Source organism: Spirosoma jeollabukense, assembly GCF_054777855.1.
In genome coordinates this window covers 865,071-922,741 of sequence record NZ_BAAHAD010000002.1, presented here as the reverse complement: position 1 = coordinate 922,741, position 57,671 = coordinate 865,071, and the positions used below count along the sequence as shown (strand labels likewise).

At 48.8% G+C, this 57,671-nt stretch carries 51 protein-coding genes (2 of these 51 cut by a window edge); 16 read left to right on the top strand and 35 right to left on the bottom strand.

All coding sequences use genetic code 11. The features are described 5' to 3' along the window. From ACYVEA_RS12205 to murI, 3 genes are all read right to left on the bottom strand, one after another. Positions 1 to 203, bottom strand: the beginning of a protein-coding gene (locus tag ACYVEA_RS12205) for a FecR family protein (RefSeq protein ID WP_461113699.1). Its footprint begins 871 nt before the window's first position; 203 of the gene's 1,074 nt are visible here — the first part of the coding sequence; its start codon is at positions 201 to 203; the stop codon falls past the left edge of the window. 3 nt (positions 204 to 206) lie between these two features. Then, positions 207 to 824 (bottom strand): RNA polymerase sigma-70 factor, encoded by a 618-nt coding sequence (locus ACYVEA_RS12200; RefSeq protein ID WP_461113698.1) that lies wholly within the window; start codon positions 822 to 824, stop codon positions 207 to 209. A 104-nt stretch (positions 825 to 928) separates the two neighbouring features. Further along, positions 929 to 1,747 carry a glutamate racemase gene (gene murI, locus ACYVEA_RS12195; RefSeq protein WP_461113697.1) on the bottom strand — a complete coding sequence of 273 codons (819 nt, stop codon included), beginning with the start codon at positions 1,745 to 1,747 and terminating at the stop codon, positions 929 to 931. Between the two features lie 139 nt (positions 1,748 to 1,886). Between murI and ACYVEA_RS12190 the strand changes: the two genes are divergently transcribed. Next, complete coding sequence (locus ACYVEA_RS12190; protein ID WP_461113696.1) at positions 1,887 to 3,374, top strand: capsule assembly Wzi family protein; 1,488 nt, start codon at positions 1,887 to 1,889, stop codon at positions 3,372 to 3,374. A gap of 63 nt (positions 3,375 to 3,437) precedes the next feature. Here the strand turns inward: ACYVEA_RS12190 and ACYVEA_RS12185 are convergent, their stop codons facing one another. Together ACYVEA_RS12185 and alaS are read right to left on the bottom strand one after the other, a co-directional pair. Beyond that, the gene (locus tag ACYVEA_RS12185; protein ID WP_461113695.1) at positions 3,438 to 4,859 is read right to left on the bottom strand and encodes an amidohydrolase family protein; all 1,422 of its coding nucleotides are present in this window, start codon (positions 4,857 to 4,859) and stop codon (positions 3,438 to 3,440) included. Positions 4,860 to 4,961: 102 nt separating this feature from the next. Beyond that, entirely contained in the window at positions 4,962 to 7,742 is a 2,781-nt protein-coding gene (gene alaS, locus ACYVEA_RS12180; protein ID WP_461113694.1) for an alanine--tRNA ligase, read from the bottom strand. A gap of 124 nt (positions 7,743 to 7,866) precedes the next feature. Here alaS and ACYVEA_RS12175 point away from each other — a divergent pair, with 124 nt between their 5' ends. Both ACYVEA_RS12175 and dprA read left to right on the top strand, forming a co-directional pair. Beyond that, positions 7,867 to 8,253, top strand: a complete 387-nt coding sequence (locus ACYVEA_RS12175; RefSeq protein WP_461113693.1) for a MerR family transcriptional regulator — start codon at positions 7,867 to 7,869, stop codon at positions 8,251 to 8,253. A gap of 158 nt (positions 8,254 to 8,411) precedes the next feature. Beyond that, a complete protein-coding gene (gene dprA, locus ACYVEA_RS12170) occupies positions 8,412 to 9,524 on the top strand; it encodes a DNA-processing protein DprA (protein WP_461113692.1) in 1,113 nt (370 codons plus the stop codon). On the opposite strand, the gene ACYVEA_RS12165 is transcribed toward dprA, so the two are convergent. Together ACYVEA_RS12165 and dusB are read right to left on the bottom strand one after the other, a co-directional pair. After that, complete coding sequence (locus ACYVEA_RS12165) at positions 9,521 to 10,018, bottom strand: acyl-CoA carboxylase biotin carboxyl carrier protein subunit (protein ID WP_461113691.1); 498 nt, start codon at positions 10,016 to 10,018, stop codon at positions 9,521 to 9,523. The two genes, dprA and ACYVEA_RS12165, sit on opposite strands and share 4 nt — an antisense overlap. Before the next feature lie 93 nt (positions 10,019 to 10,111). Further along, entirely contained in the window at positions 10,112 to 11,101 is a 990-nt protein-coding gene (gene dusB / locus ACYVEA_RS12160) for a tRNA dihydrouridine synthase DusB (RefSeq protein WP_461113690.1), read from the bottom strand. Between the two features lie 410 nt (positions 11,102 to 11,511). Between dusB and ACYVEA_RS12155 the strand changes: the two genes are divergently transcribed. From ACYVEA_RS12155 to ACYVEA_RS12135, 5 genes are all read left to right on the top strand, one after another. After that, positions 11,512 to 11,895 (top strand): hypothetical protein, encoded by a 384-nt coding sequence (locus ACYVEA_RS12155; RefSeq protein ID WP_461113689.1) that lies wholly within the window; start codon positions 11,512 to 11,514, stop codon positions 11,893 to 11,895. Between the two features lie 246 nt (positions 11,896 to 12,141). Beyond that, the gene (locus ACYVEA_RS12150) at positions 12,142 to 13,032 is read left to right on the top strand and encodes a lysostaphin resistance A-like protein (protein ID WP_461114079.1); all 891 of its coding nucleotides are present in this window, start codon (positions 12,142 to 12,144) and stop codon (positions 13,030 to 13,032) included. Between the two features lie 61 nt (positions 13,033 to 13,093). Next, entirely contained in the window at positions 13,094 to 13,312 is a 219-nt protein-coding gene (locus ACYVEA_RS12145; RefSeq protein ID WP_093824578.1) for a putative signal transducing protein, read from the top strand. Then, positions 13,293 to 14,126: a phosphatidate cytidylyltransferase gene (locus ACYVEA_RS12140; protein WP_093824576.1), complete on the top strand. Its 834-nt coding sequence runs from the start codon at positions 13,293 to 13,295 to the stop codon at positions 14,124 to 14,126. Before ACYVEA_RS12145 ends, ACYVEA_RS12140 begins: the two co-directional genes overlap by 20 nt. Before the next feature lie 116 nt (positions 14,127 to 14,242). Beyond that, positions 14,243 to 14,971 carry a carboxypeptidase-like regulatory domain-containing protein gene (locus tag ACYVEA_RS12135; RefSeq protein WP_461113688.1) on the top strand — a complete coding sequence of 243 codons (729 nt, stop codon included), beginning with the start codon at positions 14,243 to 14,245 and terminating at the stop codon, positions 14,969 to 14,971. Positions 14,972 to 15,031: 60 nt separating this feature from the next. On the opposite strand, the gene ACYVEA_RS12130 is transcribed toward ACYVEA_RS12135, so the two are convergent. Continuing rightward, positions 15,032 to 15,817 carry a UDP-2,3-diacylglucosamine diphosphatase gene (locus ACYVEA_RS12130; RefSeq protein WP_461113687.1) on the bottom strand — a complete coding sequence of 262 codons (786 nt, stop codon included), beginning with the start codon at positions 15,815 to 15,817 and terminating at the stop codon, positions 15,032 to 15,034. Positions 15,818 to 15,954: 137 nt separating this feature from the next. Between ACYVEA_RS12130 and ACYVEA_RS12125 the strand changes: the two genes are divergently transcribed. Continuing rightward, positions 15,955 to 17,337 carry an OmpA family protein gene (locus ACYVEA_RS12125; RefSeq protein WP_461113686.1) on the top strand — a complete coding sequence of 461 codons (1,383 nt, stop codon included), beginning with the start codon at positions 15,955 to 15,957 and terminating at the stop codon, positions 17,335 to 17,337. A 335-nt stretch (positions 17,338 to 17,672) separates the two neighbouring features. Further along, positions 17,673 to 18,440, top strand: coding sequence for a hypothetical protein (locus ACYVEA_RS12120; protein ID WP_461113685.1), 768 nt, complete (start codon positions 17,673 to 17,675; stop codon positions 18,438 to 18,440). A gap of 81 nt (positions 18,441 to 18,521) precedes the next feature. On the opposite strand, the gene bioB is transcribed toward ACYVEA_RS12120, so the two are convergent. Further along, a complete protein-coding gene (gene bioB / locus ACYVEA_RS12115; protein ID WP_461113684.1) occupies positions 18,522 to 19,523 on the bottom strand; it encodes a biotin synthase BioB in 1,002 nt (333 codons plus the stop codon). 243 nt (positions 19,524 to 19,766) lie between these two features. Between bioB and ACYVEA_RS12110 the strand changes: the two genes are divergently transcribed. Together ACYVEA_RS12110 and ACYVEA_RS12105 are read left to right on the top strand one after the other, a co-directional pair. After that, complete coding sequence (locus ACYVEA_RS12110) at positions 19,767 to 21,116, top strand: D-arabinono-1,4-lactone oxidase (protein WP_461113683.1); 1,350 nt, start codon at positions 19,767 to 19,769, stop codon at positions 21,114 to 21,116. A gap of 84 nt (positions 21,117 to 21,200) precedes the next feature. Further along, positions 21,201 to 22,373 (top strand): DUF6563 family protein, encoded by a 1,173-nt coding sequence (locus ACYVEA_RS12105; protein ID WP_461113682.1) that lies wholly within the window; start codon positions 21,201 to 21,203, stop codon positions 22,371 to 22,373. A 73-nt stretch (positions 22,374 to 22,446) separates the two neighbouring features. Here the strand turns inward: ACYVEA_RS12105 and ACYVEA_RS12100 are convergent, their stop codons facing one another. The 23 genes from ACYVEA_RS12100 to ACYVEA_RS11990 all read right to left on the bottom strand — a co-directional run bounded on the left by ACYVEA_RS12100 (position 22,447) and on the right by ACYVEA_RS11990 (position 49,393). Next, positions 22,447 to 24,864, bottom strand: a complete 2,418-nt coding sequence (locus tag ACYVEA_RS12100) for a hypothetical protein (RefSeq protein ID WP_461113681.1) — start codon at positions 24,862 to 24,864, stop codon at positions 22,447 to 22,449. Between the two features lie 37 nt (positions 24,865 to 24,901). Then, entirely contained in the window at positions 24,902 to 26,032 is a 1,131-nt protein-coding gene (locus tag ACYVEA_RS12095) for a DUF4249 domain-containing protein (protein ID WP_461113680.1), read from the bottom strand. Between the two features lie 127 nt (positions 26,033 to 26,159). Then, positions 26,160 to 28,931, bottom strand: a complete 2,772-nt coding sequence (locus ACYVEA_RS12090; RefSeq protein WP_461113679.1) for a carboxypeptidase-like regulatory domain-containing protein — start codon at positions 28,929 to 28,931, stop codon at positions 26,160 to 26,162. Between the two features lie 2 nt (positions 28,932 to 28,933). Further along, positions 28,934 to 29,728 carry a hypothetical protein gene (locus tag ACYVEA_RS12085; RefSeq protein WP_461113678.1) on the bottom strand — a complete coding sequence of 265 codons (795 nt, stop codon included), beginning with the start codon at positions 29,726 to 29,728 and terminating at the stop codon, positions 28,934 to 28,936. Between the two features lie 206 nt (positions 29,729 to 29,934). After that, entirely contained in the window at positions 29,935 to 30,327 is a 393-nt protein-coding gene (locus ACYVEA_RS12080) for a VOC family protein (RefSeq protein WP_461113677.1), read from the bottom strand. Positions 30,328 to 30,446: 119 nt separating this feature from the next. Continuing rightward, positions 30,447 to 31,877: an ArnT family glycosyltransferase gene (locus ACYVEA_RS12075; RefSeq protein WP_461113676.1), complete on the bottom strand. Its 1,431-nt coding sequence runs from the start codon at positions 31,875 to 31,877 to the stop codon at positions 30,447 to 30,449. Positions 31,878 to 32,011: 134 nt separating this feature from the next. Continuing rightward, positions 32,012 to 33,286, bottom strand: a complete 1,275-nt coding sequence (locus tag ACYVEA_RS12070; protein WP_461113675.1) for an Hsp70 family protein — start codon at positions 33,284 to 33,286, stop codon at positions 32,012 to 32,014. Positions 33,287 to 33,473: 187 nt separating this feature from the next. Continuing rightward, complete coding sequence (locus ACYVEA_RS12065; protein WP_461113674.1) at positions 33,474 to 35,441, bottom strand: pyrroloquinoline quinone-dependent dehydrogenase; 1,968 nt, start codon at positions 35,439 to 35,441, stop codon at positions 33,474 to 33,476. Positions 35,442 to 35,568: 127 nt separating this feature from the next. Continuing rightward, entirely contained in the window at positions 35,569 to 36,819 is a 1,251-nt protein-coding gene (locus ACYVEA_RS12060; protein WP_461113673.1) for an acyltransferase family protein, read from the bottom strand. A gap of 99 nt (positions 36,820 to 36,918) precedes the next feature. Continuing rightward, entirely contained in the window at positions 36,919 to 38,118 is a 1,200-nt protein-coding gene (locus ACYVEA_RS12055) for a helix-turn-helix transcriptional regulator (RefSeq protein WP_461113672.1), read from the bottom strand. 88 nt (positions 38,119 to 38,206) lie between these two features. Beyond that, complete coding sequence (gene sppA, locus ACYVEA_RS12050; protein ID WP_461113671.1) at positions 38,207 to 39,976, bottom strand: signal peptide peptidase SppA; 1,770 nt, start codon at positions 39,974 to 39,976, stop codon at positions 38,207 to 38,209. 185 nt (positions 39,977 to 40,161) lie between these two features. Beyond that, positions 40,162 to 40,764 (bottom strand): inorganic pyrophosphatase, encoded by a 603-nt coding sequence (locus tag ACYVEA_RS12045; RefSeq protein WP_461113670.1) that lies wholly within the window; start codon positions 40,762 to 40,764, stop codon positions 40,162 to 40,164. A gap of 238 nt (positions 40,765 to 41,002) precedes the next feature. Then, positions 41,003 to 42,010 (bottom strand): glycosyltransferase family 2 protein, encoded by a 1,008-nt coding sequence (locus tag ACYVEA_RS12040; protein WP_461114078.1) that lies wholly within the window; start codon positions 42,008 to 42,010, stop codon positions 41,003 to 41,005. Positions 42,011 to 42,063: 53 nt separating this feature from the next. Beyond that, entirely contained in the window at positions 42,064 to 42,783 is a 720-nt protein-coding gene (locus ACYVEA_RS12035; RefSeq protein WP_461113669.1) for a tRNA1(Val) (adenine(37)-N6)-methyltransferase, read from the bottom strand. A 4-nt stretch (positions 42,784 to 42,787) separates the two neighbouring features. Further along, complete coding sequence (locus ACYVEA_RS12030; protein WP_461113668.1) at positions 42,788 to 43,426, bottom strand: ribonuclease H1 domain-containing protein; 639 nt, start codon at positions 43,424 to 43,426, stop codon at positions 42,788 to 42,790. Positions 43,427 to 43,544: 118 nt separating this feature from the next. Continuing rightward, positions 43,545 to 44,519: an MBL fold metallo-hydrolase gene (locus ACYVEA_RS12025; protein WP_461113667.1), complete on the bottom strand. Its 975-nt coding sequence runs from the start codon at positions 44,517 to 44,519 to the stop codon at positions 43,545 to 43,547. Between the two features lie 75 nt (positions 44,520 to 44,594). Next, on the bottom strand, positions 44,595 to 45,842 hold the full coding sequence (gene pepT, locus ACYVEA_RS12020) for a peptidase T (RefSeq protein ID WP_461113666.1): 1,248 nt from the start codon (positions 45,840 to 45,842) through the stop codon (positions 44,595 to 44,597). Positions 45,843 to 45,917: 75 nt separating this feature from the next. Beyond that, entirely contained in the window at positions 45,918 to 46,313 is a 396-nt protein-coding gene (locus ACYVEA_RS12015) for a type II toxin-antitoxin system VapC family toxin (RefSeq protein WP_461113665.1), read from the bottom strand. Further along, on the bottom strand, positions 46,313 to 46,522 hold the full coding sequence (vapB, locus tag ACYVEA_RS12010) for a type II toxin-antitoxin system VapB family antitoxin (RefSeq protein ID WP_461113664.1): 210 nt from the start codon (positions 46,520 to 46,522) through the stop codon (positions 46,313 to 46,315). The genes ACYVEA_RS12015 and vapB overlap by 1 nt, the downstream gene beginning before the upstream one ends. Positions 46,523 to 46,572: 50 nt before the next feature. Next, on the bottom strand, positions 46,573 to 47,034 hold the full coding sequence (locus tag ACYVEA_RS12005) for a pyrophosphohydrolase domain-containing protein (protein ID WP_461113663.1): 462 nt from the start codon (positions 47,032 to 47,034) through the stop codon (positions 46,573 to 46,575). Positions 47,035 to 47,130: 96 nt separating this feature from the next. After that, the gene (locus tag ACYVEA_RS12000; RefSeq protein WP_461113662.1) at positions 47,131 to 47,691 is read right to left on the bottom strand and encodes a hypothetical protein; all 561 of its coding nucleotides are present in this window, start codon (positions 47,689 to 47,691) and stop codon (positions 47,131 to 47,133) included. A gap of 76 nt (positions 47,692 to 47,767) precedes the next feature. Beyond that, complete coding sequence (locus ACYVEA_RS11995) at positions 47,768 to 48,937, bottom strand: M28 family metallopeptidase (protein ID WP_461113661.1); 1,170 nt, start codon at positions 48,935 to 48,937, stop codon at positions 47,768 to 47,770. Positions 48,938 to 49,015: 78 nt separating this feature from the next. After that, positions 49,016 to 49,393: a winged helix-turn-helix transcriptional regulator gene (locus ACYVEA_RS11990; RefSeq protein ID WP_461113660.1), complete on the bottom strand. Its 378-nt coding sequence runs from the start codon at positions 49,391 to 49,393 to the stop codon at positions 49,016 to 49,018. A 145-nt stretch (positions 49,394 to 49,538) separates the two neighbouring features. Between ACYVEA_RS11990 and ACYVEA_RS11985 the strand changes: the two genes are divergently transcribed. The 3 genes from ACYVEA_RS11985 (at position 49,539) to ACYVEA_RS11975 (ending at position 51,203) form a co-directional block, all read left to right on the top strand. Then, positions 49,539 to 50,309, top strand: a complete 771-nt coding sequence (locus tag ACYVEA_RS11985; protein ID WP_461113659.1) for a type 1 glutamine amidotransferase domain-containing protein — start codon at positions 49,539 to 49,541, stop codon at positions 50,307 to 50,309. Positions 50,310 to 50,422: 113 nt separating this feature from the next. Next, the gene (locus tag ACYVEA_RS11980) at positions 50,423 to 50,779 is read left to right on the top strand and encodes a SnoaL-like domain-containing protein (RefSeq protein WP_461113658.1); all 357 of its coding nucleotides are present in this window, start codon (positions 50,423 to 50,425) and stop codon (positions 50,777 to 50,779) included. A gap of 52 nt (positions 50,780 to 50,831) precedes the next feature. Further along, a complete protein-coding gene (locus tag ACYVEA_RS11975) occupies positions 50,832 to 51,203 on the top strand; it encodes an NAD(P)-binding domain-containing protein (RefSeq protein ID WP_461113657.1) in 372 nt (123 codons plus the stop codon). A 114-nt stretch (positions 51,204 to 51,317) separates the two neighbouring features. Here the strand turns inward: ACYVEA_RS11975 and ACYVEA_RS11970 are convergent, their stop codons facing one another. The 3 genes from ACYVEA_RS11970 to ACYVEA_RS11960 all read right to left on the bottom strand — a co-directional run bounded on the left by ACYVEA_RS11970 (position 51,318) and on the right by ACYVEA_RS11960 (position 56,551). Further along, complete coding sequence (locus tag ACYVEA_RS11970; protein ID WP_461113656.1) at positions 51,318 to 51,467, bottom strand: hypothetical protein; 150 nt, start codon at positions 51,465 to 51,467, stop codon at positions 51,318 to 51,320. Positions 51,468 to 51,484: 17 nt separating this feature from the next. After that, positions 51,485 to 53,767, bottom strand: coding sequence for a GEVED domain-containing protein (locus tag ACYVEA_RS11965; protein WP_461113655.1), 2,283 nt, complete (start codon positions 53,765 to 53,767; stop codon positions 51,485 to 51,487). A gap of 594 nt (positions 53,768 to 54,361) precedes the next feature. Continuing rightward, complete coding sequence (locus ACYVEA_RS11960; RefSeq protein WP_461113654.1) at positions 54,362 to 56,551, bottom strand: glutamine synthetase III family protein; 2,190 nt, start codon at positions 56,549 to 56,551, stop codon at positions 54,362 to 54,364. A 313-nt stretch (positions 56,552 to 56,864) separates the two neighbouring features. Between ACYVEA_RS11960 and ACYVEA_RS11955 the strand changes: the two genes are divergently transcribed. Then, on the top strand, positions 56,865 to 57,671 hold the 5' portion of the coding sequence (locus tag ACYVEA_RS11955; protein ID WP_461113653.1) for a hypothetical protein. It continues 309 nt past the right edge of the window; the window shows 807 of its 1,116 coding nt (coding positions 1-807); it begins with the start codon at positions 56,865 to 56,867; its stop codon lies off the right edge, out of view.

Sequence of the window (57,671 nt, the reverse complement as noted above, 5' to 3'; positions counted from 1 at the left end):
GCTGATGCGCCGGGGGACGTAGCAGACCACTCTCCGGCGGCCTCCCAGATACGTTCGAATTTCTCAAAATCCTCGTGGCCAGGGGCCGACGGACCGGGACGACTGGCAAGCCACTGCCGCACCCGAGCCGTTTCGGCCGGATCGGTTTCGCCCGCCAGAAACTTGCCCAGCAGGGCGTCATCTATGGGTTGTTGGTCGGCCATCGTTCAGGAGTGACTTAGCAGCCACATGACTAAAATAGGTAAATAATCACTCAGTTCAGTACGTAAAATACGAAGGGCCTTCCCTATCTGGTTTTCAACCGTTTTGATAGAAATCCCCAATTGGTCCGCAATTTCCTGGTATTTCAACTCATCAAATCGACTCAGCGTAAACGCCAGCCGACACTGTTCAGGCAATTTCTGAATGGCACGTTGTAACCGGTCAGCAAGCTCATCGCCAATCAGCGTCTGCACGGGCGACTCCGCCGTATCATGGCCGACGTAGCGGATATGTTCCCGATGCTCATTTCGGACGGTTTCGTGTTTGATCCGGTTTAAACAACGGTTGTGCACCGCCCGATACAGATATGATTTTAAGGACGTCGTAATAAATATCCCGTCTCGCTTTTCCCAGAGAACCAGAAACATAGCCTGTACTTCCTCCTCGGCCTCGTCGGGGTCGGCCAGTAATTGTCGGGCATAGCGGCACAAGGACGCATAATGCTGCCGGAATACGGACTCAAAAGCCTGTTCATTGCCATTCCGGATGGCCGCCAGTATGTCCTGCTCAATCGGTGGCACTGCAATAGATTGGTGGATGATAGGAGGTCGTAAAGCTATCATTTTTGGCTGAACACACGCTTGGTCAGCGCTATGACACTTATCCACCGGCGTACCCCTACGCGACTCTGAAATAAATTTATCAGCGAGTAACAACGAAGACTTGGCTACAACGCCAGATGGCTCGACTGGATAGGTTCACCGTAGAAAACGGTTGCCTGCCGGTCAAAGTCCTCGGTTGAGTCGGTCGTCAGAAATGCTCGTTGGCTATGTTTGCTGCATTGCGCATCAATTTCAGGATGGCGGCTTAGGTAGTCGACAAGACTATCAGCTACAATAGCCCCCTGACTCACAATCGTTGCGTGAGCCGGTGCAGCCTGTATAATTTTGTCAAGCAACAGGGGGTAATGCGTGCAGGCCAGCAATAACGTATCAATTTCCGGCGATCGAGCCATCAGGCGATTTACGTGTTGCGCAACAAAGTAATCAGCGCCGGGATTCGCGTATTCACCGTTTTCGACCAGGGGCACCCACATGGGACACGCTTCCTGAAAGACAGCCAGTTCAGGAAAAAGCTTCTCTATTTCAACCACATACGATTCCGACGTAACCGTCCCCCGCGTAGCCAGAATGCCCACATGACCCGTTTTTGAATAATTCCCGATCACTTCGGTCGTGGGCCGAATAACGCCCAACACCCGACGATCCGGCGCCAGCGTCGGCAGGTCCAGTTGCTGAATATTACGTAGTGCTTTGGCGGAAGCCGTGTTGCAGGCCAGAATAACGAGTCGACAGCCCGAGTTGAATAAGTGCTGCACACATTCCAGCGTATACTGATAGACTGTCTCGAAAGAGCGGGTACCGTAGGGCGTTCGGGCATTATCGCCCAGGTACACGTAATCGTATTGCGGGAGTTTACGAACAATTTCGCGCAGGATAGTCAGGCCACCATAGCCCGAATCGAAAACGCCAATGGGTTGAGTCATGCCCAAATGTACGGTAGATAGCTTGTTGCCACCAAAAATTTGAGAAACCAAAACATTCACTTACTATTAACATCAAAACGACCTGAAGTACTCTATCTTCACAGTTTAACCACTACGTATCCGTCGTTTTCAATTCCACATGCCAGGCTTACGCCCCTGCGCTTTTTTGGCGCTCTTCCTTTTCGGGTTTTATTCGACGTCAATTGGCCAGCAGCGTTCAGTTTTTCACGGCGAGATAGAAGCTGGCAGTATTATCTCATCAGAGTCAGTCACGCCCTTCTGGCTACGTACCAACCAATATGGCATCGTTCCCAATCAGGCGCCGGCTGGTCTTTTTCAGGCCGCCATCAGGAAATCATATGCACAACCAGACTCCGCTCATACCCGAAAATTCAGTTGGGGGTTTACCCTGAACCCGGTGCTGACGTATGACCGGAATGATAAACTAAAGGTCCTGTTGCCAGAAGCCCATCTTAAGGTCAGATTCAAAGCCATCGAACTTTACGCCGGCCGCCGACGGGAGGTGATAGGTTTGGGCGACACGACATTATCGTCTGGATTTTATGCCGTTTCAGGCAATTCGCTACCTGTTCCTAAACTACAGATTGGCACAATAGGCTATGCACCACTTCATTTTACGAACGATTTTCTGGCGGTCAACGCGGGTTTTTCGCACGGTTGGTTCAATGTACCCTACCTTCAGGGCGTTCGTCTCCATCAGAAATATCTGTACCTGCGCTTCGGCAAACCGGCTTCATCGTTTAAATTTTATGCGGGCGTCAATCATCAGGTTCAATGGGCTGGTCATGCTGACTACTTAAAACAGCGACCCGACATTGCCGACGCGAACGGTTACTTTCCGTCTGACTGGAGTTTTTATAAATACGTAGTGTTTTCTTACACACCTAAAGACTATGGAAAAATAGCAGGCTACACCGATTTTGATAGTTACCGGGTTGGGAATAGTGTTGGCAGTATTGACTTTGGAGCTGAGTTCACGACGGAGGGGCATAAATTCATGGCCTATTATCAGCATGCCTACGAAGACGTATCAGGCATTGTCTTTCTAAACATGCCGGATGGTCTCTGGGGACTGAGTTGCGCCTTTACACCCGAACAACCGACGGCCTTCCACCTAACGCGTTTAAATCTTGAATTTCTGACAACCAAAGATCAGACCGCACCTACGTTTGATATTCCGGGAAGCAAGTATCAGGGTGGCGATAATTATTACAATCATAGTCAGTATACCGAAGGTTGGTCCTATTTCGGACGGACCATCGGCACACCTTTCATTGCGCCGGGTCAGGACTTCGACAAGAAATTTCCCTTGCCCAACGGGCAGTTTTTCCCCAATAATCGCGTGAATATGTGGTACGTTGGATTACAGGCTTCGTATCGAAAAGCGACGTTTCTGCTTCGTACTTCGTACAGCAAAAATTACGGTACCTTCAAAGATCAATCCACAAACTCCAACTACCCAACGCAGTTTTCGGGGTTGATTTCGGCTCAAATTCCGATCTCGCGCTGGAATCATGTGGCTCTTATTTCCAAACTGTCGATAGATAATGGTGGCTTGTATACCAATACCATCGGGGGTTATATTGGCGTGAAAAAGAGTTGGTAGGAATTATTCATACCGGGTTTTAACCCGGCGATAATGAAAAAGCCTAACCAAGCCGGTGTTACGTTACTTGCTGGCTTTCTTCTTAGCATCCACCAGCAACGCGTCCAGGGCGTTTCGATCATACACTTTACCCCGAAGAACAACGGTGCTGATCGCCTGAGTAGCCGAAATATCCAGCAATGGATTTTTATTGAGCAGGACAATATCAGCACTTTTTCCGGGTGCGATATCCCCATACAGTCCTGTTTTATTCAGGAAAACAGGACCCGGAATAATCGCCGATTGCAGGGCCTGCAAGGGAGTCAATCCGGCTTTCACGAAATAGCCAAGTTCATGATGGAGGCCAAGGCCCGGATATACGTAGGAGTTCAGAAAACCCGCATCGGTTCCGGCCATAATCGTCACGCCCGCTTTGTGCAACAGGGGAAGCAATGAACTCGATTTTTCATAAACGGCATGGCGTTCGGCAATGGCATTCGCATCGTCCTTAGCCACCCGGCTCACCCGCCAGGCATAGGTATTTTTCAACCCTTGCCCGATGTATTGCAGATACGTATCGTTCCGGTGGTTATCCTGATCCAGATAAGCCACTGTGCGGCTGATGTTTAACGTTGGCACTACGAACGTACCGTTTTTTGCCATGCGTTTATACACCGCCAGCGCCGTGGCTTCGTCGAAACTTTGCATGACCATGGGCGACGCCAGCCGGGCCGTTAGCTGCCCCAACCTCACCTTGTCGGCAACTTCTTTGTCGCGCGTAGACCCCGCCTTGAGCACGTAGCTCATGTGTTCCACCGAACCTAAACCCGCCGACGACACTTCGTCCATCGTTAGCGCAAACGGTACGTGTCCCGAGGTTTTCATCCCCCGTTTTTTGGCCTCCTGTAGAATGTACAGGTAGATGTCCGGTTTGATGGTGTTGTCGGTAATCTTCACGAAATCGACTTTCAACCCTTGCAGCGAATCGAGCATTTTATCGACTTCGGCAGGTGTACTGACCTCGATATCGCCCACCCAGCTCGATTTGTAGCCTTCCAGCTTGGGGCCAGAAGTGAATAAGGTAGGGCCCGCCAACGTACCATTTGCAATCTGATCGCGCCATTGCAACACCGACGCACTCAGGTCGGCAGCGGCATCACGAATGCCCGTAATACCATGAGCGATATACAGCGGAAACATGTTTTTATTCTCCTCGATCAACGTGTCGCCACCACCGAAATGGACGTGCATATCCCACAGGCCCGGAATGATAAATTTCCCGCTGGCATCGACAACTGTCCTGGCCTGAAAATCCTTGCCTTTCGATTCATCGTAAACGCCCAGAATTTTATCTCCCTGAACAGCAATGATTTTTCCGGTCAGAATTTTCCCCGTCCGCACATCAATCAGCGAACCCGACTTGATGAGCACATCAACGTTTTGCTTCTGGGCAACGGCCATGTTAACCGTAGCAATCAGAAGCAGTAGAGGAAGAAGGTTCCGCATAATGAATTTGGCGTTCGGCGTAGTCTCTGACTACGCCGAGCATAAAGCTTCCCCAAAGTTTTATGCTTTGGGGAAGTTGAAAAGTAGTTTTTGCTTTTTTAGTTACCCTAAGAGTTCTTTCCCCTGCGCCAGTGCAGCATCTAATCCCGATGAATCGGTGCCGCCCGCCGTGGCGAAAAATGGCTGCCCGCCACCACCGCCTTTGATGTTTTTAGCTAGCTCTTTTACAACTTGACCCGCGTTCAGATTCTTACCCTGAATCAGCGAGTCGGGCAGCATCACGGCGAGTTGTGGCTTCCCGTTGATGTCGGCGCCAAGTACAACGGCGAGGTTGTCTACTTTTGCTTTCAGGTCGTAAGCCAGTTGTTTTAGCGCATCAGCCGATGGTACGTCTACTTTTTCAACCAGCCGCGAGTGCCCGTTAACGGCTTCTACTTTATCCAGAAGCTGGTTTTTCAATTGCTGTACTTTCTCATTCTGCAACGCTTCGACCTGCTTTTGCAACGCACTACGTTCGTCCATCAGCGTTTTCACGGCTTTCACTACGTCCTTGGGCGCCTTCAACAGCTCTTTCAGTTCGCCTACAACGGCCATTTGTTCATTCACTAACGTTTCAGCACCTAATGCCGTTTTAGCCTCAACTCGACGAATGCCCGTCGAAACTGAGCCTTCGCCCGTGAATTTGAACAGACCAATGCGGCCAGTTCTGTAAACGTGTGTGCCGCCACAAAGCTCAACCGAGTAGTTAGGATCAAACGTAATGACGCGAACAAAATCACCGTATTTCTCACCGAACAAAGCGGTTGCCCCTAATTGTTTGGCCTGTTCAATGGGCACGTTACGTTTCTCATCGAGCGGAATGTCTTCCCTAACTTTCTCATTCACAATCCGCTCTACTTCAGCCAATTGTTCATCAGTCACTTTACTGAAGTGCGAGAAGTCGAAGCGTAAGGCATCGGGACCAACGTAAGAACCCTTTTGCGCTACGTGATTACCCAGCACTTGACGCAACGCCGAATGCAGCAAGTGCGTTGCCGAGTGATTGCTTGCGATCAAATCCCGACGAGCAGTGTCAACACGAGCAATTACTCTTTGGTTGATTGAAAGATTATGTTCAAGCTTAATATCATCGTCTGTACCGTTTACTATCAATACAGATAAATCATTTTCTTTTTTAGTATCAACAACTTGAACTATGTATTTTGGGGTTGGATCATCTGGTGTATTTCCCCATAAAACTAATTCCAGAACTCCGGTGTCACCTACCTGCCCACCAGATTCAGCGTAGAACGGGGTTTCTCTTAATACAATTTGATACTGTGGGCCTTGTTTGTTCTGAATTTTGCGATATTTAATTATGTAAGTGTCAGCTTCTAACCTATCATAACCGACAAACTCTGGTTTCTGATCATAAAAATTATCAGCTTGGCTTAATACCATCCAGTCACCCGCCGATGACGTAGCATCTTTCCGAGACCGGGCTTTCTGCTCCTGAAGTGCCTTCTGGAAACCCGCTTCATCGATCGAAAACCCCTTTTCACGAGCGATCAAAGCAGTAAGATCTGACGGAAACCCGTAAGTATCATTTAACTCAAAAACTATATCGCCAGGTATAGTATGAAACTTATCCTTGTTCTTAATCCATTGAGCATATTTAAAATTTAATTTTATATCATCATCGTCTTCTGAGAGATAATCAACGTGGTGGCTATTTGTTATGTCCTCAATGATGCCATCAAGTCGTTTGAGACCATTAGCTAACGTCCGCAGGAACGCACTTTCTTCTTCGCGAATAACCGTTGCCACAAAATCACGTTGGGCGAACAGTTCGGGGAAGACATCGGCAAACTGATCGGCCAGTGTTGGCACGAGTTTGGTCATGAACGGCTCGTTCAGGTTCAGGTACGAATAGCCATAACGGATGGCGCGACGCAGAATCCGACGAATTACATAACCCGCTTTGGCATTCGAGGGCACCAGGCCGTCGGCAATCGCGAACGATACCGCCCGGATGTGGTCGGCAATAACGCGCATCGCTACGTCCGTCATGCCTTTGCCCGCTTCATAGTTCTTACCCGACAGTTCTTCGATGACCTTGATCGTTCCCGAGAAAACGTCGGTGTCGTAGTTCGACTTTTTACCCTGAATGGCCATGCACAGGCGTTCGAAGCCCATCCCCGTATCGACGTGCCGAGCGGGCAGCGGCTCCAGCGAGCCGTCGGCCTTGCGGTTGAACTGCATGAACACGAGGTTCCAGATTTCAACCACCTGCGGGTGATCGGCATTGACCAGATCCTTACCCGGCGTTTCGGCCACTTCTTCGGGCGACCGCAGATCAACGTGAATTTCGGAGCAGGGACCGCACGGACCCGTATCGCCCATTTCCCAGAAGTTGTCTTTTTTATTGCCGTAAATAATGCGGTCTTCGCCCACGATGGGTTTCCACAGATCGAACGCTTCCTGATCGAAGGGCACGTTGTCTTTATCGTCGCCCTGAAAAACCGATACGTAGAGCCGGTCTTTGGGTAATTGATAGATTTCCGTCAGCAGCTCCCACGCCCAGGTAATGGCTTCTTTCTTGAAATAATCACCGAACGACCAGTTGCCGAGCATCTCGAACATGGTGTGGTGATACGTATCGAAACCCACATCTTCCAGGTCATTGTGTTTACCCGACACGCGCAGGCATTTCTGCGTATCGGCGACACGTTTGGACGGGGGCGTACCGTTGCCAAGAAAAAAATCTTTGAATTGCGCCATGCCCGAATTATTGAACATCAGGGTCGGGTCGTTTTTAGCGACAAGCGGAGCCGAAGCAACAATCAGGTGTCCTTTGGAGCGGAAGAAATCAAGAAAATGCCGCCGTATTTCGTGGGAAGTCATAAAAAAAGTCGTAAGTCATTAGTCGATAGTTGTAAGTTACTGGTTGCTACCCGCAGGCACTATGTACTATTGACTTACGACTACCGACTATTTTTGCAAAATTACGCCAAAACTTGCAGGTTTCGTGGAACATCAGCAAGTTTGTCATATGGAAGATTCGGGCAAGCTATACTATGGGATTAAGGAGGTGGCAGATCGATTTCAGATCAATGCGTCCAAACTACGCTTCTACGAAAAGGAGTTCCCGATGCTCCAGCCCAAGAAAAACCGCTCCGGCGACCGGGTCTATACGCAGGCCGATATCGACCTGCTGACCGAAATTCTGGACCTGATCAACCAAAAAAAATATACGATTCCCGGCGCCCGCGAATTTCTGACCAGCCGGGACAATCGCCAGCGCGAAAACGCCAAATACATCGCCAAGCTGACTAAATTGAAGAAATTTTTGGAGAAGATGCGGGCGGACCTGGATAAGCCACAGGAGGAAGTCTCTCAGGAAAACGAGGCCTAGCCGGTAGAAAGTTATACAATTGCTTCATTTCATCAGGGCTTTTTCGTCCCATCTGAAGGGTGTTGTTTGGATAAACTGGTTTTTCCCAATAGAAATCAGTAAGCTTGCAGAAGTCGTCACTTACCTTTGTTTCGTTTACAAAACCAGATTTCTTTTTCGTGCCTACCGACACCCAACATCAAATTGCCCTGACGCTCGTGCCCGGCGTAGGGAGTATTCTTATCCGACAACTGGTTAGTTATTGCGGCTCTGCTGCTGATGTGTTCCGGTCACCCCTGGCCCGCCTGATGAAAGTGCCCGGCATTGGGGACGTAACAGCCCGCGCCATTCTGAAACCCGGTATTCTGACAGAGGCCGAACAAGTAATCAAACGCTTAGACAAGCTGGGCGCAACCCCACTGTTCTATACTGACAAAGCCTATCCATCCCGATTAAAAACGCTTTATGACGCACCCGCTCTCCTCTATTTTCAGGGATCAGGCAGCCTGAACATATCCCGTACGATTGGCCTGGTCGGCACGCGGCAGGCTACCGACTACGGACGACGTATCACGACCGAAATCATCGAGGCCGTAGTACCCTATGGCGTTACCATCATCAGCGGGCTGGCCTATGGTATCGATATTGCCGCACACCGCGCAAGTTTGGTCCACAACTTGCCTACCGTTGGCGTGATGGCCAGCGGACTCGATATTATCTACCCAAACGTCCATCAGAAAACAGCCGGAGAAATGCTCGTACAGGGCGGTTTACTCACAGAAAGTCTGCCCGGTACCAAGCCTGACGCGCATCTATTTCCGGCACGAAATCGCATTATTGCCGGCCTGAGCGATGCCGTCGTGGTTGTTGAAGCTGCTGCAAAAGGCGGTGCCCTGATTACGGCCGAATACGCCAACAATTATCACCGCGAGGTATTCGCCGTACCGGGTCAGTTAAATCAGGCATTTTCGGCGGGTTGTAACAAACTCATTCGAGAGAATAAAGCGCAGATTTACACCAGTCCGAAAGACATTATCGAAGCACTTAATTGGGATCAGCCCAGTGAGCATCTGTCTAAAAAGAACATAGCCCCCGCGTTGCCGGTGGATATTACCGAAGAAGAAAGTCAGATTGTGGCCTTACTACGGCAATCGGCTGATTTGCACATTGACGATTTGAGTTGGAAAACCCAGATTCCCATGGGACGGATGGCCTCCCTCCTGCTCAATCTGGAGTTTCGGGGATTTGTGCGCTCACTACCCGGCAAGAAATACGCCGTTGTCTATGTTTAACTAAACTCGATAAGCACCTGCCCTTTCTCTACCCGGTCACCCTTCGCGACGTGAATGGTTTTCACCGTTCCATCGCCGGGCGCTTTCAGCAGGTTCTCCATCTTCATGGCTTCCAGAATCAGCATACTATCGCCCTTGCTAATGGTATCACCCGTCTGAACACTTATCCCCACAATTAGACCCGGCATGGGTGCTTTCAGGTTATTAACTTTCGCGCTCGCTACGTTATTCATGCCCATTTTCTCGAGCAATAAATCAAAGCGATCTTTCAATTGAACCTGATGAATATGACCATTTATTTTCAGGCTAACCGTTTTCTCAGCCGCATTCAGGTCCAGCACTTCGGCGTTATAGGAACGATTCTGATGGATAACATGAAACGTCCGATCCGAGAGCTTGGCCAAATCCCAGACGAACGGCTCGCCATTGAGTGTAGGGCCATCTGGGGCGAAATCAATGGTTAACGACTGATTGTTAAGGGTTGCGGTATACATATCATTTTTATAAATCGCCGGGTTAAAACCCGGTGCAATGTAGTAGCAATAAGCTTATACTGCGCCGGGTTTTAACCCGGCGAACCTGTAAGGTCACACAAACACTTCTGCATACTGCTCAGCAATTTCGTCCAGAATGGCGCTTACTTCGCTGTATGAATCGTTCGTCACCAGCCGCATTCGGTAGGGTTTGAAATCCGGCAATCCTTTGAAGTAGTTAGCGTAGTGTCGTCGCATTTCAAACAAGCCTACGATTTCGCCCTTCCAGCGGATTGAGAAATCCAGGTGTTGGCGGCACACAGCGACCCGGTCGGCGATGGTGGGGGGGGCCAGATGCTCACCCGTTTGGGCAAAGTGCTTGATTTCGTTGAAGATCCACGGATGCCCAATACTCGCCCGGCCAATCATGACACCATCCACACCATATCGATTCTTATATTCCAGGGCTTTTTCGGGTGAATCAATATCACCGTTTCCAAAAATCGGGATCTGGATGCGTGGGTTGTCTTTAATACGTCCGATCAGTGTCCAGTCGGCTTCACCTTTGTACATCTGTACACGCGTGCGGCCGTGAATCGTCAACGCTTTGATGCCAATATCCTGTAAGCGTTCGGCGACCTCGCCCACGTTTTTGGTGTTATCGTCCCACCCAAGCCGGGTTTTCACGGTTACGGGTAGATGGGTAGCTTTCACGACGGCTTCGGTCATGCGCACCATCTTCGGAATATCCTGCAACAAAGCGGCCCCTGCCCCACGGCAGGCCACGTTCTTAACCGGACAACCGTAGTTAATATCAATTAAATCGGGCTTAGCCCCCGTGGCAATTCGGGCGCACTCGCCCATGGTTTCTACATCGGAACCGAATAATTGAATCCCGATAGGCCGCTCATATTCAAAAATATCTAACTTCTGAACGCTCTTTGCCGCGTCGCGAATCAACCCTTCCGACGAAATAAATTCCGTGTACATCAAATCGGCGCCGTTGGCTTTGCAGACCGCCCGAAACGGCGGATCGCTAACATCCTCCATGGGAGCCAGCAACAACGGAAAATCCGGGAGTTGAATAGTGCCAATAGTTACCATTACGTGGTTTTATGTGATATAATATCGGCTGTAGAATACCGATTAAAATTTTCTGCTACGTATGTCGGTTTATAAAAACCGCCATCAATACGCATTACAATATAAGAATTTTAGCACAATTCTAGAGCCGAATTGGTTCCCAATCCAGGTTTCAGGAACGACCTTGTACGCTTACAGGGAACGCTTTACATCGCGCCCCGATTGCGGACGGGATTTGCCTTATGTCTGGCGAAGAGCTTCACAAGCAAATTTAATCTGATTAATTACGGCTATTCAGGCATCTTCCTAGCTAGCTTTGATTAAGTTAATTTTATTTTTAATAATTCTATCAATATCCTATCTATATACACCATGAGTGTATTTTTCTCACTTATTTTGATTTTTAATTAACAACTGCCAACTACACATAAATGTCAAGTCAGGTTAAATTCAAAGTCACTGTTAGAGCAACCGCCCCCTCTCCCTGGGATTTTCAGCCCATTAACAAGGAACAGATTTTAGCACACACGATCAGGTCGTTTTATATGCAGGCCCACAAACGCTGTGAAGAAATCGCACAAAGAAATTATCCGATTCGGTATGATCCAAAACAGGGAAAATATATTGGAAATGTTGAGGAACATTTTGTGGATAAGGCTCGCTTAATGGTCTATGAAGGCGCTTTTGCTGGCGAAAATTTCTACCAAACTCAGCAAGGTCGTGTTGAATGGTACTCCGCAAATGATCATCAGGTTTACACGTTTGACCCTGGCTTCTACTACGACTACGTATTTATCCTTAGCGATTTCACGTAGCCGGCGTCAAACCCGTTAAAAAGACAAACCCCAACCCTAATCAGGTCGGGGTTTGTCTTTTTGGGTGTAAATTGCGCCAGTTACACAACATCAGGTGGCCGTTAACGTAATGTTTCAACAGCGTTTTGATAAATACAGACGTATCAAGTGGTTGCATACTATTAAATAAATTTACGGTAAACTATGCAGCCACTCTATAGGCCTGAAGGCTCTACATCACGTTCGCCAACACTGGGCGGGCTCATTATGCTCATTGGGTTCGTACTCGTCGGGGGCGTTGTCAGTACGTTGCTTCTGTTCGGTATCCTGGCCGTTAGTAAGGGGATGGGGTTCACCCAGGCGCAAACCTACCTGGCTGGTCTGGCGGCTAATCCGAGCGCTTCGCCCAATAGCTGGTATGAGCTCATGACGCTCCAGGCCGTCAATCACATCGGCACGTTTTTTCTGCCCGCTATCGCTTACTGGTATCTCATCGAGCGCCGGACATGGGATCAATTCAATACCCGGCCCGTTTCGGCGGTGGCAGGCATTGGCCTGGTTGGTCTGATCATCATTGCGTTCATGCCTTTCGACGGTCTTATCATCGAATGGAATCAGAACGTGCATTTACCCGAAACGCTGGCGCCCGTTGAGCAGTGGATCCGTGATAAAGAAAAATCGCTGGAGGGGATTACCAAATATTTAACCACGTTCAAGACAACCGGCCAGTTGCTGGTTGCCCTGCTGGTCATTGCCATTATTCCGGGTATTGGCGAAGAGGTTCTTTTTCGGGGTATTCTGCAGCGAAATTTAACGTACTGGACCCGGAATCCTCATGTGGGAATCTGGTTAGCGGCCGCTTTTTTCAGTGCCATTCACGTTCAGTTCCTGGGTTTTTTCCCCCGAATGCTGCTTGGTGCCCTATTTGGTTATCTTTATTTATGGTCAGGCAATTTGTGGGTGCCTATTCTGGCTCACTTCGTTAATAATGGATTTACGGTGCTGATGGTGTATTTATATCAGCAGAAAATTACGTCAATGAATATTGAAAGCCCCGAGTCTGTGCCTATTATCGGTGCTTTAGTTTCGGGCGTTATCACGATAGGCTTACTCTATTATTTTAAGAAAAGTAACGCGGACAGGCCGTTGTTGCACTAGAAATTCGTGCAGTTGATTTATTTTTGACGTTAACCTGCGGTTTTTACCCGCGCCTACCTACGTGACAGAGAACTGGGAATCCATTTATACTACGCCCCTGCCCCACCGGGCCGAACTGGCAAAAGCGTTGCTGCTTGAACATGATATCCCGGCAGTAGTTATCAATAGACAGAGCAGTAGCTACCCGGCCATCGGCCTGGGAAAAAGTGAGGTACACGTACTCACGAAAGACGCGATTCTGGCCAAAGTAATCTTAGAGCATGAAGCAACGTTTAGCTAGTCTAACGAACCTCCAGCAACGCGTTATTGCAGCCGTAGCCGGAGTTCCGTTTATTTTATTCATGATTTGGTATGCCGACTGGACGTTTGCCCTTTTGTTCTGCGTAGTCAGTGCGCTTACTCAGCGGGAGTTCTACCGGCTGCTTGGTCTCGACGGCTTTGAACCGCTAACCGCCTACGGCACCATCGTTGGCGTAATGATCTGTATACTGGCCTATTTCATAGAAACAGACCAGATTGGCACGGGCAACTATTTCATAATCTGCCCCGCTTCGTCGATGATCTTCCTGATTAAGTTGTACAAAAAGCGAGATATGAAGCCATTCACCAATATCGGCTTCACATTCCTGGGCATCATCTACGTAGCCATGCCGTTTGCCTTGCTGATTATTCTGGCGTTGCGGGGTGGTACGTATCATCCCGCCATTATTACCGGCTGCCTGCTGTTGTTATGGGCCAGTGATATTGGGGCTTATTTTGCCGGTACTAAATTCGGCCGTCGGAAGTTATTCGAGCGCGTGTCACCCAAAAAATCGTGGGAGGGCAGTTTAGGCGGGGCCGCTGCAGCCGGGCTCGTGGCCTTAGGACTGGCCTTTTGGGCACCTGAGCTAAAGCCCTGGCAATGGTACTGTGTTGGCGGCATCATCGTTGTAACGGGTACATACGGCGACCTGGTTGAATCCTTATTTAAACGTAGCATCGCCATCAAGGACTCAGGTAGCAGCATTCCGGGACACGGTGGTTTTCTGGACCGATTTGATGGACTGTTACTGGCAGCACCGTTTATTATAACCTTTCTGAAGTTGTTTGCTTAAGGTATATACCCTACGTCTATAAGTACGTCGAAACCCTAATCTTTCTTAAAATTTGGGTAACAGAAACCATATCTTCCCTTTTCCTCGTTTACTTTGTAGATTAGTTCAGCAGGCGTATGAAAAAGTCTTTGACGTTATTGGTGTTTGTTCTGGGGTTATCTGCCGTAGCGGGACTCTTCTCAACCGCGCGGGCGCAGGGTCAGGACCAGCACATAACATTTACTGGTTTCATCACCGGTGGCAAAACCAACGATGCCCTGCCCGGCGCATACATTTACATCCCTAAAGCAGGAAAGGGCGTTTTGTCGGCTCCAAACGGATATTTTGCGCTGCCCGTTTTCCCCGGTGACAGTGTTATTTTCAGTTACGTCGGTTTCAGAACCCAGTACCATATTATTCCCCGCCGGTTAACTGACCTTACTTATTCGGCGGTGGTAGCGTTGCAGGAGGACGTTAAAACATTGGCGGAAGTAAAAGTGTATCCGTATGCAACCGAAGAATTGTTCAAAGAAGCTTTTGTAAATCTGAAGCTTCCTGATGAAAAAGAACGCGAGAACCTGGCCAAAAATATGGACCCGACGGCTATTATGCGTCAGGCTGCTACCATGCCAATGGGAGCGCTGGCGAATCACCAAAACTTCGTTAATCAGCAGTTTTTTGGGCGGGAATCTGTTGCAGGACGTAGCGCAACGCCCACATTCGCCTTTACAAATCCATTTGCCTGGGCCAACTTTATCCGCTCAGTGAAGCGGGGCGATTTGAAGAATAAAGAATGGCGAAGCGAAATAAATAAAGCTCCGCGCGAGAACGTATCAAGAAAAGATATTTTGCAGGACGGCAATTAATAGATCGGACGATTCCATATATAGAGCCGCAACAGGATTGCGGCTTTTTTATGCAGTTTACTACGTATCTGGCAACCAGGCCTTTAGAGTCAAAGTAGCCCCATCAAACACCGCATAGGTTTTGGCCGACATCCACTCGCCCAGATTAACGTAGCGGCTGGTTGGCGACACGTTCAGATCCATCGGCAGATGTCTATGGCCGAAGATATAATAATCATGGTGGGCTTTGGCTTCAATTTCACGGCTGTATATCATAAGCCACTCCCGATCTTCACCAAGAAACTCTTCATCTTCATCGCCCAGATGACTCTCACGACTTTGTTGTGACCAGGCATAGGCGACCCCAATGCCCAGATCGGGGTGAATCCAGCTGAACAGCCAACGGGCAAGCCTGTTTTCAAATACTTTTTTAAGCTGCTTATACATGAAATCATTAGGCCCGAGACCGTCTCCGTGCCCAATCAAAAACCGCTTCCCTCCGATGTCGTACTGGCGCGGTTCCCGATAAACAGGAATACCCATTTCCTTTGTGAAATAGTCAAACATCCACATGTCATGGTTCCCCGTAAAGATCACAATCCGTATGCCCGCATCGGCCAGTTCGGCTAGTTTGCCCTGAAACCGAAGAAAACCTCTTGGAATGGTACGTCTGTATTCAAACCAGAATTCGAATAAATCACCGACGAGAAAAACCACCTCGGCATCGTGACGGATGGCTTCGAGCCAGGCCACAATAGCCCGTTCACGAATAAGACTTTGTTCGGGCGAAGGCGTACCCAGATGAAAATCAGAAGCGAAGTAGGCCTTACGGCCGGGTGCAAGCGGAATGGTTTCGATGTCGGACATGAATACAGAAATACGGGCACAAAACTACGTAACGAATACCGTTCATTAACGCACTTGTTGCCGTTTACTCAGTGAACGGCAACAGCTGTCACAAAAAAAACCACCTTTGCTCAGAACACATAGCATAACTACTCATTATGAAAACGTTTTGCATTAGCCTTCTGCTCATTGGATATATACACTTGGTTCAGGCTCAAGTAACGATCACCGATCCCGGCCGTGTGGTTGAACGTAATGTCGAATACCGTGCCAACAGCAAAATTGATCAGGGTATCAACAAAGGGTTAAACAAGGTTGAAGAAGGCGTCATGGGTATCTTCAAGAAAAAAGACAAATCAAAACCAGCCCAACCCAGCCAGCAAACCGATAATTCGACGACAAATTCAGGGAACAACGCGCCCGCCAGCCAAGCAGGAGGATCGGCCAATTCGGCTCCCGGCCATGACGGAAGTGTCGATCCGCAAACCACGGCCACCTTGAAATCCTACAGCAAATTCGATTTTGTACCAGGCGAGAAAGTCATGGTCGTCGAGGACTTTATGCAGGATGCCATTGGCGATTTCCCCGACAAATGGAACTCGACCGGATCGGGGGAGATCGTGAGCCTTGACGGAAAAACCGGCCATTGGCTAATGGTCAACAAACAAGGGGAGTATCTGCCTGAGTTTATCAATAGTTTGCCCGATAATTTCACCCTGCAGTTTGATTTAGCCGCTAATGAAACGTTCAGTTTCTATTCGTCTTATTTCTGGATCAACCTGGTGTCGATGACCAATCCAGCAAAAGAGTTCACTCAGTGGGGCCGATTCCCTCAACCCACAGAGGGTGTTCGAATTGGCTTGCATCCGCAAAACGCGGGCGGCCCGGAAGCCGGATTAACCGAATTTTTAACCTATTCGAAAGGCGAACAACTACTGAAAAACGAAACCGGATTATACCCATTTTTCGCCAGGACCCGCAACGTGGTGAAAGTAGCCATGTGGCGGCAAAAACAACGGCTGCGGGTGTACGTCAATGAAGCGAAAGTCTGGGATATTCCCCGAGCTTTTCAGACGGGAGTTACCTACAACGGCGTCGTACTGTCGACCGCGGATATGCATAAGGAGGAGGATCGCTACTACATCAGTAATATTCGCCTGGCGGTAGGTGCGCCCGACACACGTAACAAACTTATTACGGAAGGTAAATTCGTAACCAACGGCATTCTATTCGACACGAACTCGGACAAAATCAAGCCTGAATCCTACGGAACATTAAAAGATATTGCCAACGTATTGACTGAAAACGCCGATGTGAGAGTCCGAATCGTTGGCCACACGGACTCCGACGGCGATGATGCCTCAAACATGGCTCTCTCGAAAAAACGGGCGGCTGCCGTAAAAGCAGAATTATCGACAACATTCGGCATTGCTACCGATCGCATGGAAACTGATGGCAAAGGTGAATCGCAACCCGCCGGGTTAAATACTACTCCAGAAGGGAAAGCGAACAACCGGCGTGTCGAATTCATCAAATTATGAGCGTATAAATCACCAGTCGATCCATATCAATCTAATCAATCCTGTCGACCAGCCTGAAAGATGATACGCTGACAACGGGTAACCTAATTACAGCGCTTGCAACCCCATTGGAGCAACCCATTCGCACCGTGGCGGGAAGAACAGGTAGTGGTTTGAGGTCATACGCAACGTAGTGCGCACAGTGCCTATCGAAGAATATCGGAAAAAGATGCGAAAAACATTTGCCTAGCGGTCTCATCGACGGCGAGTGGTGGCGTCTGGATATGACAAAAACATATTGGCGGATAAAATGGTATGTAAGAAAACGCTAATTTTGGGTTTTCTCAAACCATCTTATGAAAATCAAATCACTGATACTGGCCTTTCCCATATTATGCTTAGCCTGTAATAATGACCCAGGCTCCAGCTCTGATCCCGCTAACCACACGGATGCTAATCCTGTTGTGGCGAAACAAGTAGTGGGTGTTCAGGCACTTACGGTAGATGCCCAATATGACGAGGCCTGTACCATACTAGGCGAAGAGTACGTTCGCAGTACGTTCAATCTTCCGGAAGATACTAAACTGGAAGAGGTCAACGGCCACGGCGGATGCGCGTTCGAATGGGCTGGCAATAAAGTAGAGGTTGCTTTCGGTGGCCATAAGCCATTTTCGTCTATTTATCAGGCGGAGTACACCTTCGATAAACTATATCAGGGCAAAGCAGCCGAGGTAATTACGGCGCCAGTAACAGAGACAGCACTCGTTGCCGAAGCCGAAACAGGTCCAGAAACGGAAGGCACTAATTCAGAAGGATCGGCTGCGGATTCAACGCACCACAACACCGATAGCAAACACCCCGACCACGCGGGCGTATCAGCGGCCACTCCTCCCCTCACGGGCCATGCCGTGAGCAAAGGCAATTATAAAGCCATTACGGGCGTAGGCGACAAGGCGGTATGGGATGAGACAACGGGCGCCATGCACGTTCTTTATAACAATCACATTATCAGCGTAACGGTTGAAACAAAAGGTAAAGCTGACGTCAAGAAGGAACAGGCTCAGTCACTGGCAGAAGTTTTAATGGAGAAGATTGCCGCGAATGAATACATCCGTCGGCTGTAATCGACCGACTGATTAAGCATAAAAAAGGCGTGCCACGGTTTAGAACCGTGGCACGCCTTTCTATTTCTTTTTGTGAACTCGCTAAACCGGAATCTGCTCAAACACAACCGCCGGTTGAGTCGAATCCTTGAAAGCTTTCCGGGGACGAATGTTCAACGTCTGGAACAATTGCTGATCGGTATCTTCGCTGGGGTTGGGCGTTGTCAGAAGTTTGTCGCCCGCGAAAATAGAATTAGCCCCTGCCAGGAAACACAATGCCTGTTCTTCAGTAGTCATCCGTACACGTCCGGCGGATAAACGTACCATGGCTTCTGGCATAATGATACGTGCCGTGGCAATCATCCGAATCATTTCCCATACCGACACGCGCGGCTGATCTTCAAGGGGCGTTCCTTCCACCGGCACCAGTGCATTTACCGGCACTGACTCCGGATGTTGTGGCAACGTAGCGAGTGTGTGCAGCATCCCGATCCGATCCATATCGGACTCACCCATGCCGATAATTCCGCCGGAGCAAACCGAGATTCCCGCTTTACGGGCGTGGCCGAGTGTATCCAGGCGATCGTCATACGTACGGGTACTGATGATGTCGCCATAGAATTCTTCACTGGTATCGAGGTTGTGATTATAGGCATACAAACCGGCGTCTTTCAGTTTCTGTGCCTGGCTCTCGGTGAGCATACCGAGCGTACAGCACACTTCAAGGCCCATTTCATTGACGCCCTGCACCATGTCGAGTACTTTATCGAAGTCACGATTATCGCGCACTTCGCGCCAGGCGGCTCCCATACAAAAACGCGTACTGCCGGTATCTTTGGCCCGTTGCGCAGCTGTCAGCACCTCATCGACTTCCATGAGTTTATGCACTTTCACGGCAGTATGATAGCGAGCTGCCTGCGGACAATAGGCGCAATCTTCGGGGCACCCACCTGTCTTAACCGACAGCAACGTACAGACCTGCACTTCCTGCGGATCGTGGTGTTGACGGTGTACTGTTGCGGCCCGATACACAAGGTCCAGAACGGGCGAATTATAGATTTCGGCAATTTCAGCGCGGGTCCAGTCAGTACGAAGAGCAGTCATATAATTGGTAGGTGGTCGCCGGAGCGGTCAATAAATGAAAGTTATGGATCAAAAATAGGTATAAGGGGCAAGACGGGCAAATAGCAGTTGACGGTAAAAGAAGCCGGTTTTCAATCGGTCCGGAAAAGACCGTACGCGGTAGATTCACAGGTCTTGTTTCTTCTGTGACTTTATTCAGGAATTTACGACGTAGATCACGGCTTCTTTCAAATTATCCAGTTAGTTTCGTAAAACCCTAACCCCATGAAAAAGAGAACATTCATTAAGTTATCCTCAACATTAATGGCCGCTCCTATATTTTCGCCCCTGTCGAATTTGTTCGCCAACGACAAATTAAAAAACTGGGCAGGTAATCTCCAGTACAGCACCGACCGACTCTACAAAGCAAACTCCATAAAAGAGGTTCAGGAGTTAGTAAAAAAGTATGAAAAATTAAAAGTACTGGGTACGCGCCATTGCTTCAACAGCATTGCCGATAGTACGCACAATCTCATCTCGCTGAGGGAGATGGACCAGGTAGTGTCACTCGACACAAAAGCGCATACCGTCACCATCGAATCGGGCATGAGTTATGGGCAACTTTGCCCCTATCTGGATAAGAAAGGCTTTGCGTTGCACAATCTGGCGTCACTGCCGCATATTTCCGTAGCGGGTGCCTGCACCACCGCTACGCACGGTTCAGGGGTTAAAAATGGGAACCTGTCGACGGCGGTTTCAGCACTTGAGATCGTTACGGCGGCTGGCGATGTGCGAACACTTTCCCGGACCAAAGACGGTGAAAATTTTCGGGCGGCTGTCGTGGGGCTCGGGGCGTTGGGCGTCGTGACGAAAGTTACCCTCGACCTTCAGCCGACATTCCAGATGCGGCAGTACGTATACGAGAACCTACCCACTGAGCAGCTCAAAGACCATTTTGAAGCGATTATGTCAAGTGGCTACAGTGTCAGTCTATTCACCGACTGGCAGAAGAAACGTATCAATGAGGTCTGGATTAAAAGTAAAGTCGGCAAAGACGATGCGAAAGCCAAACCCGAGTTCTATGGCGCCAAACTCGCCACCAAGAACCTCCACCCCATTGCTGAACTCTCTGCAGTGAACTGTACCGAGCAAATGGGTGTAGCGGGCCCCTGGTATGAGCGCATGCCACACTTCCGCATGGGCTTTACGCCCAGCAGCGGCAAGGAACTACAATCGGAATATTTCGTACCCCGCAAGAATGCGATGGAAGCGATTCTGGCGGTCGAGAAACTACGTGACCACATCAGCCCGCACCTGATGATCTCAGAACTACGCACTATCGACGCCGACAATTTCTGGATGAGCCCCTGCTATAAACAACCCAGTCTGGCCATTCACTTTACCTGGAAACAGGATTGGGCATCGGTCAGGAAAGTGCTGCCGATGATTGAAAAAGAACTGGCTCCTTTTCAGGTGCGCCCGCACTGGGGAAAGCTCTTCACGCTGGCACCCGCTACGTTGCAATCCCGCTACGCCAAGCTGGCCGACTTCAAAGAGTTTGTGAAGGAGTTCGATCCTAAAGGCAAATTCCGCAATGACTTTTTAGACAGGAATCTGTACAGTGCCACGGTATAAAAGAACCGAACAACAGCTCTCCGTTTACCCCTGGCGCTGTGCCAGGGGTAAACGGAGACTATACATTCTCCACCGATAACTGATATGAATCGTTTTTTTACCCTGCTTATTTTCGTTTTGATCACTAGTGGACCCGTTTTAGCCCAGAAGTCCACTATTTTTTACGTACCACTCGAAATTGACTTAACCGTCTCTCCGTCGAATCGCTTGTTTTCGATCGATACGATCGTCAATGCTCGGGCCGATACACTTAGCCGCATTGGCATTTGGCAAAAACCTTCTGGTAAAATCGCCGAACTACAACTCAAGGGTGGTTTTCAGCCAACACTAACCAGTTTCGCCTTTTCTACCCTAACCAATTTCGACAATAAATACCCCCGGTATGCCCTGGTTATCCAAGAGTTCGACATTAACAGCACGTACGAAAACACCCGTTTTGAACTTGCGGTTACGTTCTCTAAAAGCAGCAACAGTAATCGTCAGCTGGTGCCAGTCTATAAAGCTGATATTATTATAGATAATACCAACGCATCCTTAACGGAAGTGCTCAAAAAAGGCTTGGCCAAAGCGTTTCTTAAGTTTAATGAGTACCTAACTGACCCCAGCAACGTACCAGCGGTTCACAGTGATTTTGTGTTAGAGGCTGCTAAAGCGGCTCAAGACTTAAGTCTTACAAAAGCTGCATACGATAGTGCCCGCACTGACGAGGATGATCTGCTACGTTGCACCCAACTCAGGCCGGGTATCTACCAAAATTTCAATGAGTTAAAAAGAAATCGACCATCACTCATCGGCGATTTAAACATTCAGGAGAAGAATAACTTTGCAACGCTGAGAAAACCGTCTGGATCACGGGCTAAGCACCGTTTTTTTGGTTACTGCAACGGTAAAGACCTCTTTATCAGCACTGGCCTTTACCAGACCAATACGCTTATTCGACGGTATGCCAGAGTAAAGAGTGTTGGACGATATCTTTTGTGGATCGATAATTACGTCACCACTGGAGAAATGATTGGTGCATCATTCGGGCTAATTGGCGCATTAGCGTCCTCCGCTTCCTACAAAGATTGTATCGCGCTGGATATGCAAACAGGCGGAATCCTGATGGTAACGAAAGATAAATTACCTCAGATGTTGGCGGGTCACGATGATTTACTAGCCGAGCTGGCAGCCATGACCAATCAAAAAGACGAACAGCAACAGTTCGATTTGCTCGATAAATTGAACCAACGTAGTCGCACACTGGCAACGCACTAATTTTTTAGCCATTCCGCCACATTCATCAAAAGAGTTATCGTTCGTTTGCCAAGTGTTAACGAGCGATAACTCTTTACTTAACCACACTTTTCACCTCAAACATAACCCGCTGGCTTCCGGCAGATCCGTCTTTGGATAGGCCATTGACTTCTACGAGATACGTGCCGGGCTGGTCGGAGGTATAGAATTCAGTGCGAGTATGGCCGCTTGCATCGGTTTGCAAATTCGGATCCCAGTAGAGTAACGTTCGGCCGTCGGGCAGGCGACTTTCGAGCTGTTTGGCCGTATCGTAACGAGGGCTGTAAAACTCCCGTTGTAGCTGTAACCCATCGTAGTCCAGCTTTAGCAGGCGAGTATCCAGCGGAAAACCCGCCAGATCACCTTTGTAGGTCATCAGGCTGATAATACCGTTAAACATAACCGGCCCCATCAGATACCGATTCGTCACTACGTCTAATTTCTGCACTTTCAGCGGGCTGAACTCAATGACCTTGTCCATGTCGAAAATGGGCACGCCGTCAAGCATGACCAATGACAGTTCATCGAAAATTTCCCGATATGGTTCATTGAGTACGTGTAGTTGAAAATGACCCTGCTTTTTACGGGGCATCACGCCCAGCACATACTCACGCAGCACCTCTTCCATCCGGGGAAAACGTGTGTAAGCATCCAGCAGATAACTCTCCTTTCCTTTCCCATAGAAAGCTGAGCTATCGACCGTCGGATAGTGATACTGGATGGCCCGGTCACCCCAATACGTACTCTGTACTTGCATCGCCACCGATCGACTTAGCAATTGATCGGTCAACGATTCAGAAACAGGCGGTTCTGGCAAGGATACCTTCGTAGCTACCGAAAACGGGCTATTGATACGTAGCGTTTTAAGGCTATCGGCCGGATTCGTCTGCGCAATCAGGCTTTTAGCCCCATAAAAATCCTGCATTTCAAAGCGTATTTTTCCAGCCAGATCACTACGGGAAACGTATAGCCGAACGGGCTTGCCAGGCGTCGACAGATACGTCAGTATGTCAGGCACGGGCTTTCCCGATGACGGATCAGTCACGCTTCCCTCAACGATTGGCCCATTATGTTCAGGCAAAAATTGAAACATTGACCGGCGGGCTACCGACGACGGAGAACCGCCGGTATTCTTCAGCACATCCTCCCAGCGAAACCGGCGCCAGCCGTGCGTCAACATCAGATTGTCCGTGGCTTCCCGCATCTCAGGCGTTTCAGGTTGGAGATAATAGTCTGGCGATTCAATTGGTCCTGGCAAGTCAGAGGTCATCCATAAATAACTCAGGATATTTTCTGAACTGACGGAATTCAGCGAATCGAGTCGGTAAACGGCCATCGACAGGGAAGCCCGATTCGCATTGGCAGCAGCCGTCTGGACGCTCGCTTCTACCGCAACTTTATTCCGGTAGGCATAGCCTTTCTGGTCCGTTTTGAGTGAAATGGCTAACGGCTGAGTCGGTCGTTTAAAGTACAATCGTTCACAAACCGGCTTGCGGTCAGCATCAAAAATCGTTAGGTGTGAGACGCCTTCACCCAGGGCTTTTTTATCGACCAGAAAGGTCGCTTCGCGCTGAATGGGCCGTACATCCGCTACGTCGATTACCTGTCGGGTATGCGCCAGGAGATACACCGCCGATGGCGACGCTACGTTCGTACTGACGGTGATTTTCAGTTGATCAGCACTGGCATCTTCCAGCCGCATGGCATAGCCCTGTGGGTAAATAGTCGGCAGCGGGTGGGTAAATGAGCGCCCTTTTTCGTCGGCCACCACCACGCGATACGTTACGTTCTCTGCTGGCGTGAACGTGAAATGACCCATGCCAAACTTGTGCGAAGCAAACCGGACAAGTGTATCATTTTGCGCGTTCAGCAACCAGCCCCGAACAGCAACACTTCGTCCGGCGTCATCGGCCACTTTAAATGCTACCTTGCTGGAAATTCCCTGCACCAGGTTGCCGCCTTCGGGAAAAAGCTGAATCATATAGTCGGCTCGCTCCTTAAGCGCTGGCAACCCTAATCGTTTAAACGTGTTAACAATCGTCAGTTTTTTTTCAAAGAAATAATCCGCGCTGAAATTTTTCATCCAGTTAGTATAGGCTCGCAGCCGATACGTACCCGACGACATTGAGGCAGGCAAAAACAACGTACCATCTCCTCCGCCAGAGGTCATCGCCACTTTCGTTTGCAAGACGGCTTTCCCTTCCTGATCAAGTACCTCCAGATACGCCACGTTGCTCAGATCGATCGGCTGGTGGAATGAACCGTCAACGTAGTAGAGTTTAAACCACATGGTTTCGCCGGTGAGGTAAAAACCCTGATCGGTATGCACGAACAACTTTTCAGCCAGCGCCTGTCGACGATACGTATCAAACGACTGCACCAGCGTATTGACCGAAGCGGGCGTTTGCCCATATCCCCACAAGCTGCTCATAAGCAGCACAATAGACAGGAAGTGTTTTATGAATACGTGCATAGAAAATTGTATCTCTGGATACGGTCTACTCTACTGGTCACTCCCAAAAAGCTGGTTTTGTCGTAACGCCCCCGCGCATCCGGCAATCGAGACAGTCAATGGGATTGGTCAGGTATGTACCTGGTTCAAAAAGCGTGATTATTCCGGGCTGCTTATCCCGTATTTCTGCCAGACTCAACGTATCGACTTGAGTATAACAAGCCTCATAGCCCGTGGTTACGGCCAATTGTGGTAGCTGAGCCCGCTTAATAAAAATTCGCTTACTGGTTACGGTTCCCACGCGAAAGAACCCCAGGACAAGATCGCCGGGGTTGGTTGACGAGTGAAAATTTCCGGTAATCTGCGTTGGCTGCGGATCAAAAATCGACCCGATACTCTGCGTTAGTTTGGCCAACTGGTCATAATAATCGTACCCAGCCTGACTTAATGCGTATTGCCGGACCAGGATACTGTACTTACTCTGCAATTTCAACGACGACCCCGTTACGGTCGTCAAGGGAAACTTATTGACAATGTCTTTACTGAGCCGGGCCGTTGACGAGAGAATGATATTTTTCGACGTTGCACTTCCCCAGCAATGGTAAATATCCTCCGTTCGGTTGAGGATATTTCTGGTTTTAGGGTCATATACATACGAGGAATAGAAGGCAGACGTGTACTCCCAGGTTTCGTCGAATTCCCAGCGGTAATAATGCGTGTTATTGTTCGGATCATGCGTATTCACATGTACATGTACCCCTTCATTATCGACATACCAGCCGACACTGTCGATGGGTGGCGTGGTGACAACCGGTACGTAGTCAGAGTAATAGTCCAAACCTTTAGCCGTCTTAATGTGCAACCGATACGTTTCGCTGGACAGGGGCGTCACGCCCGACAGCGTATACAGTCCACCAGTGGCTTCCGTAAGGGCGTAACTGGCATTGTGCGCACTTTCGATGGTCACTTTCGCCCTTGTCTCGGCCGTTGGCGCTTTGGGGTCCGTCAGATTCTGCGTCCGGGACAATTGAATGGTCGTTGTGTTTCCGGGTGCACTATCAAAAAAACCATTGACCACAAGGTAGCTATCCGGCGAGGCAATTTCGGGTGGCCGATACGGATCGACGCACCCCCCAACAAGGGCGATCATCAACCAGCCAAGAGCCTGTTTATAAATCTTATTTTTCATACGCCAAAAAGGTCTTTTAACACAGAGCCAATGGAGAAATACAGAGATTCACAGAGAAAAAGAATTAGAGAAACCTCTGTGAATCTCCATGTTTGCTCCGTTTACTCTGTGTTAAAAATCATTATTCTTAAAATCTGAAATTGTACGTAATTGACGGGATGGGCTGGCCAAAAATGGACAATTGATACCCATTAATAACGCCATTCTCTGATTTGAAATAAACCGAATATGCATTGTGCCGGCCCGTCAGGTTATACACGGCCAGCGTCCAGGAGCTATGCGCCAGCTTTCTGACTTTATGATTCCCTTCAATGTTCATCGCAAAATCGGCGCGGTAATAGTCGGGAATCCGGTACTGGTTCCGCTCGGAATACAGTAAGCGTAATGAATTATCGACCGTGTATTTAGCCACGGGCAACGTAATGGGCCGCCCGGTGCTGTACGTAAAATTTAATGACAGGCTGAATCGTCGGTTAATTTTATAATTTCCGATCATCGTTACGTCGTGCGGCTTGTCGTAACTGCTGGGGTAATACTCGCCTTTATTGATGACGTCGGAACCGATCTGTCCGTTCGTTCGCAACAACGTCCGGGCATAGGTGTAGCTCAGCCAGCCGTTCAGTTTGCCCGTCATCTTTTTCACCAGAAACTCAATTCCATACGCCTTTCCCTGGGCGCTCACGACGTCGGTTTCGATGTGGTGATTTAAAATCAACGTAGCACCGCTCCGGTAATCGAGCATGTTCTGCATGGTTTTGTAATACGCTTCAACCGACATTTCGACGGTGTTGGTCCGGTTGTTTTTATACAGGCCAACCGCGTACTGATCACCAAGTTGCGGAGCGATGTTCGGATCGCTCAGTTTCCAGATGTCGGTGGGCGAAATAACGGTGGTGTTCGACAGCATCTGAATGTACTGCCGGGTCCGGTTGAAACTCGCTTTCACCGAAGCTGATGACGACAGCGAATACCGCAAAGAGAATCGGTACTCGGGTCCGTGATACGTCTTGATCGGTTGATTATTCCGGTAAGTAAGCGTATCGGTAATGGTGCCAACCGCTTTAGGAAAACCCGGTACGTATTGATATACCGAGTGCGGCCCTAAATACGTATAGAGCGAGTACCGAAGTCCGCCACTGATCGACAGCTTGGGGTTTATGTCGAACCGATCGCCAATATAGACCGCACTTTCCAGCCCTTTTTCGTTGGCCACTACGTCGGCAACAATCAGCGATTCGTTGCCTTTGGGCTGAAAATCACCCGGCGAAAGGTTGTAATGCGTGGCACTGATACCAAAATCAACGGCGTGCTGATTGGTCGGGTAAAAATTAAAATCGGCTTTGAGCTGCGACTGATTGATGGCGAAATCCAGTTGATAAGCCGTGAGTGGGTTTTTCTCGCTCGAAACGCTGTATTTATAGCCGCTGTAACTTGCCGTATAAACGCTGTACAGCTTGTTTGTGAAAACGTGTTTCCACTTCAACGTAGCGACCTGATTCTGATACCGGTAGGACGTATCGCTGTTGAGCCGGAAGCGATCGCGACTCATGTAGCCGGTCAGATAGATCGTGTTCTTCTCGTTAAAATCGTGCGTCACGTGCAGATTCAGATCATAGAATTGAGCCTGACTTTTCTGAAACGAAGCGTTCTGCAATTGCTTCAGCAGCCAATCTGAATAGGTTGTCCGGACGCCAATAATGAAGGAAGTTTTATCCTTAATCAACGGGCCCTCCAGCGTTAATCGCCCGGTTAACAGACCAATACCACCCGAGCCGATCAACTTCTTTTTGTTTCCATCACGCGTTTGCACGTCCAGCACCGACGACAACCGGCCACCGAAACGGGCCGGAATGGCACTTTTATAAAGTTCGGCGCTTTTAATCATGTCGGGGTTAAAAGCAGAGAAGAATCCGAACAGGTGCGATGAATTATAGATCGGTGCATCGTTGTAGAGGATCAGATTCTGGTCGGTGGCGCCCCCGCGAACGTTGAGACCCGTTGAACTTTCGCCAACGGTTTTTACACCGGGCAACGTCTGAATGACACGTAGCAGATCGGCCTCACCCAGTGCCGTTGGCACTTGCTTGATGCTCTTGATATCGACTCGCTCCTGCCCCATCTGAATGCCCGCGATATTGGCATCTTTTTCGGCTTCGATCACTACCTCTTTCAGCGCAATGACATCGTCTTCCATCTCGATGTCGAACTTCCCATCGCCGTAAATTACAATCCGTCGTCGGGCATCTTTCAGGCCGATGCTCCGCAATTTCAGGTCATGACGACCGCGGGGTAACGTAATGGCATACGACCCAAACTGGTCGGTAACAGTGCCCAGGCGGGGATTTTCAATGTAGACAGCCGCGCCCACAATCGGCTCGCCCGACGCTACGTTCCGAACGTACCCATTAACGGTAGACCGCCCTGGCCGGATTGGAGTGGTTCGTTTACCGATTTCGTAGAGCTTCGTTTCGGGCTCTACGCGCTTTTTCTGGCTTTCTGTCAGATAGGCTGCGCTGGTCGAATCCGTTTCTGAATCAGATGATCCGCGCAGAAAGAACCCAATGGGCAATTCGGTACGTATCGGCCGATTGACGGTGACGTATACACGCTGCTGATTATCAATGGAGAACGAGAATTTAGTTCCCTCGAAAAGCTGCCGGAGAACCGTCCTGAGTGGTTGTTTATCAATGCGTAGGTCAACAACCAGGCTGTCGACATCGGCTGGATTGTAGAAAAAATGATAGTTCGTTTGGCCCTCTATAGTTCGAACGAACTGGTCAAAACGTTGATTCGTAAAATCACCACTGATTGATTTTTCGGCGGGTACCTGCCCGAATCCATTCGTCAGGCAACAAACTACCCCCAGGAACAACAGCGCAATACGGTAAAGTTGAGCCATAATCAATGTGTTAATTCATCATACCGTTGCGTAATTCGGATAATTGTCTGCTCGCGGGAATCATCTTTAAATTTCAGCCGGTTCGCACGTACAAACTTCTTCAAGACTTTTGCCTGATCAGGAAATAGATCCAGCACAGATTTCTTGGTTTTTACTTCGAAAAACGCACCGTCTTTCTGAATGACAAAGCTGTCTTTCTGTAGGTAATCGGCTTTGTAAGCGCCACTCGAAATATCTTCATAAACGGTTTTAAGTCGTTTGGCCAGCGCTTTTACGGTTCCGTTATAGATGATTTCATAAAAGCCCGTACGGATACCAGCCACACTATCCTCCACAAGGCGGGTAAACTGGTGCTTTCCCAACGAAAAGGCGGCAATTTTATCCGTATGCAAGGTAAGTCGGTAGCCCCCATCCGGCGGCTGAATGGCCAGTTCATCCCGATTGATGTCATACAGCATGTTCACGTTTCGATACAACACACCCCTATAATTGACGCTTCCCGCTTGTATCGTATCAGTTAGGTAGTACGGATGAACTTGTATGCGGGGATCATGATTGATGTATTGATTACCTTCGTATACATGGGACTGCAGTTTTAAGGATCGTTCATACAGATCAATCGCCTGGTTTTTAGCCATTCCGACAAATGAACTGTCGACTCTTGCCGTCTGCCCAACCGCATAGTTACCTAGCGAGAGAACAAGGAGTATAGCGAACGTAGCCTGCATATGTTTACGACCACGCTGATCAGTCAACGTAGCTTTTAGCCCAGAGAAAATGGCGAGATTAGCGTTCAACGTATGTAAGGGAGCAACATACAACTAAAGACTGGATTGCCCAATACTTACTTTGCATTTCCCTTCTTTCCAGACGCAGGCCAACTAGCCACTATATTACTGGAGTCAATTTTGATTAGCACTAAGCAAATAGCGATGAGTTCGAAACCTGACGTGTTTCAAACTCATCATCGCTCCATCAGGAACAAAACTGCTATTCGGCCACTTTATTCCCGCTCCAATTCATCATTCGGCTCCCAAAGCTCAATAATATTGCCTTCCAGGTCGAGCACATGCACGAATTTACCATAGTCATACTCGGCTATTTCATCAACAATAGTCACATTCTCCCGTTTCAGTTCATCAACCAGCGCAGCTATATTTTCGACCCGGTAATTGATCATAAAAGGCTTTGCCGACGGATTGAAATAGTCTGTCTCATTCGGGAACGCACACCAGGCGGTCGATCCTTTTCTTGACGGATCATCAGCCTGCCGCCACTCAAACGTGGTCCCATATTCGCCGGTAGTCAACCCCAGGTTTCTGGCATACCACTCGTTCATGCTTTTTGGGTCGTTGCATTTAAAAAATATGCCACCCAAGCCCGTTACTTTGTTCATAGTAGTCTATTCTAGTATTACCTGCACACATGAAGATACAAGGTATAGTTTATTTACTATCCTCACTCCGCTCATGAGCCCGTTTTTGACTAGAGATTAACGTTAAACGGGTCTTCACTTTATTGATGGGCATATATCGTATTCAGACTGTCCTGAAAGACACGTCGATACACACCTATTTGCGCAGGCGCATTGACGGGTATATCATAACTGGCATTCAAGCGGTGATCACTAATGATATACGCTACGTTATCCTGAGCCGCCTGTTGAAAAAAAGTATCCAGAGGTATAGTTCCTTTTTCTTTTTCGAGGAAATAATAATAGGTCAATCCCAGGATTTTATATTTATCCATCTGGCCAAAGAAGAATTCTATTGGCGCAATCACCTTCGTTTGTTTATGCGGCATATAGCTGGCCAATAGTGCGTTATGCACGTCAGTATCGGCAGTATTTTTATTCTCCGTTATCACGAAACCGAACTGTATACATGAAATAAGTCCATATATAATAAGCAGAACCTGACTAGTTCGTTTTTGCCATGCTGGCTGAAGCGGAAGGTAGCTTACCAACCATCCAGCGCTCAGAATAGCCAACCAGGGCACGAATAGTAGAAAATAAATATCAGTGATACTTTTAGTCAGTAGCCAGAAAGAAGTAATCAAAAGTAGTGTATACAGGAAAACAGGTTCTGCCCAATGGATGTGCTTCCTGAAGGCAATGCCGCACAGGATCACCAGGGCCGTTAGCGCAATCTCATTCTGGCCATAGAAAAAAATTTGATGGTAATCCATCAGGACAGAAAGTTTGTCGGACAGGTGTAGGTTTTGTTGAGTAGCCGGATCATTAAGAAACTGCTTTATCAGTACCGATATAGTACCATCAAGCAGGGCATCCAGTCCGTATAAACTTAGTGTTAAAGCCCCCGCTATCGAAAACAAAAAGGCTAAACGCCAGCCCAGTTTGACAAAAAGCCAGATCGCTCCGGCTAGCAAATAAATTATACCATTAAGATGCGTTAAGGCTGACAGGCCAGCCAATAGACCTGCCAGTATTGGTCTGGGTCGAGACGAACGACCGGGCGGGTCAAGTGCCAGATAGGAGGCAAAACCCAGGGCCATACACATGGTTTCGGGCCTGTTAACGGATATGTACCGAATGAGGGTCCCACAGCCAAAATACAGGAAGATAGATAACCATTGTTGCTCGCGGACGGTGGACCTACCGTGTAGCCATACCAGATACCCGCCAAGTAAGCCAAAGAGGATAGCTACGAGTTTGCTGGTGAATACGGTTACGCCCGTAATAGCCATTACGAATGCGCCTGCATACACAAATAGTTTATGAAACACATAAATCCCGTTCTCCCACCCATTGTACCCACGGAACAATTCAGATCGTACCTGCCCGTCTTGTATAAGCCAATAGGATTGTTCGGCAAACCAGGCTTCATCATAGTACTCGGCTCGATGGAAAAAAGTAATGAATAGACCTGCCAGAAGTAAGAGAATGGCCGTTTGGTACGTACGTAATGGGAAAACTATAAACTTCATAGTGAGCGTAAAATCTCACCAAAACTAATGACAAGTATTTTAAGTCACTAGTTTACAAATACCTATACGGCGATATGTCCTGGTTGCAGCGATCAGAATAAAAACGCCAGCCTGTTTTCTGGCAAGGTAGCCAACTAACAACGTTCACGTTTTTTACCAAATTTGTTCTGGCTGTCGTAGGCCAGCCCCAGCCCAACGCTGGAAAGCTTATTCTCGTCGGCAATGGCTGCGTTGGGGAAGAGTCGCTTAAATTCGGCTTGCACGGAGTAGACTTCAGTGGTGCCGCCGGTGAGAATAACCAGGTCAATGTCTTCGTTTCGGACGCCAGCCTCCATCAGGCATTGTCTGGCCGACGCGGCAATTTTATCGACGTCCTCCCGTATGGCCTCTTCGAAAACACTACGTTGTATGGCTATAGAGAAGTCGGCCTCGATAAAATCGAATATGGTTTTATACTCGTACTGGTCAGAAAGGGCAATTTTCGCGCCCTCGGCAGCCGCTAAAAGCGTGTGGCCGGTTTCATGTTCAAGCACATTCAAAAGCCGTCGGTACCGCTTTTTGTCGTGCGATTGATGGAGCAACTGCCGAACCTGCTGGATAATTTTGGGCGTGTACAGGAAGTTGACTTTACTCCATTCGGCCAGGTCATGAAATGGTTTTAAGGGGACTTCCAGGAATTTTTCACCGTATGTGCTCCGATAGCCCAGTTCGGGCATGATGGCCGCCAGGCTCAACTCTTTATCAAAATCATTGCCCCCAACCCGAATACCCGTATTCGCCAGAATATCCGAGGTCCGATCTGCTTTATGAATGTACTTATTCGATAACCTGATTACGGTGAAGTCGGACGTACCACCGCCCAGATCGGCAACAATCGCCAATCTCTCCCCGCTTAGCTGGGCTTCGTGCGCAAAGGCCGCGGCAATGGGTTCAAACTGAAATTCGATGTGTTTAAAGCCAATCCGCTGCGCAATTGCTCGCAGTTCGTCCTGCGCCCTGGCATCGGCCGCCGGATCATTATCCACAAAATGGACGGGTCGGCCCATCACTACGTGCTCCAGTTCCTGACCTGCAACGGCATCCGCTTTATTTTTTAGTTGCTTTAGAAAGGACGTGATGATGGACGTAAAATTCATCGAAGCGCCATTCACGAGCGTCCCCTGTTTCATGAGGGACGTACCCAGCACCCGCTTCAAACTCCGCATGAAACGACCGTCCTGCCGATCGAAGAATAAATTAACGGCCATGCGGCCATAGAAAGCCTTATTGTCGCTACGCTGGAAGAAAATGGCGCTGGGAATGGTTACCTGGGCGTTTTCAACAGGAACAAGGCTGATTTCCCCGTCTTTATCAATGGCTATGCTTGAATTTGATGTACCAAAATCTATGCCGCAAGAAATTGTTGTCATTCCGGTTTGTCTCAGATGTCATCGTGCAGAACTTCTCAGGATCAACTGCTTATGGTCACAAAGAAGCGGGTATTCACGACTTTTGATGGATAAAAGGGCGCAAATCTACGTTTAAAACCTGATTCTGGCACTAAACGCCTTGATCGGCTGCCCCTAAATCCAGCCATAAAATCTGATCGGCGGCTAATTAAGGCAAGCGATACGCCACAACGTAGTCGCCCAGTTTGGTGCCTAATTTGCCGTGACCACCAGCCGCAATCACTACGTATTGCTGCCCATTTACCTGATACGTCATGGGTGTAGCTTGCCCACTGGCGGGCAGCGGAACCTCCCACTGCAAGCTGCCATCCTGCGTTTTGAACGCCCGGAAATGTCCGTCCAGACTCGCGGCCACAAACACCAGTCCGCCCGCCGTGACGATAGCCCCCCCAAAATTCAGGGAACCCCATTGCCTGGCCTGCGGGTATTTTTCGGGATCCATCATATACCCCAGCGGCACTTCCCATTCCAGCTTGCCTTTCTGCAGGTTTACGGCCGCCAGTGTACCCCAGGGCGGGGGCGTTTGCATCATGATTCCTTTTTCGCTTTTTGTGAACATATAATCCCGCTTCACCACATACGGCGTTCCTGACTGCATGCCAGTTTCAGCCCGAAGGAGCGCCTGGTCATTCTTCACCGTTTCGGCTAGCTTCTCACGCGGCACCAGGCGAATAATGGCCGCCATCCGATTGACATTGGTAATGAGCAAACCTGATTCGGGATCGTAACACATGCCGCCCCAGTGAACACCCCCAACATTTCCCGGCGTCATGAGACTTCCCGGTAGCGAGGGGGGGGTAAAAATTCCCTTGTAGTCAAGGCCGTCGATACGTTGCTGAGCCACGGCTTTGTCAGCCGGTGTTGGCCCCCAGGCCTCCGCCTTTTGTAAACCCAGCGCGGGTAACGTCGAGGGAACAGGTTGTGTGGGAAACGCTTCTTCACCCGGAACGGTGGAGGCAGGCATGGGCCGCTCTTCGACCGGCAACAGCGGAACGCCCGTTTCCCGATTCAGGATGAATAGGTAGCCCGTTTTGGTGCCGACCGCTACGGCAGGAACCGTTTTTCCGTTTTGCGTAAAGGGCATCAACACCGGTTGGGAAGCATTATCGTAATCCCAGATGTCGTGATGGACGGTCTGAAACTGCCAGACAACTTTCCCCGTTGAGGCTCGAATCGCTACGATCGAGTTAGCACCTGCGTTCTTCCCCAATCGTTCGCCCCCGTAGTAATCGGGACTTGGGCTGGTGGTGGGTATAAAAACCAGATCACGTTCGGCATCGGCCGAAATCAACGACCAGGCATTGGCAGCGCCTGTCTGGCTAACGTTCGGCCCTTTCCAGGTATCAAAACCGGCATCGCCTTTTGTGCGGGGAATCGGGTCCCAGCTCCAGCGCAGGGCACCCGTCAATGCGTCGTAAGCACGTACCACGCCCCGCTCATAGTTGAATCGCTGGTTATCCCCCATCGACGAACCAACCACGATGGTGTTGCCAATAACCGCCGGTGGCGACGTAACACTGATGTTACCGACACCCTGCCGCAAATCGACACTACCGGCCTTTCCGAACGTAGTGACGGGTTTTCCGGTGGCAGCCTCCAACGCAATGAGCCGCCCGTCAATGGTGGCTACAAAAATCCGTTTTGCTACGTTGTTGGCTGGCGTTTTTGCCTGAGGAGTAGGCCAGAACGAAACACCTCTGGACGTAAGCTCTGACAAATCCTGACGCAGATAAACATCCGGATCATAGTCCCATTTCTTCTGGCCCGTAGCGGCATCGATCGCAAAAACGCGCGAGGTCGGTGTACTGAAAAAAAGCGTCCCATCGACCATGATTGGCGTAGCTTCAAAAGCTGCTTTTTCTTCTGCATACGTGCCTTTGTACCGCTCTAATTCGCCGGTCCGGAATGTCCAGGCGACGGTTAACTGCTTGACATTGGCCGTATTGATTTGTTTCAGGGGCGAAAATCGCATGCCGCCCGCATCATTTCCGTAATTGGGCCACTCCACAGAACTGGCAGGTTGCTTACTGCTTGTGGTCTGGCCAATACCGGGAAAAGATTGATTAAGAAGCAGGAACGTAATTCCGGCCAGTCGGCCTATGAGATAAGGTTTCATTTTGTATAAAAGTGAATGAGTAATGAGCAGGTCTTTTATCTGGAAATACCCCCAACCCCCTGAAGGGGGCTTTCTAACCAGAGGTTTTGGCCCCTTCAGGGGGTTGGGGGTATTTCCAGACAATTACTTACGCTTTCAGGCCAAATAGCACCCGAGTCAGTTTAAAGGGCCGGATCAAAAAAATGTAGATAACAGCACAACCGATTAAGGACGAAAGGCTTATGACCAGAAATCCGTCGTAAATACCCAGCTGCATTCGGGTTAGTACGTAGTAACCAATCAGCACGATGGCTGTCTGGTGCAAAATATAAAAGGGATAGACCGCTTCAGTCAGATAAGGCAAGACTGGTCGCCCATTCACTAATGGATTTTTATTCAGGTGTCGGTAACCGTAGGCAACCGTTGTCAGCACCGAAAACCAGGTCAGCCCGAGTCGGTTGAAGCTAAAGAGGGTTGTCAGTAATTGCGAATGTTCAACGGTCTCATAGCTGACAAATACCCGTGCTCCATACAGAATACTGGTGCAGACCAACGTAGCGACCAGAAAATAGCGTCGCTGGTCGGCAATTGTCTGCCAGAAATCACGCCGACTCACCAACATATAACCCATCCACAACAGCAGGAGATTTTTCACGAAATACGCCCAGTCATTCACCAGCGCGTGCGTCTCATTTGGGAAAAAGCCGCCTAGCGCTACATCGTTGAGAAGCAGAAGACCAACCAGCCACAGCGCCCCGCCCGGCTTGGCAATGAGTCGGCCAAGGCGGTCGGTAAAGCGTTGTCCCGATTCGCTTTTCAACCAGCGAAATAAGGGAATACTTAGTAGCGAGTACAGAAACAAATAGGAAATGAACCACAGGTGATGCCAGCTAAACGCGCCACCTGTACCACCTTCCTGGTACGGTTGAAAGTTGAATACTTCAGGATAGAATTCGGCATAACTTCCGGTAAACCGATGCCGAAATATCCATTCCATATAAATCTGCGGGGGAACAACCACGAACATGCCAAACACCAACGGTATCAGCAGTCGCCGAAAGCGCTCGCCCGCATAACCGCCGAACGAGCGTTTGCGTAGTGCGAAAAACGTACCGGCGCCTGAGATAAAAAACATGAGCGGCATACGCCAGCAATGTAGCCAGCGCATAACCTCCTCCATTGGCCGACTGTGTTCGGCACTTTTGATGTGCCAGTACCACGACACATAGATCATGCCGGTATGATGAAACAATAGCGTCAGAATAGCGATGATACGGAGCCAGTCGAGGTCGTAGCGTCGTGCGGTAAGGGCCTGGGGCGCGGGGCCTGGGGTTAAGGGCACGGTGCGCGTAGTCCGGGAGACAAAGTCAGGGGCTATAGGAGGCATTGTGGGCTGCATGAGCTTGTGGTTTGATTTGATGCCCAAAATTGCACCCTCAATGCTCCAAATGGCCTATTTCCCGACAATCATGAAGTTCATCCCGACCGGGAAGAAGCTTTACGCCCCCTGTCCTAAGCCCTTTGCCCGAAACTGCGCCGGTGTCTGGTTGGTCAGCCGCTTAAATGCGGTATGAAAAGCAGATGTCGAATTATAGCCAACCCGCTCGGCAATTTCGTCGATCTTGAGGTGAGCCGTAGCCGGATTATTTAACAACAGCTGAGCCTCCCGAACGCGATACGTAGCCAGCATATCGAAAAAGCTCTGGTCGAGCCGATCATTCAGCAGTTGCGACAGATGGTGCGGAGAGGTGTTGAGTTGCCCGGCTAATTTCGATAGCGATAAGTCGCTTTGCAGATAGGGTTTCTGTTCCACCATCAGCCGCGTGAGTTTTTGGAGGATGGCCTCTTCGACTTCTTCCGACAAAGACGATTTTTCGTACTTCTTTCTCGGCTCAGCCTCTGTTTCCGGCAAGGTGGATTGTGGAACGGGCTCATCGACAAAAAAGCTGGAGTCAGCCATGACACGGATGCTCGTGACATAAATGATCACCGTCAGGTAACAGGCAAGCAGATAATCGCCCAGATCTTCATAAAACTGAGGCTTAACAAGCGCAATCAACGGAGGCAGCACCAGAAACAGTAAGCTTTGGTTACGTAGCTGCGCCAACCGGGCGGGTGAATTCTGCCAGAACGACCGGCCCGATTGTCGATAGGTGCGATAAATAAGTACCAAAGCCAGCACATTATAAACCAGGCAACTGATGATGGTCATTACATCAATGTAGTCCCGGATGCCAAACAAATCTTCGGGTAAGTAGCTATGCGGTTCGTGCGCAAACGGCAGTTCGGGGTGATAGGCGTGGAGGTAGTTGTTGTATTTGAGCGCGGTGGGCTGATAAAGCCAGGAAATTGAATTGATCGCCCAAAGACCGGCTGGCACAAAATGTAAGCCCCACCACCGCGGCAATCGTCCCCGAATTCGGGCAAAAACAAAGAAGAAAAACAACGGAGCCATCACAAAATTGAGCGGCTCCGAAAAGTCAACAAAGGTCAGGACCCGAAACATGTAGTTGGTGTAGCAGAGAAACATCTCCCCAATAACCGCCGACAAGGCCAGCATGAGATAGCCCATGCAGCGGTTCGCTACGTTACGACCGCGATTGCCCGTAAGAAAAAAAACGCCTAAAAACAGGCCCTGCGCTACCCCCAGCAGGATGATAAACGCGAACATGTCAAATTGGATGGGGAGTGTCTGCATCAGATCGGCATTACGTAGCGAAAGATAAAAAAAAGACCCATACGGTTTAAGAATCGTACGGGTCCAACTACTGGTAAACCAAACTTAACTATCGAATTTCCATCTCGAATGGCAACCGCATCTGAATGCCTTCCAGCGTTTTGAGTTTCTTCAAATACTTTACATACGGAGCCAGTTCGCCAAGCTGCGCCTGAATTTTGGCCTCCTCATCGCCCCCAAATGAATTCATCAGTTGCTCCACGAATGGTTTCTTACGGGGCTGATATTTCAATTTGTAGTCACCGTCTTTGAGTTTAGCCGATTGAGCGGCCAGTTTAATGGCGTCGTCCAGGCCACCCAGTTGGTCAACCAGGCCAATGGCTTTGCCCTGGGTTCCCGTCCAGACGCGGCCACCCGCAATGGCCCGAAGGCTGTCGACCGGCAAGTTGCGCCCGGCTGCGGCCTTACTCGTAAACTCAGCGTAGATACGTTCCGTCGACTTCTGCATTACCTGCTTTTGAAACGGGGTCATCTCGTGGGTGCCAGTTGGGAAGTCTGCATTCTCGTTCGTTTTGACGCGATCATATGTAACACCGAGCTTATCTTTAAAGAACGTTTCGGTATTGAACAGCAACGCAAACACACCAATGGAACCGGTAATGGTATTGGGTTCGGCTACGATCTTGTTGCATCCCATGAGCATGTAATACCCACCCGACGCTGCATAATCAGACATGGAACCGATAACGGGCTTGGCCTTTTTGGCCAGTTCCACCTCGCGGAACATGATGTCTGAGGCCAATGCACTCCCACCGCCCGAGTTCACACGTAGCACAATAGCCTTCACTTTATCATCTAAGCGGGCTTTGCGCAGTTCCTCTACGATTGATTCCGAGCCGATGTTGCTGTCACTGCTTTTACCCGAAACGATATCGCCCGACGCGATAATCACGGCAATTCGATCTGAGCCACCCCCCACGTTTTCCTCGTCTTTATCCCGATCAGCGTATTTGCTCAACAGCACATAGTTGATTTTCTTTTTCTCTTCAATGTTCAGCTGCTTGCGAATGACGCTCTCCAGTTCGTCCTGATAGCCAATATTCGTTACCAGCTTTGTACGTAATGCATCTTCGGGCTTCTGAATCACCAGTTTATCGGCATAATACTTAAGCGAATCGACCCGGAGGTTCCGGCTCTGCGCCACCCGCACCAGCATGTGATTATTGATCGAATTCAGAAAAGACGTAACCTGCAGGCGGTTAGGATCGCTCATGTTGTCGCGAACAAACGGCTCGACGGCGCTTTTGAAATCACCAACTTTGAAGATTTCGGGTTTTACGCCCAGTTTTTCGAGCGTTCCCTTAAAGAACGACAGTTCGGCATTCAGGCCGTTCCATTCCAGATCGCCAGCGGGATTCAGGTAAATTTTATCGGCTACCGACGCCAGATAATAGCCTTTTTCGGTCATGCCCTCGGCGTAGGCATACACGAATTTCTTCGATTGTTTGAAGTCGATCAGCGCGTTGCGGACTTCTTCGAGAGACGCCCACCCACCGCTTGGACTTTCGCTTTGCAGGTAGATGCCCTTGATGTTACTGTCTTCCTTAGCATTCTTGAGCGCCTGCTTCAATTCAATTAAACCAATGGCATCGCTCGGTCCGCTAATAGGCCCAAAACCGTTGAACGGATTTTCGTTACTACGTTCCTCGATGGGTATGTCAAGATTTAGTTTCAGTACCGAATTTTCTTTCACATCCGCCTTCTTATCATCCGACGACGACAAAGCAGCCCCCACCCCAACCAACAGCAAAATGCCAACGAATGAAAACACCAATAAGCCAACAACTGTGGCCAGTACATACTTAAGAAACTGTAGCATGAAAAAGAAGCCCTTGTTTAACAGGCCTATTACAAATATAGCCCGGAAGTAAATTCCCAGGCTATAAAAATGTTAAGTGTATGAATTTAGCGGACGAATGGTTGGAAACGCAATGGGCAGCGGGCGCGGGGCAAAAGGTTATCTGTTAATATACCCTCTGCCCTTACTCCTGTGCCCTCTGCAACCTACATCAGCTTGTAATCGTTGATGGAGGTTTGAATAACTTCCCAGGCTTCGGCCTGGCCGTAGATGTTGGCCAGTTCCATAACGGCGGGTTCTTCAGGCAGGTTTTTGTAGGTCAGGAAGTAGTGGCGAAGGCGCTTTACTACTGCTTCGGGCAGTTGCCCCAGTTCAGTATATTGGCCGTACATAGCGTCGCCTTTCAGGACGGCAATGATTTTATCGTCGGCCTCTCCTTTATCAATCAGCCGGAAGCCCCCGATGGGAATAGCTTGCAGGATTAAATCGCCGTGCGTAATCTCACGCTCGGTTAATACACAAATATCGAGTGGGTCCCCATCACCATGTTCAACCATCCGCCCCGATTTTTCGGTAGCCAAGCGGGCAATCTGCTCCCCACAGTAGGTTTGCGGCACGAACCCATACAGCGCAGGCAATACGTTGGAATACTGCTGAGGGCGATCGATTTTGAGATAGCCCGTAGCTTTATCGATTTCATACTTTACCGTGTCGGTTGGCACGATTTCGATAAAACAGGTAACTTGTTTTGGAGCTAATTCGCCAATTGGAATGCCATGCCAGGGATGGGCTTTAAAATTACTCTTCATTGAAGTTATTCTAAAAAAATAAAGTGATTTGTTGGTACGTAAAACTGATTGTGGAAACTCAACAAAGAGCTCGCACGATTTAAAGAAAAAAGTGGAATAATCAAGGTTTACCAGGTAATAAAAAGAGACATTCCGTCCGCTTGTTGCCTCAATAGCCCTGTAGGCCAGCAAAAAGCGGACGGAACGCCCGGAACAATCGTAAAAATACGAAGGGAAAATGAAATCTGACTGTTTTTACTCAGTTGACTTTGCCGGAGTCGGCCAGATTAGTCGCAAAACCAACGCGTTCGGCAATCTGTAGATCAGCCGATTTCCCCAGCGATTGCCGCACCAGCATTTCACCCAGAAAACCCGCCAGGAACAACTGAACGCCGAGTATAATTGCAACTAACCCGAAGTAAAACAGCGGGTTATCGGTTGCATTGCGAAACTTGACACCCTGCGAAATATTGATCAGTTTTTCGACGATCAGCCACACCGCCAGCACCGTTCCGACAAAGAATGACAACGTACCGAACGTTCCAAAAAAGTGCATAGGTCGCTTACTAAACCGATGAACGAACGCAATAACCAGTACGTCCAAAAATCCATTTACGAAGCGTTCGAGACCAAATTTGGTAGTGCCATACTTACGGGCGCGGTGTTGAACCACTTTTTCTCCAATCCGACCAAACCCGTTCCAGTTAGCCACAATCGGCAGATTTCGGTGCATATCGCCGTAAAGCGCGGGCGCAATGGTTTTAACAACTTTCTGCCGGTACGCTTTTAGCCCACAGTTGAAATCGTGAAGCTGTACACCCGAAATCCAGCGCGAAACCGAATTGAACAGTTTTGTCGGTAAGGTTTTCGTAATGGGGTCGTAGCGTTTTTGTTTCCAGCCCGACACCAGGTCGTACTTGTCTTCAACGATCATTCGATACAATTCAGGAATCTCGTCGGGACTATCCTGCAAATCGGCATCCATCGTAATCAACACCTGCCCGCGCGCGGCCTGAAAGCCACTTTGCAACGCCATTGTTTTGCCGTAATTCCGATTGAATCGGATTCCACGTACGTTTGGATTGATACTCGCTAATCGTTCGACAACCGCCCATGACTCATCGGTGCTGCCGTCGTCAACGAACAGAATTTCGTAGGTATACTGGTGTTCCGTTACAACCCGCACGATCCAGTCGTGCAACTCCGGCAGCGACTCATCTTCGTTGTAAAGCGGAATTAAAACGGTCAGTTGAAGCAATTCGGTCATGTACTTTTCTAAACGCAAAGGGCGCTTCGATTATCGCAAAGGTCGCAGAGTTTTCAGAAAATTAAGTAAAAATCGCGGAGCAGCGTCTGGAATTCGGCGGTATAGGTACGTCCATCCTCTTCATGAATGTTCAGCGTTTCGTCCACAGCCGTATCAGCACCAAACGAAAAGCCAATTATAATTCTGAATATCGGCTTTCGGGCATTATGACGTAGTGAAAGTCGACGAAACGGTCGTAAGCCTGACCTTTCCGCCAAATCTGCCAGTTTTTGCGCTTCGTAAGGTGGCAACAACACCCACCACTCCCCTTCCGGTTTCAACAGTCGAATTACCGATTCAATTAACTCCGGAAAGGGTAAGTCATCCGTATGTAGTGCCCGATTAACGGCCGCGTCGGGTGAGCGCAGGTGATTGGTGTAAAACGGTGGATTAGTTAGAATCTGGTCGTAGGTCTTTGACTCACTCAAGAACGACGTAGGCTGAAAATCCTGTATGCGACTGTGTATGACGCGTATTCGCTCCAAAAACGGACTAGCTACAACGTTATCAGTCACCTGGGAAAAAGCTGCGTCATCCACTTCAACCGCATCAATCAGTGCCTTCGGATTGCGTTGAGCGGCCATAAGGGCCAGCAATCCCGTCCCGGTGCCAATGTCGAGGATACATACGGGCGAATCCACTACGTTGGCATACGCCCCGAGCACACAAGCATCGGTGCAAACCTTCATGGCAGTGCGATCCTGGTGAATAGTGAATTGCTTAAATCGAAACATGGGATCATTTCCGGCCAAAATCAGCTGGATTTTCGCCCCAGACGGTGGTTTCCCACTTCAGCACAGGATTGGCATATTTATGTGACTGGAGCCAGGTTTCGGCCCGGTCGATAAGCTCGAAGAGTTCCGTGTTTCGGGCTGTTTCTTCAAGTTTAGTATTGGCTTTTTTCTTTTTAACCCAGCCAATGGCCGTTCGGGAATCGGAATAGACAGGAATATTGCTCCCTTTCTGATGAAGTAACGCTAACGCGTGAACGATGGCCAGAAACTCGCCGATGTTGTTGGTTCCATCGGCATAAGGACCTTTGAGGAACAACTTTTGCCGCGTTGCCAGATAGATGCCCTGGTATTCCATGTCGCCGGTTGCCGTATTCCAGGCCGCATCAACAACCAGGCTATCCTGAATCGGCAAGCCAACCAGGCCATCTAATTTCCCCTGTTTGCCAGCGGGTTTTGTCGTCTGACCAATATGAACGTGAGGTTTGTCTTTGAAGGCTTTGAGCGCAGCTACTTTAGAATCGAATGACTTAAACAATGGTTTGGGAAACCCATCCGTTTGCACTTTCGCTTCGTCCCAATTGTCATAAACGCCGGGCTTTCGGCCTTGCCAGACCACATAAAATTTGGGCTTTTTCTGCGCCATAAAAATTCCTTTTCCGCAAAAGTAAGGCAGAATCTATATGGCTGTACGTACCAAGTTGTAGGTATACATTAACAAAAATGCCTTACTAGGCCTAGTAAAGCATTTTTGTTACTATTGGTTACTCCTTACTTTTTACCCCTTTCCAAACTAAATACAGCGTTAGACCCGCCAAAATACTCCAGGCGGTTGTGCGGGCTACGGTAAAGGAAATTGGTGGCGGCATATCCACAATTCCGTTTTCATCAGTAACCGCGGGTTGTTTAACGTAACGCCCGTCGGAAGATGGAATAGAACGGGCCTCGAAATCGTGCGCGAGTTTGTTCAGGCCCAGTTCGAGATCGAGCCCGCGTACCGATACGCCATGACCCGTTCCGGCCGCTAAGGGATTGAGGTTATTGAGTTTTAGAACTGACTGCTTGGCCGCTTGCCAGTCGCAGGTGAAGTAAGCCGGTGGCCCATGAAATTCTTCGCGCTGCGTGGCAACCGCCGTAATTGCATTCTGATTGGTCGTCACGAAGGCATCGCCCGCGATTAGTGTCCGATCTTTGTCGCGGAACAACGATACGTGTCCCGGCGCATGGCCCGGTGTATGGATGGCCCGCCAGCCGGGAAGTTCCGGGATTTGCCCATTGTCGGCAATGGGCTGGATTCGATCACCAAAATCACTTGGACCGATCGGGAACACCCACGACATATAGGACATGCCGCCCCCGCCAATGGCCGGATCGGGTGGTGGGTAGCTGGATTTTCCCTGTAAATAGGGCAATTCAAGCCGATGGGCATAAACAGGCACATCCCACTCCTCCAGCAACGTTTTCAGCGAACCCGTGTGGTCGGCATGTCCGTGCGTCAGGACAATGGCTTCGGGCTTGGTCCCTGCTCCGAATAGTTCTTTAGCTTTCTTTTTGATGTCGCTCGCATAGCCAGCCAGGCCAGCATCTACAAGTACCCAGGGATTGCCTTCACCGGGTTCACCGATAAAAAATACATTGACAAACAGGGTTTTTAGTCCAGCAACGTCGTCTCTTACGTCATAGGGCGATTTGAAACCGGTACCAGCAGGTATTGCGACTTCGCTTTCAATACTTTCCATATAAGTCGAGTTTGTTTACAGCTCAACCTCAGGCAAGGTAGATTGTTCGGTATTGTGCACGAACGGTTTACGCGTTTAAGTCCGCTCCTCCCACACGCGCGCTACGTTCACAATTACTTCTACGGCTTTTTGCATGTCCTGCACCGAAACCCACTCCAGCCGCGAGTGAAATGCATGTTCGCCCGCGAAAATATTGGGACACGGTAGTCCCATAAACGACAGCCGCGATCCATCCGTCCCCCCGCGAATGCTACGTCGTTCGGCCGATAAGCCCGCCCGGCGAATGGCTTCGAGTGCATTGTCGACGACAGCCGGGTGTTGATCCAGTACGTCCTTCATGTTCCGGTATTGTTCTTTCACCACCAGCTGCGCCGACGAGCCGGGATAGTTTTTCAGTACGTCCTTAAGCAGATTTTGCAGGTACGTTTCCTTCTCCTGTAAACCCACTTCGGTAAAGTCGCGAATGATAAATTCCAGCACCGCCTTATCCTGATTTCCCTCCATGCGCGTTGGGTGAACAAAGCCTTCTTTTTCCTCGGTCGTTTCGGGAGAAAGCGCATTTTTGGGCAATGCGGCCAGTACATCAGCGGCAATTTTCAGGGCGTTTTCGAGTTTTCCCTTCGCAAAACCGGGGTGCGTGCTCACCCCCTGAATGGTAATTTTGACTGCATCAGCCGAGAAGGTTTCGTCTTCGAGCGTGCCCAGTGCTTCGCCATCAATGGTGTAGGCGAAATCAGCGCCAAGTTTCTGAATATCGACTTTCTCGGTACCACGACCCACTTCTTCGTCCGGCGTGAAAAGCAACCGAATCCGACCATGCTTCACTTCCGGGTGCGTCAGCAGGTAATGGGCCGCGTCCATGATTTCGGCCAGGCCCGCTTTGTTATCGGCGCCCAGCAACGTAGTACCGCTTGCCGTAATGATGTCATTACCAAGCTGGTGTTTCAAATCAGGATGGTCGGCGACACGAATAATTTGTGTTGCATCATCCGGTAAGCTAATATCCGACCCGCCCCAGTTCTGGTGGATAATTGGCTTCACACCCGCGCCGGTCACGTCGGGCGACGTATCGACGTGCGAGCAAAAGCAGATCGTGGGCACATTTTCTTTGTTCGTATTAGCCGGAATCGTTGCGTAAACATAACCCCATTGGTCAAGTTCAACGTCGGCAATACCCATGTCGAGCAATTCCTGGAGCAATACGCGACTCAGATCTTTTTGCTTTTCCGTGCTCGGATTGGTTGGAGATTGCGGATCCGACTGGGTGTCAACCTGGACGTAGCGCAGGAAGCGATCAACGGCGGTGAATTGGTAGTCTTGCATTAACTTTCTCGGTTGTAGCTATTCATGAGAATGGTTCTCTATACAAGAGAAATTCATAGTCAGGCCATTCTGTTTTCAGAATATCCTGCGTAACGAGCGGTTTTCTAGATACTCATCAAAAATTTTATCACTACTCAATAGGTTCATTTCTTCTACTATTGACTGAGCTATAATAATTCGATCAAATGGATCTTTATGATGAAATGGTAGCTTATTCTGCTCCACAGTGTGAATGAAATTGATAGGAAGAATTTCTATTTCGTTCTCTATTACATCATCAATCACTGTTTCATATGAACCGTTAATCGCTAGTTTGCCAAGAGAAGTTTTAATAGAAATTTCCCACAAGCTGGCAATACTAATAAAGATTTCATTTTCCCTATTTTCCAATATTTCTTGGGCTGTCCCACTCAATTCAGAGGAACCGCTAATGAACCAAAGAAATATTTGAGTATCAATCAAGTACTTCATTACATATAGTCTTTAAAGTCCTCCAAAGGAGCATTAAAGTCAGGAGACAAGGTGTATTTTCCTTTTGCACTACCGAATCGCCTTTTATGGTTTTTATTGGTGGACTTCTCGTTGTATTGATTTTTGAGAAATTCGATATAATGCAATACTTCAACCTTAAGATTCTCAGGCAATTGATACAACTGCGATATAATAAGCTTTTCAGTCATATTGATTTATAATTTCATTAACTGTTTTATCCTTAACGAGGAACCTAGCCTCACAAAATCCCTGCTAAATCCGCTGGTGAATAATTCACGCTTTTGAGTGTCTTATGATCGGCGTCGCGGTAAACGAGAAACTTACCGTCCGACTCAATAAAATGGCAGGGAACGCCTTTGGCCTGATATTGAGCTACGGTGTCTTCAGCTTCGGCAATGGTCAGGCAGGCCTTACTCATGTTTGAGCGCTGCACCTCATCGAATAAAGCTTTGAATTTATCGCCTAGCCCAAATTCAAGCACGGTACCGGACAATACGTACTGCAAATCGCACAACGCATCGGCAACAGCCACAATGTCGTTGTCGGCAATGGCTTCGCGCAATTCGTCAAGTTCCTCAGCCAAAAGCGACACGCGTAACTGAGCGCGGGCTTCGGCCGGAATTTGGGGAGTCTCTAAAACAGGGGCATGAAAGGTGCGGTGAAATTCCGCCACCTGGTTAAGTGAGTCAGGTTGTTGCATGATAACTAATGATGGCGGGGCCGCCCGCGCGGTGATGAATTATAAATGATGAATGCTATTTCACGGATCATTCATCATTTATAATTCATCATTAATTTAATTTTCCTCTTCGCTGGTGAATGAATACAAAGTCGTATCCAGCGATAACGTATTGGCTTTGAAGTTTTTGATAAAATCTTCGATAACCTCGTCGGTAACTTCATCCACATTCAGACAAACGTCCAGCGCAATGCCATAGTCGGATTCCATGTCTACGTCCACATGTTCCTGAACTTTTATCGTTTCTGTTTCTTCAATCTCCTCAATGAGTTCAGTAAGAGCGGTTTCAGCCTCTTCTTCCAGTTCGGGCGAGATTTTGAAATTAGGTTTGCGCTCTTCGGGTGGTACATATTCCGGATAAGTTTTACGTACCTGTTCTACGGCCATTTCATACACCAGACTGCTGTGGTGCAGACGTAGTGTATAGACCAGCGTATCGAAAATAACTTCCTGGCCCTGATACTGTCCAGGGAACTGAATATGAACGCATTCGCCCTCATCCAGCGTGTCTAAATCGTCGTCTTCGACATACACGAACGATTTGCCTTCCTGTTGGCACTCCTCTTTAAGTGCGCTGATTTCTTCGGGGTCGAACCCTTCGTTTTTGTAGTTTGCCATGAAGCAAAAGTAGTGAAGAATGATGAGCGAAGGGTGAAGAATAAACCGGTGAATTATATTCTTCACTCTTCACTCATCATTCTTCACTACGTTTAGTCCACTCCTTCACCACGGCTTCGGCTAAATCAACGGCCGTATGAATGGGCGTCTGATCAATGTGTTCGAGCGTATCGTCGGGTTGGTGAATACGTGGCATCCAGCCATTTGCATCCAGGGCACACAGCGCCAATACCGGAATCCGGTTACGCACGAACCATACGCTATCGAAATCGGCAGTATGCCATTGACCTACCTGCGCCCGATCTCGAAACGCATCGGTTTTGAGCAATGAACGCGCAATTTTAGTGGGTGCATTATTGTACTGAATGGCTTCATACGTACCCGTTTGCTCCACCACTGTCAATTTTCCGGCGCCAAGCGTATCGAAGTTTATGGCCAGTGTCTGAGTTGATTTCCATTGTTTTTTGTGGGCTTCAACGTAGTGGTATGCCCCAATCATACCAACTTCTTCGGCACTTGTCAGCACCACTTCAATATCCAGATCGGGTACGTTTGCCTGCCTAAGCCGCTCGGCAGTGGCTATGGCTGCCGCTACGCCTGTGGCGTTGTCGCTGGCCCCATTTGAATAGCCTTTAAGCCAGTAACCAGCCGTGCTACTAATGGCTTGCACCACGAAATAAGCCATTAATCCATACCGGAGATAGGTTAAATACGGCATTCCCACATGAACCACCTCGAAGGTTGCCGCGCTTGCCGCCAGCACCATCAACCCTAGCGATATCATCAACGACAATTGAAAATTTCCCTGCCGTTTTGGGCTGTAGAGCAGCGACACCGGAGCGGTATCATAATGGGCCATTAAAATTAGTTTTCGCCTGTTCGCTACGTCCCCGCGAGCTGGCCATTGACCAACTACGTTTCGCGATGTATGCTGAACAGGGAACCTGATAATGAACGAGTAACGCCAATTGAAATAAAGCCAGGCCATCGCCACAAAATACCAGACAAGGCCAACCGCCACACCCGTCACAGGAACCAAGGCCAGCCCCGTCAGCAGGCCGCCGATGAGCCAGTACACAATCGTTGCATAAGTCTTAGGCGTATCAAAAGGTTCTGTTCGAACGGTTGCCCCTATGTCAGCAAGATGATTTTGGAGTAAGCGAGCCGCTTCGGCTTCATTAGCCGTGGCCGCTCCCCGATGTGGCAATGCAGCGAGTCGACGTAATAGGTCTGAATCGAAATTCACAAGATATGTCTGATTTACAGGATTTTGGTAGGGTAACAGGCATTTATACCAGGCAGCATTTACTACGTGACATAGTTTTCACAGCTTCTCTGTTTTTTTAAACACATCATCGGGATCGATGCCCGATTCCCTCATTAAGTCCATTCCGTACTGCCTTATAGATTCAATAAGCGGAATGACTCGGTTTCCTTTTTCGGTGAGTGTATACTCTACTTTGGGTGGCACAACAGGATAAACCGTGCGTGTCACAAACCCATTGGCTTCAAGTTCGCGAAGTTGAGTTGACAGCATTTTATGAGAAATGTGCGGCAGGTATTTTTTTAGTTCACTATACCGTAACACCATTTTCTTATTGAGCCGCCATAAAATCGGCATTTTCCAGGTGCCGCCGATCTGATGCATAGCATATTCAACTGGATTATAGTACACTCGCCCCTGGTCGGTAAAGTCTGGCATATCAGGTAACTATCTTATAATCAATCACTCTCTAAAGAGGTAGTATCACACTAAAAAGTGTATTTGAGCATAAAATTACTACAAGTGATCACCTTTGTAGCACGCTTTAGCGGAAATCTAAAAACAAACAACCTATACAAATACCATGAGTTTAAAAGACCCCAACCTTGTTAGCGCAAAACATCCTAAGCGCGTTGCCATTGTCATTGCCAATCCTGCTGTTTCAACAACTACCAACTGGCCGGTGGGTTTCTGGTGGAGCGAACTGACCCACCCCTATTACGAATTCACCGAGAAAGGATACGACGTCGAGATCTTCAGCCCCTACGGAGGCAAATGCGAGGCCGATGCTATGAGCGACCCCAACGATGCGAGTGGCTACTCATCAACAGACCTTATCAGTCAGGGTTTTATTCATTCGCCGTCGCTGAAAGCACTAGTAGACAACACCAAACCCATTTCTGACCTGAATGTAGCCGATTTCGATGCATTGGTCGTCGCGGGTGGACAGTCTCCTATGTTCACATTCGAAAATGCGACCAATTTGCAGAGTAAGTTCGTCGAGTTCTATGAAAGTGGCAAAGTCACGTCAGCACTTTGTCATGGCGTAGCCATTCTGCGGTATGCCAAACTAAGCAACGGCGCGTATCTGGGGAAAGGAAAAACCATAACGGGCTTTGCCAACGTCGAAGAAGATTTTGCCGACAACGCCGTCTGGGAGTATGGAATGCTTTCGCGTGACAAACACGTAATGCCCTGGCGCATTGAAGATGAACTGAAAGCCATCGGGGCCAACTACATACAGGCTGGCTTATGGCGTGGCTTCGCTATTCGCGATGGCAACCTCATTACAGGCCAGCAGAATTTCAGTGGTGCCGAAACGGCCAAAGCCATTATCGAAGCCCTGGGTGAATAAACAACATTTTATCGCTGTGTCATTATCCAAAAATATGTCACCCCAGTTCTCTTCGACAGTCTAAGATAGGTCCTGTATTGAAACAGGCTTAACTTTCATAACCATTCATGAGTATGACAATCCAACAAGTAGCCGACCGTTTAGTAGCCCTTTGCCGTGAAGGAAAGTACGAACAAGCCCAGCGTGAACTTTATTCCAGCGATGCCAAAAGTATCGAACCAGACAGCGCACCCGGTATGCAAACCGTGCAGGGGCTTGATGCCATCATTGAAAAAGGAAACCAGTTTCAGGACATGATTCAGGAAGTACACGGTGGTAGCGTGAGCGATGCGCTGGTGGCAGGCAATACCATTGCACTAACTATCGGTATGGATGTAACCTTCAAAGACGGCAACCGTATGGACATGAACGAAATTGCGGTGTACACGGTGCAGGATGGCAAGATTGTACAGGAACAGTTTTTCTTCTAAACTATTCCATTTTCATCGGATGCTTTTATCCGATGAGAAACTTCCATTACCTATGAAAATCGCAATAATCGGCACAGGAAATCTAGGTGGTGCTCTAGCCCAGCGGTTTGTGCAGGCGGGTCATACCGTGCTAATGGGCGCGAACTTCCCGCTTTCCGAGAAATCGATCCTCCTTGCTACCAAAATTGGTGCAGACCGCTTTACCTCCATCAAGTCAGCGGTTACTCAATATGATGTGGTGATTTTAGCGACCCCGGCCCTGAAAGCCATTGACGTTGCTCAGGCATTAGGCGACGCTACAGGCAAGGTAATTATTGACAGACACCATGAACATTGTGCGTGGGATCGGACCATCCGGTTTCGTCGATACAACGGATGCCATTCTAGCCCATACGACCACCACCGACGCAGTAAAATGCTTTAACTCCACTGGCTTCGAGAACATCCTCAATTCAACTTTTGGCGATCAGAAAGCCGATATGTTTGTGGCGGGAAACAGTACGAATGGCAAAGCCATTTCAGTAAATGATATCCCGATTCAACCATCTGCCGTAACATTGAAATCGAAATCCGCGAGTTTCTGGGCGATGAGCATATTCCGGAAAAGCTCAACCCGGTCGAAGATATTCTGCTCTAAAACCTCGTATTGATTCCATAAAAAATGCTGCGATACTAAGTATCGCAGCATTTTTTATGGAAAGGGATTTATTGCTTGATGAACCGCTGGCGCAATACGTTTCCGGACAGTGTCCTTACTTCGATCACGTAAATACCCGTCGCTAAACTCCTGATATCCAGTCCCTCAATTTCGCCTTCCTGACTCATCACTTGGGCACCACTGACGCTGAATATCCGGATACCAGCCACTTTATGGCTAGCCGGCAATCGTAAGTTTACCTGTTCGCTAGCTGGGTTCGGATAAATGACTAACGACAGACCAGCCTCCAAGCTCTGACGAATCGAGATGATCCGGGAATAGGTTACGGTCCCGTCCAGATCCACCTGTTTCAGCCGGTAGTATACCCGTTCATTCAGGCTGCTCTGATCATCGATATACTCATAGGACTGGGTGGCTGACGTAGTACCTTTGCCCGTCACACGCCCGATGGATTCGAAGCTTTTGGCATCGTTGCTCCGTTGGATTTCGAAATGATCGTTGTTCTGTTCCCAGGATGTCACCCAACTCAGCTGATTGCCCTTGTTCTCAACCCATTGCCCCTGGAATGAAACCAGATTCACCGGCAAAGGACTACGCTTTACCGACACGATGATCAAACTGTAATCTTCTACTTCGCCGTCGCTGGCAACGCCGGTTGGATCGGCCACTTCGGCCGCATTGGAAGCAATCCGGAAACGCATAAACGTCTGCCCACCAGCCAAATTATTCAGCCCGTTCCAAAAGAGCTTAACCTGAGTAAGGCTACCGTCTTGATTGGAAGAAACAACAGCCTGCGCCCGCTCGCTGGCTTCGAACGTACCGTTCTGGTTAAAATCAATCCAGCCGCTAACGGTTGCCTCCACCCCCGTCTGGTTTTTCACAGAAAGTGTAACACTATAGGACGTACTGGTAGTTGTCAAGGGAGCAGATTCTACTAAGCCTGTTTCATCATCAAAAGGAAACGGCAACCAGGAATTCGTTGCCAGCGCATCATCGCCCTTAGCCTGGTCTGAAGGTTGTCCATCTCCTTCAGTGTCAATATCGGTTGTCGAGACTCCATTCGATAGAGCCAGATTCGTAACTAGGTCGTTATAAACATGCCGTGGCCCATTGCTACTCAATGACGTACCATAGCTATCTGGGGCATCGCCGTAATCATACTGGGGCGCTTCGATCATCAGGGTATAATCTTCTACCGATCCATTATTGGCAGCACCCGTCGGATTGGCCACTTCATCGGCATTGGTGGCCACCCGGAAGCGGGCATAAGTACGTCCTTCGGTCAAGCCACTCAGCCCCGTCCAGTTCAGTACTAAATTTCTGGTATCAGGTTCAATAGCGGCTTGTGCTCGCTCATTGGCATCGAAGATCCCATTTCGGTTGAAATCAATCCACCCGCTCAGCATCGCATTTCCACCGGATGTGTTAAGTACGTTCACGCGGACGCTGAATGATGTTTTTGCCGTTGTCAACTTATACGGAAACCCGACTGACGTCTCACCCGCATCGGCATCAGCGAGCGTAGATGGCTGCCCGTTATCTTCCGCACTACAATCCAATGGACCTAATAACATGACGTTATTATTGATCATGTGCCGTGCCCCGTTGTTATTTAATAAGGTGCCGTAGCTATCTGGTGCGTCACCGAAGTCATACTCATCTTTTAAGTGTACCCGGTAATCTTCTACCTCACCACTGTTGGCTAGTCCGGTCGGCTTATCGACTTCAGCCGGATTATTGGCTACTCGCAAACGACCATAGGTCCATCCTTCGGTCATTCCGCTCAAGCCGTTCCAGACTAAGGTAACGAGTGTTCCGTTGTAATGTATCAGGTTGGGCGTTGTTGGAACTATCGCCTGCGTCCGCTCATTATCGTCAAAAGTTCCATTCTTATTCACATCAATCCAGGCGCTTACTGTGGCGTCAGCGCCCGAATTATTATATACGGTTATCTGCAACTTATAAGAAGTTCTTGAGACGCAGACCGCTTCAAAACCCTTTACCAAACAGTCTTCATCACTTCGATTATAGATTAGATTCCCATTCTGGTCATGTGTATCGTCGCCGTCAGCCATACTGCTGGGCTGTCCATCAGGTTCCGCGTCATAGGTACTTCCATATGATCCTCCCAGATATACGCTGGTATTTGGTTTATGGCGCGGGCCGTCGCTGCTAATCAGCGTTTTGTAACTATCGGGAGCATCGCCGAAGTCAAATGCCTGGCCCTGCACCTTAATTCCAGCACATAGGGTTAATAAACCCCACATGACCATGAAGGGCACCGATCGTACAGTCGTCAGGGGAGAAAGGAGAGAAATAGCACTTTTCATATATTTATAATTCTCGTTGAGTGTAAATAACAAGTAACTATCATATACTATTTATTAACCATAAATTATAAAATGACTCATAAGTAGACTTTAAGCAGTAGATTATTTGACAAAGTCTAATTTGACCTAATGAATCTTTGTTACAGCCTGAATAAAAGTTGGCTTTTTATGGCTTTGTGTAAATGAGTAGATTTTTGACTGAATAAAATTTATCTAATACGTTGATGTATTTACCCAGACTCCACTTTTACTTAGATGTCACTATTATCTATAATCAAACAACCGATATTGACTAAACGGTAGCTAACAAAAAGGGAAGTCGACACTTTTCTTTCCTTTAAGCTACCGTTTACTCAATTTCGGTTGTTTACTTTTCCGATTTTGATCCTTATTATACTATCTACAAATACCTCAATCTAATTAAGTTAGCTTGCTAGCGGCTTTTGGGTGTTAAAATCCATCAATCTGTTACCAAAAAGCAGCGGGATGTATAAAATGGAAATGATTGATAAGCTTTAGCTCCTACCAAAGGAGCCAAAACCATGTCAATCATTTCCATTTCACACATCCCGCAGGGCCGCCTGGCGGTTCATATCACTTCACAAACAACAACTCCCGGTATTTCACAAGTGGCCAGTCTTCATCGTCCACAATCTCTTCGAGCTTGTCTACTTCGTAACGAATCAGCTCGAAATGGTCTTTCACTTCTGTTGCGTAGAGCTTAGCCCGTTCAGCTGTTTCAGTAACATTATTGGCTTTCTTGCGTGATTCAATCATCGCTTCAACGCCTTTCTTAATAACCAGCACGCGAGTCGAGATTTCGCGCAAAATATCTTTGATCGGTTCGGCTTCGGCTGTCATACCTAATTCGACCATGTTACGGGCAGTTACCGCTAAGTTATGCTGATATTTCAGGGCTGTCGATATTACGTGGTTCATGGCCAGATCGCCCATAACCCGTGACTCGATCTGCACGTTCTTAATGTACTTTTCAAGTTCAATTTCGTAGCGCGATTCCACCTCCGCGTGGTTCATAACGCCGATGCGTTCAAACAGTGATAAGGACTCAGGTTTCACCAAAATACCCAGGGCTTCGGGTGATGATTTAATGTTCGACAAGCCCCGTTTAGCAGCTTCTTCAACCCACTCGTCAGAATACCCGTTGCCTTCAAACAGAATCCGTTTCGAGTTCGTGAAGTATTCTTTCAGGATATCGACAATGGCCAATTCTTTCTTTTCACCCTTGGCCAGTCGTAAATCCAGATCCGTTTTGAAATTATTTAACTGATCAGCTACAATGGCATTCAGAACAGTCATGGTCGACGCTGAATTGGCCGAACTGCCCACCGCCCGAAATTCGAATTTGTTGCCTGTAAAGGCAAAAGGCGAGGTCCGGTTACGGTCGGTATTATCGCGCATCAGGCTCGGAATCCGGTTGAGGCCGAGTTTGTAATAAACGTTGTCGCCTTTGTTAACAGTTACCTCCGACTTGGTTTCCAGATCATTAAGTGCCTGCGTCAGTGATTCGCCCAGAAAAATCGAGACAATGGCCGGAGGAGCTTCGTTAGCGCCGAGCCGATGTTCATTACCCGCCGATGCAATGCTGGCCCGTAGCAGATCGGCGTTATCATGAACGGCTTTCACTACGTTCACCAGGAACGTCAGGAAGCGTAAACTCTCCTTCGGTTTCGTGCTGGGAGCCAATAGGTTAACACCCGTATTGGTGCCCATTGACCAGTTGTTATGCTTGCCACTTCCATTGACACCCGCGAAGGGTTTTTCGTGAAAGAGCACTTTTAAATTATGCTTCTCCGAGATTTTCTCCATCAAGTCCATCAGCAGCGCATTATGATCGACAGCCAGATTGACCTCCTCGAACGTGGGGGCTACCTCAAATTGACCCGGTGCTACTTCGTTGTGGCGCGTCCTGACGGGCATGCCAAGCTTCATGGATTCGAACTCAAAGTCAACCATAAAGGCATTAACGCGTGGCGGAATTGAGCCAAAATAATGGTCTTCCAGTTGTTGCCCGCGCGCGGGTGCGTGCCCAAAAACAGTACGTCCTGCCAGTACCAGATCGGGGCGGGCGTAGAACAGGGCCCGGTCAACGACAAAATATTCCTGCTCTACGCCCAGTGTTGGGGTTACTTTCGTAATGTTTCGATCAAAATACTGACAGACGGCCGTAGCGGCTTTGTCCAGCGCATTGAGGGTTTTTAATAAGGGAGTTTTGTAATCCAGGGCTTCACCCGTATACGAAATGAAAACCGATGGAATACAAAGGGTTTTTCCCCCAGCGCCATTATCCATCAGAAATGCGGGCGATGAGGGGTCCCAGCCGGTATAGCCACGTGCTTCGAACGTATTTCGCAGCCCCCCATTGGGAAACGACGACGCATCCGGCTCCTGCTGTACCAGGGCACTCCCTTTAAATTTCTCGATGGCTTTACCCTCAATCGTTATATCGAAAAAAGCGTCATGTTTCTCCGCCGTCTCACCGGTCAGTGGCTGAAACCAGTGGGTGTAGTGCGTAGCGCCCTTCGATGTCGACCACGATTTCATGGCACTGGCAACTTCGTCGGCAATGGCCCTATCGATCTGGCCGTTTGTACTGATAGCTTCGGTGACTTTGAGATACGCTTCGGGCGAAAGTAATCCCCGCATTACTTCACTATTGAACGTATTGCTGCCAAAAAAATCACCGACTCGTTCTGTTGGAGCAGCTACCGGCACCGCATGACGACTTTGTGCAATTTCAAGGGCCTTAAAGCGAAAATTAGACATTATGGCTTGGCTGGTTTTAGGTTTAAAATTTAGCCAAACATACACCCCTTCTCTCAGTTACAGAACACCTATAGGCTGATTTCTCAGTTAGGCCAAACCGATAGGTGCGTTACGCTTCATTTTATAGTGGCTGGACGAACGTATCGAAAAAAAACGTTACCTACTATTGGGTGGTGAATGAGTTGTAATTGCAGGATCACAATGCACGCCGATTTCACAAGAAAAACCGCATCTAATCATTGATAAACAGTAAGTTTTTGTATATATGCATTGACTACCGTCCTAGCAGATTACGCCCTAACCAGCCTCTTTTATGAATCAGTCAAACAACGCAAAACCAATCTCCCCATCCGGGAAGCAAAAGCCAAAACGGTCGGCGCTCTTAGTTGGCAGTATGCCGTTCAACAATGAAGAAGCCTGCATGAGCCGGGCGCTAGCTGTTTTGGGGCCTGCGCTGTTCAGCTTACCCGATGGTGAAATTGGGGAGAAAACACCCGCCTTTCCGAAAGGGAATCGTATCGCCTGGGTCGTTTATGCTATTGAAAAATTGACCAGTGATCCAGACAGTTGGGATATTGTTAAACAGCCTGTTCGGGGTGAAGATGGCATGGCGACCAACTATGAAAATTTTCAGAAACTCAAACCCCGCCACTCCCCTGCCCAAATGCCCCACCATGTTCGGCTGGGGTATGACCACTTTGCGCTACGAAGCTACCCGATCTTCCAGCAACTGCGTAAAGACCATAACCTGCCCGGCCTGAAATTTCAGATGGGTGTTCCAACCGGGTTCGCCATGGGTTTTGCTTTTGCCAGCCAGATTCAGTGGCTGCGCTATACGAAGGCATTCAATACTGTCATCGCCCGGGAGGTGAACGCGGTCCTAGCCGAGCTTGGCCCGGATGTGATCATTCAACTTGAAGTACCGCCGGAGTTATATGCCGCCTATATGCTACCCCGTTCGCTGGTTGGCCTGGCCCTGATTCCGATTAAGGATTTGTTAGCCAAAATCACGCCGGGCGCGCAAATCGGGATTCATTTATGCTTGGGCGATTTCCACAACGAAGCCCTTGTCCATCCAAAAACATTAGCTAAAATGGTCAACTTCTCGAACCGGCTGGTC

Bases quoted from the DNA above. Each gene is read 5' to 3' on its own strand.
- ACYVEA_RS12200 (WP_461113698.1), bottom strand. From the start codon at position 824: ATGATAGCTTTACGACCTCCTATCATCCACCAATCTATTGCAGTGCCA.
- murI (WP_461113697.1), bottom strand. From the start codon at position 1,747: ATGACTCAACCCATTGGCGTTTTCGATTCGGGCTATGGTGGCCTGACT.
- ACYVEA_RS12190 (WP_461113696.1), top strand. From the start codon at position 1,887: ATGCCAGGCTTACGCCCCTGCGCTTTTTTGGCGCTCTTCCTTTTCGGG.
- ACYVEA_RS12185 (WP_461113695.1), bottom strand. From the start codon at position 4,859: ATGCGGAACCTTCTTCCTCTACTGCTTCTGATTGCTACGGTTAACATG.
- alaS (WP_461113694.1), bottom strand. From the start codon at position 7,742: ATGACTTCCCACGAAATACGGCGGCATTTTCTTGATTTCTTCCGCTCC.
- ACYVEA_RS12165 (WP_461113691.1), bottom strand. From the start codon at position 10,018: ATGTATACCGCAACCCTTAACAATCAGTCGTTAACCATTGATTTCGCC.
- dusB (WP_461113690.1), bottom strand. From the start codon at position 11,101: ATGGTAACTATTGGCACTATTCAACTCCCGGATTTTCCGTTGTTGCTG.
- ACYVEA_RS12155 (WP_461113689.1), top strand. From the start codon at position 11,512: ATGTCAAGTCAGGTTAAATTCAAAGTCACTGTTAGAGCAACCGCCCCC.
- ACYVEA_RS12150 (WP_461114079.1), top strand. From the start codon at position 12,142: ATGCTCATTGGGTTCGTACTCGTCGGGGGCGTTGTCAGTACGTTGCTT.
- ACYVEA_RS12140 (WP_093824576.1), top strand. From the start codon at position 13,293: ATGAAGCAACGTTTAGCTAGTCTAACGAACCTCCAGCAACGCGTTATT.
- ACYVEA_RS12135 (WP_461113688.1), top strand. From the start codon at position 14,243: ATGAAAAAGTCTTTGACGTTATTGGTGTTTGTTCTGGGGTTATCTGCC.
- ACYVEA_RS12130 (WP_461113687.1), bottom strand. From the start codon at position 15,817: ATGTCCGACATCGAAACCATTCCGCTTGCACCCGGCCGTAAGGCCTAC.
- ACYVEA_RS12125 (WP_461113686.1), top strand. From the start codon at position 15,955: ATGAAAACGTTTTGCATTAGCCTTCTGCTCATTGGATATATACACTTG.
- ACYVEA_RS12120 (WP_461113685.1), top strand. From the start codon at position 17,673: ATGAAAATCAAATCACTGATACTGGCCTTTCCCATATTATGCTTAGCC.
- bioB (WP_461113684.1), bottom strand. From the start codon at position 19,523: ATGACTGCTCTTCGTACTGACTGGACCCGCGCTGAAATTGCCGAAATC.
- ACYVEA_RS12110 (WP_461113683.1), top strand. From the start codon at position 19,767: ATGAAAAAGAGAACATTCATTAAGTTATCCTCAACATTAATGGCCGCT.
- ACYVEA_RS12105 (WP_461113682.1), top strand. From the start codon at position 21,201: ATGAATCGTTTTTTTACCCTGCTTATTTTCGTTTTGATCACTAGTGGA.
- ACYVEA_RS12100 (WP_461113681.1), bottom strand. From the start codon at position 24,864: ATGCACGTATTCATAAAACACTTCCTGTCTATTGTGCTGCTTATGAGC.
- ACYVEA_RS12095 (WP_461113680.1), bottom strand. From the start codon at position 26,032: ATGAAAAATAAGATTTATAAACAGGCTCTTGGCTGGTTGATGATCGCC.
- ACYVEA_RS12090 (WP_461113679.1), bottom strand. From the start codon at position 28,931: ATGGCTCAACTTTACCGTATTGCGCTGTTGTTCCTGGGGGTAGTTTGT.
- ACYVEA_RS12080 (WP_461113677.1), bottom strand. From the start codon at position 30,327: ATGAACAAAGTAACGGGCTTGGGTGGCATATTTTTTAAATGCAACGAC.
- ACYVEA_RS12075 (WP_461113676.1), bottom strand. From the start codon at position 31,877: ATGAAGTTTATAGTTTTCCCATTACGTACGTACCAAACGGCCATTCTC.
- ACYVEA_RS12070 (WP_461113675.1), bottom strand. From the start codon at position 33,286: ATGACAACAATTTCTTGCGGCATAGATTTTGGTACATCAAATTCAAGC.
- ACYVEA_RS12065 (WP_461113674.1), bottom strand. From the start codon at position 35,441: ATGAAACCTTATCTCATAGGCCGACTGGCCGGAATTACGTTCCTGCTT.
- ACYVEA_RS12060 (WP_461113673.1), bottom strand. From the start codon at position 36,819: ATGCAGCCCACAATGCCTCCTATAGCCCCTGACTTTGTCTCCCGGACT.
- ACYVEA_RS12055 (WP_461113672.1), bottom strand. From the start codon at position 38,118: ATGCAGACACTCCCCATCCAATTTGACATGTTCGCGTTTATCATCCTG.
- sppA (WP_461113671.1), bottom strand. From the start codon at position 39,976: ATGCTACAGTTTCTTAAGTATGTACTGGCCACAGTTGTTGGCTTATTG.
- ACYVEA_RS12045 (WP_461113670.1), bottom strand. From the start codon at position 40,764: ATGAAGAGTAATTTTAAAGCCCATCCCTGGCATGGCATTCCAATTGGC.
- ACYVEA_RS12040 (WP_461114078.1), bottom strand. From the start codon at position 42,010: ATGACCGAATTGCTTCAACTGACCGTTTTAATTCCGCTTTACAACGAA.
- ACYVEA_RS12035 (WP_461113669.1), bottom strand. From the start codon at position 42,783: ATGTTTCGATTTAAGCAATTCACTATTCACCAGGATCGCACTGCCATG.
- ACYVEA_RS12030 (WP_461113668.1), bottom strand. From the start codon at position 43,426: ATGGCGCAGAAAAAGCCCAAATTTTATGTGGTCTGGCAAGGCCGAAAG.
- ACYVEA_RS12025 (WP_461113667.1), bottom strand. From the start codon at position 44,519: ATGGAAAGTATTGAAAGCGAAGTCGCAATACCTGCTGGTACCGGTTTC.
- pepT (WP_461113666.1), bottom strand. From the start codon at position 45,842: ATGCAAGACTACCAATTCACCGCCGTTGATCGCTTCCTGCGCTACGTC.
- ACYVEA_RS12015 (WP_461113665.1), bottom strand. From the start codon at position 46,313: ATGAAGTACTTGATTGATACTCAAATATTTCTTTGGTTCATTAGCGGT.
- vapB (WP_461113664.1), bottom strand. From the start codon at position 46,522: ATGACTGAAAAGCTTATTATATCGCAGTTGTATCAATTGCCTGAGAAT.
- ACYVEA_RS12005 (WP_461113663.1), bottom strand. From the start codon at position 47,034: ATGCAACAACCTGACTCACTTAACCAGGTGGCGGAATTTCACCGCACC.
- ACYVEA_RS12000 (WP_461113662.1), bottom strand. From the start codon at position 47,691: ATGGCAAACTACAAAAACGAAGGGTTCGACCCCGAAGAAATCAGCGCA.
- ACYVEA_RS11990 (WP_461113660.1), bottom strand. From the start codon at position 49,393: ATGCCAGACTTTACCGACCAGGGGCGAGTGTACTATAATCCAGTTGAA.
- ACYVEA_RS11985 (WP_461113659.1), top strand. From the start codon at position 49,539: ATGAGTTTAAAAGACCCCAACCTTGTTAGCGCAAAACATCCTAAGCGC.
- ACYVEA_RS11980 (WP_461113658.1), top strand. From the start codon at position 50,423: ATGACAATCCAACAAGTAGCCGACCGTTTAGTAGCCCTTTGCCGTGAA.
- ACYVEA_RS11975 (WP_461113657.1), top strand. From the start codon at position 50,832: ATGAAAATCGCAATAATCGGCACAGGAAATCTAGGTGGTGCTCTAGCC.
- ACYVEA_RS11970 (WP_461113656.1), bottom strand. From the start codon at position 51,467: ATGCTGCGATACTTAGTATCGCAGCATTTTTTATGGAATCAATACGAG.
- ACYVEA_RS11965 (WP_461113655.1), bottom strand. From the start codon at position 53,767: ATGAAAAGTGCTATTTCTCTCCTTTCTCCCCTGACGACTGTACGATCG.
- ACYVEA_RS11960 (WP_461113654.1), bottom strand. From the start codon at position 56,551: ATGTCTAATTTTCGCTTTAAGGCCCTTGAAATTGCACAAAGTCGTCAT.